The sequence below is a fragment of the Alistipes senegalensis JC50 genome, from assembly GCF_025145645.1.
Lineage (GTDB): Bacteria > Bacteroidota > Bacteroidia > Bacteroidales > Rikenellaceae > Alistipes > Alistipes senegalensis.
Genome location: NZ_CP102252.1, coordinates 1,960,233 through 2,017,903 on the forward strand (window position 1 = coordinate 1,960,233; position 57,671 = coordinate 2,017,903).

The following is a 57,671-nucleotide window of genomic DNA, read 5'->3' on the forward strand; positions in this document are numbered from 1 at the left end:
CCGCATGAACAGCAGTACGGGCTCGATGTGCTCGAGTCGGGCGTTGAGGCCGAGATACTTGCACAGCGCAGTCTGATTACGCATACCACGGGCCGCATAACCTCGATGGAGCGCCTGAACAAGGAGTGGTACGAGGTGACTTTCGACGGCGATCTGTCGCAACTTGCCGTGGGCGACTTGATTACCCGAACGTGTTATCCTGAGGTGCTGATCCGGAACTGCCGTATGGGGAATAATCGGGCGCGCGGACTTTTGCTCGGCTCACGTAAGAAAACCGTTGTCGAGGATTGTTATTTCCACACGCCCGGTGCAGCTATTCTTTTCGAAGGCGACGGGTACTACTGGTACGAGCAAGCCGGCGTGCGCGATGTCGAAATTCGCCATTGCGTGTTCGACGATTGCCTCTACGGAGCCGCTACGTGGGGCGACGCCGTCATTGCAACGGGCAACGGCCCCAAACATGACCGGGAACAGAGCCGCTACCATCGCAATATCCGGGTCGAAGGCAATACGTTCCGGGGATTCGATCCCCGCATCGTCAACCTCTATTGCGTTGACGGATTCGTATTCACTCGGGATAATGCAATCGAATATACCGATGATTATTCCGATTTGTCCGGGAAAAAACGTAACTTTATCATTCGGAACTGCGATAATATAGTCATTGAAAAAGAACAAATCGATAAATAAATTATGAAACGATTTTTTGGAGGAGCATTGGCTTTGCTGCTGGCCGTGCAGGCGGAAGCCGAAGTGAAACTTCCGGCCGTGTTGGGGAGCAATATGGTGTTGCAGCGCAATACGGAAGTGAATTTCTGGGGCGAGGCTTCGCCCCGCAGCCGCGTGCGCGTAACCACTTCGTGGAATGGCCGCACGTATGACGCCAAGGCCGATGCCGAGGGCAGATGGACGATGAAAATCGCTACGGACGAAGCCGGAGGCCCCTATACCGTAACTGTCAGCGACGGCCGGGAAATCGTGCTCGACAACGTGATGCTGGGCGAGGTGTGGGTCTGCTCGGGACAGTCCAATATGGAAATGCCCGTGAGCGGATTCATGTTCCAGCCGGTCGAGGGAGCGGTCGATGCCATTGCCGATGCCGGAATGTACCCCGGCATCCGGATGTTCACCGTGCCGCGTGTTTCGTCGCAAACGCCCCTTCAGGACTGCGAGGCGGCGTGGCAGACGGCGACCTCCGAATCGGTCGGCCAGTTCAGCGCCGTAGGGTATTTTTTCGGGCGGATGCTCTATAAGGCGTTGGGCGTCCCCGTTGGGCTTATCACTCCGAACTGGGGCGGTTCGACCATCGAGGCGTGGATGACCGTTGATGCCATCGACTCGACGCCGGGTATCGACCATGCCGCAGCCAAGTCGGGAACCTATGACAACAGCATCCCTCAGCGGCTCTATAACGGGATGTTGCTGCCCGTATGCCGTTTTACAGCCAAAGGGTTCATCTGGTATCAGGGCGAATCGAACCGCAGAAACTGGTACGACTACAAGGCCCTTCAGGTGTCGCTCGTCAAACTCTGGCGTGAAACCTGGGGTGACGGGAAGATGCCGTTTTACTACACACAGCTGGCGCCTTACCGGTATGAAGGCGATGACCTGCGTTCGCTGCCGTTGGTCATCGAGGCGCAATACCGTGCGCTGGCCGAAATCCCGTATGCTGGAATTGCCGCTACGACCGACCTGGGAAACCCGACCTGCATTCATCCGGCGCGCAAACGCGAAGTGGGAGAGCGTCTGGCATTTCTTGCCCTCGCGAACGATTACGGGGTAAAGGGACTGCCTGCCCCTGCACCGGTATATAAGTCGATGGAACGCGACGGGAATAAACTGGTGCTGACTTTCGACAACCTGCCGCTCAAGGCCCGGAACGGCGTTGACAGTTTCGTGGCTTTCGGGCCTGACGGGTATCGGCGGCCTGCCGGCTTCGAAATTGCGGGCGAAGACCGGGTCTTCCATCCTGCCGTTGCGAATTTCAAATATTGGGACAACCGTATCGAAGTGAGTTCCGACCGGGTTCCCGAACCCGTTGCCGTGCGCTACGCATTCCGGAATTACTGTCCGGAAGCCAATGTCGTGACCACTATGGGCCAGCCGCTGGCGCCGTTCCGGACGGACGACTGGCCGTTGGACGACATCGGAGAGATCAGATAAATATACCGCAAATATGTATCCTGAATTTCCCCCCCCCTCCTCTCCGGCAGCGAACTTGCTGTTCGCTGAAGAAATAACTGCCTGTATATCACCGATGGAAGGCGAAAAGCAAAAGTTTTTCGCAAGGGGAAGGCATGCTCGCGTGGAAAGCTATGTCCGGGGGTTGTGCGCACACGATGGGAATACAGCATATAGAACTGTGCAGAAACTGGTACTATGACGTTGCAGGTGAAATATGCGGTATGCTTGTGTGTGATGTGTATGGCAGTGTTCCGTGTCGGAAATGGCATGGAACATAAATTCAAGTACTACACCGATAACAACGGGCTCTCTTCGAATACCATCCAGTGCCTTTACCAGGATGAAAAAGGCTATATTTGGGTCGGCACGGCCGACGGACTGGATCGTTTCAACTCTTACGATTTCACCAACTACCGTTCGGACCATCGCCGGACGTATACCCTCGAAAACAATTGCGTTTACAGTCTCTGCGCCGAAGGTTTCCCGAACGGCGACCGTATCTGGGTCGGCACCAGCGACGGCGTTTATATTTTCGATTCGAAAGACGAATCGTTCGTCAATCTGCCCATTCTGTCCGACGGAGAAGTGCGCCACAACCTGCTGGTCTACTCGCTGGCGGCCGACGTGGCCGGCAACATGTGGATTGGGACGCTCGGCGACGGACTGTATCGCTACAACATCAAGTCCGGCACTTTCGAGCATTACACCGCCGCACGATATCCCGAGGCTTTTTCGTCGGATGTCATCGTTAAGGTGTTGCTCGACCATGACAGCAATATTTGGGTGGCCTCGGACGGCGGGTCGCTATTGAGCCGCTATAATCCTGAGAACAACCGTTTCTCGACGTTCCGGGTCGAAGATACGCTAACGCGCGAGCCCATTTCGCGCATCAGTACGATGTGCCAGGATTCGTTCGGCGACATCTGGATTGCCGGCTATGCCTGCGAGCTCTATAAGTTCGAACTTTCGCGACTGACGTTTTCCTGCAACAAGCCCGACGACGGCGAATCGTACGGTCGCGTACGTAGCATGATCGAATACTCTCCGGGGGTGATGATGCTCGGAACGGATCACGGACTGGTAAACTTCAATGCGAAGTACCGCAGTTTCGAGCAGGTCGATAACGGCATCACCAATCGCAATGGACGGCTTAACGACAAATTTATCCATTCGATTCTCAAAGACCGTGACGGCGGTATCTGGATAGGTACCTATTTCGGGGGCATCAACTACCTTTCGCCGTTGAGTTCGCTTTTCACGCTCATCGAGACGGGCGAAGGGTGCGGCCGAATCATCAGCAAGTTCTGCGAGGGGCCTGGCGGGAACATCTGGATCGGCAGCGACGACGGGGGCTTAAGCTTCTATAATCCCCGCACGGGGGATTACAGACATGTGGTGATCGATGAGCGCAATCCTGCACTCAATATCCATGCGCTGACTGTCGATGGTTACTGGCTGTGGGTCGGCACCTACGGCAATGGCCTCTACCGCGTTGATCTGCGCAACCGGCAGGTGCGGCATTTCAACCGGCACGGCACGGGGCTCGACAATCTCGATGTCTATTCGGTCTACCGCGATTCGCGGGGACAGCTGTGGATCGGTACCAAGATGGGCATTTGTCGATATGACGATGCCACGGAAACCGTTTCGTGCGCTGTCAGCCTGGGGCATAACAGCGACGTGGTGGACATTTGCGAGGATACGCAGGGACATCTGTGGTTCGCATCGTTGGGCAAAGGGTTGATTCGTTACGGTTTCGATGAGGATGAATTCACCCATTTCTCGCATGACTCCCGCTACGGGCTCTCTGATTTTGTGAGCTGCCTTGCCGTCGAGGACGGTGTGCTGTGGATCGGAACGCACGGCACCGGGCTCTGCCGCTACGATATTGCGGCGGATACGCTCACCCGGGAATTCGATGCATTGCCGTACGGCAATTGCGCTGTGTTCCAGATTATCCGGAATGGCAGCGAACTGTGGCTGACGACCAATCGGGGACTGCTGAAATACAACCGCGGGAACGGTCAAGATTCGATTTACAAGTTCACCTCCGACGACGGTCTTCAAGCGAATATCTTCAACGCCAATTCGGGCATCAAATCCTCCACCGGACATATCTATATCGGATGCAACAACGGTATCAACCGTTTCTATCCCTATGATTTCACACGACGTGAAAACTCCGCCAAGCTCAATATCGTCTTTCCTGACTTCAAGCTTTTCAACCGCAGCGTGCCCGTTGATGGCAGCCTGCTCACTCATACGATCGACTGTCAGCGGGCAATCCGCCTGCGGGGCCGGAAGATCTCGTTCAGTCTCGATTTCATCGCGCTCAATTTTTCTTCGCCTCTACGGACGGTTTACCGTTATCGGCTCGAAAATTTCGACGACAAATGGATTACCACAGGGCAGGACGAGAGTGCCGGCATGCAACATGTATCCTATACGAACCTGCCACCGAACAAATACCGCTTTGTCGTAAGTGCCTCGATCGGCGGCGAACAGTTCGGAGAGGAAGCCGTGGTTGAGATTACGGTGCTGCCTCCCTGGTGGATGACGCGCGTGATGATGGCCGTTTACGGTATGCTGTTCGTCGCCTCGGCTGTTGGGGGCGGTTTGCTTTTGCGGCGGCGTGTCGGACGGGCGCACCGCGAGCAGATTGCCTCGATTACCCGCAAGAACAAACTCGACTTGCTGGAGGCCAAGGTCAGCCTCTTTACCGAGGTGGCCAACGAGATACTCACCCCCGTTGCCTTGATTGCCGCCCCCGTCGAGGAAATTGCCAAGCGTGCCGATGTCTACGGGGAACTACGCGAGGATGTCGATATCGTCCGCAAGAACTGCGAACGACTGCGTGTGCTGGTGAACCAGATATTGAGTCTCAAAAATTCCGAGGCCGGTGAAAATGCCCTTCCCCTCGTAGAAACGGTCGATGCACGCGAACTGCTTGCCGCGTCGGTGGACGCGGTGCGCGATACTGCCGCGCGCAGGGACGTTAAGATAAACCTCTCGCTGCCCGGGGAGCCTGTGACGGTGCGGGTTTACTGCGACTGTTTTTCGAAAATCGCGGGCCATGTCCTCAACAATGCCTGTCAGTTCGCTGAGAGCCGAATCGACGTTACGCTCGATGCTCCCGGCGGGGAGCTTTCCGACGACGTGTTCCGGGTGCGTATCCGCGACGACGGTGCCGGAATCAGCCGCGAGGAGCAATCCCGGATTTTCGATCTGTTCTATACCTCGGATGCAGACTCTGTCGGTGGCCGCGGCCTGGGATTGGGGCTCGCCGTAGCGAAGCACCTCGCTGCACGCATGGGAGCCCGCCTCGGAGTGGAGAGTGTTGTGGGCGAGTGGACCGAATTCTCGCTGACCGTTCCGCTGAATTCCGTTGCGGAGTCGGATACGGCGGACGGGGAGGTGTCTGCCGCACCCCGGCCTGACGCCGTTGTGCCGTCCGGTATGCAGAAACGCCTGCCTAACATCCTGCTGGTCGAGGACAACGCTGATTTCGCAGACTTTTTCGTGCGTCACCTTGCGGAATGCTATACGATTCACTGCGTGGCTGACGGGCAGCAGGCGCTCGACATGCTCCGCCGCCGGAATATGTCGGCGGTGGTAAGCGATGTGGCGCTGAAGGGAATGGACGGCATCGCGCTGTGCACGGCCGTGCGCAATGACCGGATGTTGGATCACCTGCCTGTCATCCTGGTGTCGGTCGATGCTTCGTCCGCGACGAAGGTCCGGGCATTGCAGGCAGGTGCCGACGCCTGCCTCGAAAAACCGTTCTCGGTCGATTTCCTCGACTCGCAGATACGTACGCTTGTGGAGATGCGCCGCCGACTGCGGCTGAAATTTTCGAAAATGCCCTATTCCCTCTTCGACGAGGAGGAGCAGATGTCTGGAGGCGACCGTTTTATGGTGCAGGTCAACCAGTATGTCATGGATAATATTTCCAATTCGAGCCTGTCGGTCGAGGACATCGCTGCGGCCGTCGGCGTGAGCCGTACGCTTTTCTTTTCGCGCATTAAGTCTCTGACGGGCACCACGCCCAACGAATTTTTGCGTTCTACGCGGTTGAAAGCGGCCGCCGAGCTCCTTTCGAAACCCAATAATCTGCGCGTGACGGAAATCTGCTATATGGTGGGATTTACTTCGACCTCCTATTTCGCCAAGTGCTTCCATGCCCAGTTCGGAATGCTGCCCAACGAGTTTCTCGATAGATTCCGCCGCGAATGATCCGGCCGGGGCTGCGGGGACGATTTGAAGCAATGCCGTGCGGGGTTTCGCTCCGCAGGGTTTCATGTCGTCGGCCTCGGCTGCCGCAGCATGCCCTCGCGGCCGATTGTCGCCCGTTCTTCTGTTTATAACTCTGTTGCACATTTGGGGAAGTTGCTATGGAAATTGTCCGATTTGAAAAATCGGGACATTTTCATTAGATTTGCAATTGATACATAGAGTTGTTTCCCGATCATTGTCTGCCGTATTTTGAATATCCGTGTTGCAGATGCCTGAAACGATCTCGCCTGACATCAAAAAGTGTGAACGAACCGATGCGCCGAAAACTCGCTTTTCCGATTGCCGTATTCGCTGCGACCGTTGTGATGATGGCCGTGCAGAAGCCCGTGTTCATGGCCTATTACGCCGTGGAGGCGGCCGGAGCGGGCATCCGCGGATGGATCGACGTGCTGTGGCATGGACTGACGCTCGACATGACCGTCGCGGGCTATGTCACCGCGCTGCCGATCCTCGTGACATTGCTTTCACTGTGGCTCCGCCTGCCCGAAAAGGTGTGGCGGGGTGTGCTGACGACCTGGTTCGTGCTGGTCGCCGTGACGACGGCCGTGATCTTCGCCGTCGATGTCGCGTTGTACGAGCATTGGGGGTTTCGCATTGATTCGACGGTCCTGATCTACCTCGCCGATCCCGAGGAGGCGATGGCGAGCGTCGATTTCTGGCTCGGGGTGCGGCAGACGTTGCTGGCGGCGGCTTATGCCGCGGGGATGATCTGGGTTTACCGCCGCATCCTCGGCGTTTTCGACGGCCGGACGGTCGGTTGGCGGGTCGCTTCGCTGGGCAGCCTCGCCGTCGTGATGCTCGCCGGATTCGATTTTCTGGCCATCCGCGGCGGCACGGGGGCTTCGGTGGCCAATGTCTCGAAGGTCTATTTCAGTCCGACGCAGTTTCTGAACCACGCTGCCACGAACCCCGTCTTTTCGTTCCTCGCCAGTCTGGGCGACCGGGTCGATTACGCCGACGAATACCCTTTCTTCGACGAAGCGGTGCGTGCTGCGAAGTTCGACGCTCTGCGGGGCAACGGTCCGGCGGCAGGACCCACGGAACCGGTGCTGAACACCGCGCGCCCTAACGTCGTGATCGTCATTTTGGAGAGTTTCGCCCGCACGGTCATGGACGCCGAGGTCGGCGGGGAGCCCGTGATGCCCTATATGCAGCGGCTGAAGGGCGAGGGCATCTGGTTCGAGAATTTCTTCGCCAACTCGTTCCGCACCGACCGCGGCGAGGTGGCGATCCTGAGCGGATTCCCGGCTCAGACACGCATGTCGATCATGAAACTCCCGGCCAAGAGCCGCAACCTGCCTTCGATAGCCCGTTCGCTGGCGGGCGAAGGCTATGCCACGAGCTTCGCCTACGGCGGCGACCTCAATTTCACGAATCAGTCCTCTTACATGTACGCTACCGGATGGCAGGAGTTGATCTGGCAGAAGGATCTGCGCTTCGACGCCCCTGCGGCCGACTGGGGTTATGACGACGCGCTGATGTGCGACTGGTTCGCCGACCGGGTGATCGCGCTGAGCGACGCCGGGAAACCTTTCCTCGCGGGGTTGCTGACGCTGAGCAGCCATACGCCTTTCGACGTTCCCTATTCGAAATTCGACGACAAGGTGCTGAATGCTATGGCCTTTTCCGACGAGTGCGTCGGAAAGATGATCGACCGCCTGAAAGCCTCTTCCGCGTGGAAAGACCTGCTCGTGGTGCTGGTCGCCGACCACGGCTACCCCTATCCGCGGACGCTGACCTACAACGAGCCGCTGCGCCACCGGATTCCGATGATCTGGACGGGCGGTGCCGTCGCCCGCCCGCGCGTCGTGGAGGATTACGCCGCGCAGATCGACATCGCGGCGACGCTGCTGGCCCAGCTGGGCGTCGCGCACGACGATTTCGATTACAGTAAGGACATCTTCGCACCGACCCCCCCCCGCAAGTTCGCCTACTACACCTTCAACGACGGTTTCGGCGTCGTGGACGCTTCGGGCGAGGCGGTGTGGGACGCTACGGCCGGCCGGGCGGTGACGGCTACGAACCCCGAGCTGCTCGATGTCGGCCGCACGATGTTGCAGACGACCTATACGGATATCGGCCGCCGCTGAAAATACCGCATTTTAGGTATTGCGGTACGGACCTTGCCCGAATATCTTTGTGCACAGAAAATAATACCTATATTTATGTATAAAAATGGTGGATATACGGGCGATGACAGGATGTGCGATCTGGTGTGCGACCGTTACGCCGTGTTGCAGGTGATGAGCCGCTTCGGCATCGCGCTGGGGTTCGGCGACAAGACGATCGCCGAGGTGTGCGCCGAGAACAAGGTCGATACGGCGACGTTCCTCGCCGTGGTCAATATGCTGATGAATTTCGGCAACGGCGCCGAACTGGCCGGCGAGGTTTCGGTGCGTTCGCTGACCGACTACCTGCACAATTCGCACAGCTATTTCCTCGATTTCCGCCTTCCGGCCATCCGCCGCAAGCTGATCGAAGCGGTCGATTGCGCCCAGAGCGACGTATCGTTCGCCATCATGCGCTTTTTCGACGAATATGCCGCCGAGGTCCAGCGCCACATGTCCTACGAGGAGCAGACCGTCTTTCCCTATGTCGAGTCGCTGCTCGCGGGCGAGAAGAGCACGGCCTATTCGATGGATATTTTCCGCCGCCAGCATGACCAGGTTGACATCAAGCTGCGCGAGTTGAAGAACATCATCATCAAATACTACCCTTCGGGCAGTACGAACGAGCTGAACGGCGTGTTGTTCGACATCTTCAACTGCGAGCACGAACTGGCTTCGCACAACGCCGTCGAGGACGAGATTTTCATTCCGGCCGTCGAACGGCTGGCGGCGACGGGGCCCCGCGTCGTGAAGCCCGAGCCGCTGAGCGCCCGCGAGAAGGAGATCATCGTCTGCGTGGTGAAGGGCATGACCAACAAGCAGATCGCCGACGCCCTCTGCATTTCGGCCCACACCGTCATCACCCACCGCCGGAACATCGCCGCCAAGTTGCAGATACACTCCGCGGCGGGGCTTACGATCTATGCCATCGTCAATAAACTGGTCGAACTCTCCGAGATCAAGGACACCATAACCGACTCGCTGTCATGACACACGAACACCATCACCACGATCATACGGTCACCTCGCTCAACAAGGCTTTCATCTGGGGCATCGGCCTCAATGTGGGCTTCGTCGTCGTCGAATTCGCCGTCGGCCTCTGCTACGGTTCGATGGGACTGTTGTCCGACGCCGGACACAACCTTTCCGACGTGGCCAGCCTGCTGCTGGCCATGCTGGCGTTCCGGCTGGCCCAGGCCCGGGCCACGCCCAAATACACCTACGGTTACAAGAAGAGCACGGTGCTGATCTCGCTGCTCAATTCCGTGATTCTGCTGATCGCCGTCGGCGTCATCGTCGCCGAGAGTATCGGCCGCATGCTGCATCCCGAGCCGGTCGTGGGCGGCGCCATCGCCTGGACCGCAGGCGTCGGCGTGGCGATCAACGGCTTCACGGCGTGGCTCTTTATGAAAGACAAGGACCGCGACCTGAACGTCAAGGGCGCCTACCTTCACATGGCCGCCGACGCGCTGGTGTCGGTCGGGGTGCTGGTTTCGGGCCTCGTGATTTCGTGGACCGGCTGGACCGTCGTCGATCCGATCGTGGGTCTCGCCGTCGCCGGGGTGATCGTGGCTTCGGTCTGGTCGCTGACCCGCGACAGCCTGCGTCTTTCGCTCGACGGAGTTCCCGGCGGTATCGACATCGCCGAGATCGAACGGAAGATGGAGGCCGTTCCGGGTGTCAGGGCGGTTCACCACATCCACGTCTGGGCCATCAGTACGACTGAGAACGCTCTTACGGCCCATGTCGTGCTCGACAGCCTTTCCCGGATGGAGGAGGTGAAACACGCCTTGAAGGAGCTGTTGGGCCGTTCGGAAATCCCTCATGCGACGCTCGAATTCGAGTCCGTCACGGAACGATGTTGCGATTTGCACGACTGAATTGTATAGTTGGACGAAATTGTTTGATCGAAAGACTGAATTCCGGCCTTAAACATTGGGGTCGGAGTTGGTTTTTTCAGAAAAGCGTGCAATCTTTGTCCCCGGAAGAATGAATTCGAAGAAGAGTAGAAGTGACGCAACTTTCATGAAGGGGGATGGCCGGCTGTAAAGCCGGTCGTCCGCTTAAGAAGCGGATTTCAGAGGCGGCGGTAGGGCGGGTGTTTTAGAACCGCTTCTGCGCTTCGACCGTTTTCCCGTTTTTTATTGCCCGCCTGCTTAGACGCGGAACTCAGGGCACCGGGTCGTAGCCGCTTCCGCCCCACGGATGGCATCTGGACAGGCGGCGCACGGTGAGCCACAGTCCCTTCAGGGGGCCGTATTTGCGCAGCGCTTCGAGGGCATATTGCGAGCAGGTGGGGGTGAAGCGGCACGACGGGGGCGTGAGGGGCGAGATGCAGAGTTGGTAGAACCGCACCAGCACGATCAGCGGAAAGGCGCACACCCGCTTAAAGATGCTCCACGACCGATTCCAGAATCCTGCGGACGGCATTTGCGACGGTTTTATACGGCAGCACCTCTTTCGACGAGTAAATCAGCGCCAGGTCGAGGTTGACCGGTGCGCCGTTGTGTACGATCTGTTTCTGCAAGCGGTAAGCCTCTTTCGTGCGGCGGCGCAGGAGGTTGCGTTTGTTGGCCCGTTTGTGGAATTTCTTGGGGACGGAGAACAGCACTTCGACCGACTGTTCGGTGTCGGGCTCTGCGAACCACACGTAGCGGAACGGGAAGATGAAACCGCTCTCGCCGCTCTCGAACATGCGGCGCACGGCTCCGAGCGAACGGAGCCTTTCGGTGCGGGGCAGTGAGTTTGCGGACATGGCGTCGGGGAGCTTTCAGCCCCTTATTTGCGGGTTTCTGCGGCGGGACGGCGCGTGCGGCTCTTCTTGGCCAGCTTGTTTTGCTGGTTGCGGATGAACTCCTCCTTGCGGGCGTCGGTCACCAGTTCGACGGGGGCCGGTTCTTCGCCTTTCTGCACTTTTTGCAGGAAGATGTCGATGGCCTTGACCATCGAGGGGGCTTCCGGCGTCGGGGCGTTGGCCAGCACGGTGATTCCGGCACCGATGGCGGCCCGCAGCGTGCTTTCGCCGAATACCGCGATGGCCGGCAAGTTGTCGGTGCCGAATTTCTCGACGAGGGTCTTGATGTCCGACGGCGAATAGAGCGCCAGCAGGCCGTAGTCGTCCAGCTTCACGTCGTCCAGGTCTCCGGCGACGGTGCGGGCCAGGATGACCGGGCTGACCGACAGCTTGAGTTTGGCGAGCGTTTCGGGAAGCTCCGGACGGTGGGGTTCGCTCAGCGCCAGCAGGAGTTTTTCCTCCTTGTGCTTGATGATCAGTTCGACGAGCGAGGTGAACGACCCGTCGGCGAACGATATTTTGCGTTTGCGGTAGACGATGTATTTTTGCAGATAGAGCGCCACGGCCTCCGTCTGGCAGATGTATTTCATGGTTTCGGGCACGGTGATGCGCGCCTCTTCGCAGATGTGGAAGAAACTGTCTACCGTCGTGCGCGATGTGAAGATGACGGCGGTGTGCGAGAGTATTTCGACCCGTTGGGCGCGGAACTCCTTCAGGGAGACGCCGACGACGCGGATGAAGGGCTTGTAGGCTATCTCCACGTGGTATTTCTGGGACAATTCGTAGAACGGGGATTTTTCGATAACTGCGGGCCTCGGCTGCGAAACCAGTACACTCTTTACTTTCAACGTTGCGAATAATTTAGGTTTGTTGTTGCAGGGTCATCTCACCGTGAGCAGCCACAAAAGGCTGATTGGTAAGATTTCCACCATGCAAAGGTACAAAAACCAATGCAAAATCGAAATTTTTTTGGCAATAAACAGATTTAGTGTCTCCCGGAGGTATAGACCGGCCGTAACGGCCAATTCGATGATAATGATGCAGAACCAGACGTTTCCGGTGCCCCGGGGGCAGAGTGCGAATAGCAGCAGCGCGGGCGAGGTGACGATCACGCCCAGGGAGAAATAGGTGCGTTTCAGCAGTACGAGTTGCGAGATGAAGGGCTGCGAGAGCGTGACGGCTCCCGTCAGACGGACCACGGTCATCTGGTAGAGGACCACGCCGTAGCAGGCCGCCGTCGCCAGCAGGCTCAGGGCCAGCACGGCGCCGTGCGACAGGGTTTCCAGCTGGCTCGGCATCAGCGAATCGCCGTATTTGACCGCCATGACCCCCATGAAGAGCATGCCGATGGTCGTTGCGATGTTCAGGAACCGCGAAAAGCCGCTGCCGCCCGGTTCTTCCGAGAGCCGTTGTCCGGTGGCCGTGTCGCGCGAGATGCGGTCGAGCAGCGTGCGCACGTCGCCCAGATTGCGGTAGAGCAGCATGGCGTAGATCGCGGCGAGCAGCAGGACGAAACTTTGGAAAGCGGCGTTTTCGGTGAGTGAGGCCGGAGGTGCGGTTTGCATCTGCGGCGGTTGGACCGTGACCGAAGCCTCTCCGAAAAGGGCCGCCGCCGTGGTGTCGCGCCAGACGGAGGGCGTCTCCGTTTCCGCCGTGCGGAAATCCGCAAAGAACAGCGTGTCGGCCGGCGCCAGTCCGATCGAGTCCGCAGCCAGTCCGATCGAATCTGCTGCCAGCCTGATCGAGTCCGCCGCCGGCGCGGGAATGCTGTCCGCGATTCCTGCGAATGCCGTGCTGTCCGGTGCACTTGCCGTCGGGGCTGCCGCAGGTACGGTTGTCACGCTATGTGCCAGCGAGTCGATCATCAGGCGTAGATGCGTTTGAGGGTGATGCGGATGGTGGTTCCCTTGCCGATCTCGGAGTCGATGACCGCGATCCGGCCTTGGTGATACTCTTCGACGATGCGGCGCGAGAGCGACAGCCCGAGGCCCCAGCCGCGGGTCTTGGTCGTGAATCCCGGTTCGAAGATGCGTTTCCAGTTGCTCTTGGGGATTCCTTTGCCGGTGTCTTTGACGTCGATGATGACGTGCTGGTCGTCCGAGGAGATCCTTACGTCGATGGCCCCGTGTCCTTGCAGGGCGTCGAGCGAGTTCTTCATCAGGTTTTCCACGACCCATTCGAACAGCGCGGCGTTGATGTTGGCCTGTACCGGGGCGATGGCCAGCCCGTTGTAGTCGAGGGTGACGTTGCGGGGAATGCGTTTGCGGAAATACATGACCGATTCACCCACCACTTCGTTGATGTTGGCGGGGGTGAGGGGCGTTTCGGACCCGATCTTCGAGAAGCGGTCAACGATCTTCATCAGGTGCGTGAGGTCCTTGTTCATCTCCTCCACGGCCGTCTGGTCGATGTTCTGCGAACGCAGGTATTCGATCCACCCGAGCAGCGACGAGGTGGGCGTGCCCAGCTGGTGGGCGGTCTCCTTGGCCAGTCCGATCCACACGCGGTTCTGCTCGTCGTGCTTCGACGAGCGGAAGGCGATGAACCCCAGCGCGATGAAGGCCGTGATGACGAGCAGCTGCACGTAGGGGAAATAGTAGAGCGATTTGAGCAGCGCCGACTGGCCGTAGAAAATGATGTGGTAGTGTTGCGACGACCAGAGGAAGTTCACCGGGATCGGAGTGTTCTCCTGGGTGAACTTGTCGATCTGCTTCCTCAGTCGGTCGGGATGGTCGATGATCTTGTCCGGAACGAGGTGCGAGTTGATGACTTCGAGGTTCTCGTTGGTGATGATGAACGGAATGTTGTTGCCGTTGGACATGATGTCCGTCACGAGCGGGTCCTGAATGGTGCCGCCCAGCACATCGCGGCTCACGCGCTCGATGGCGTGGGGCCACAGGGCCACGTCGTGCTGCTCCTTCCATTTGAGCCGCTGGGCCATGTTGTTGGTGTAGAGCAGCGACACGGCGCCGAGCGTCACCCCGACGACGATCACCACCAAACGGTTGCGGAACGAGAAGTATTTCGTGCTGAGCTTCATGGCGCGGGGTTATTTGCGCTGGGTGTCCTGCTCGCGGGTGATGCGGGCGTACTCTTCGGGATTTTCCAGCACCCCGATCGCCTGCTTCACCTCCTTGTCCCCGGGCAGCGAGTGTTCGATCACACCCGCCTGATAGCCGTAGCGCATCACGATGTCGTTGTTGATCGCCTCGACGACCTGCTTGCGGTAGGTTTCGAGATTGGTCTGCGTGTCGTCCTTCAGCTCGGCCTCCACCTGTTCGAACTTGTTCTTGAGTTCGGCGAAACGGTCGTCTTCGGCGGCTTTTTTCAGCACTTTGAGCGCCCGGCGGGTGTCCGATTCATAGGGCACCTTTTTCCCTTTCATAAACTCCGCGAAGTCGGCGTAGTCCCGGTCCGTGATCGAGAAGGTGCGCACGTCGATCTCCCGGCCCGGGTTGCGGCGCATGTATTCGTCGCCGAAATCCTCGATGAATCCCAGCGTGTAGAGCGTCATGGCGAAGCGCGAGATGTACTCCGGATCGGTGCGGATGTCGGGCATCACGCCGCCGCCGTCATAGACCTTGCGGCCCGCCTTGGTCGAGAACTCCGAGATGAGCGAGTCGGGGATCACGCGCACCGAACCCTCCTGCGAGTGGGAGTAGTCGATGGCCTGGATGCAGCGGCCCGAGGGGATGTAGTATTTTGCCGTCGTGAGTTTCAGCATGGTGTTGTAGCCCAGCGGGCGGGTCGCCTGCACGAGCCCCTTGCCGAAACTGCGCTGGCCGATCAGCACCGCGCGGTCGAGGTCTTGCAGGGCTCCGGCTACGATTTCGGCCGCCGAGGCCGAATTGCCGTTGACGAGCACGGCCAGCGGCAGGTCGGGGAGTATGGGTTCCGAGTCGGTGCGGAACGTCTGTTTCGAATCCTCCGAACGCCCTTTGGTGCTCAGCACCTCCGTGCCCTTGGGGACGAACATTCCCAGAATCTTGACCGCCTCCTGCATGATGCCGCCGCCGTTCGAGCGGTAGTCGAGAATGAGCCCTTTCAGGTCGCCTTCCCGGCGCAGCCGTTCGACGGCCGCACGCATCTCCTCGTAGCACCCTTCTGTGAAATCGCTGTGGCGGATGTAGCCGATCCCGTCGGCGGCCCATCCGACGTAGGGCACGCCCGGGATGGCGATGCGTTCGCGGCGGATCGTCGCCGTCTGCTGCGTGCCGTCGAGGTGTTCGACGGTCACCCGGACCTTGCTCCCCGGTTCGCCTTTGAGGCGCGTGGAAACTTGTTCGGTGGTGAATCCCTTGGCGTCCTTGCCGTCGATCGAGAGGATCTTGTCGCCGATTTTCAGCCCGGCCTTGTCCGCCGGCGAACCCTCATAAGGCTGGGCGATGCGCACGTAGTCCTCCTTCTGGCGGATGAGCGACCCGATGCCGCCGTACTTGCCCGTGGTGAGCAGTTCGAAATCCTGCATCCCCTCTTCGGGAATGTACTCCGTGTAGGGGTCCAGGTCGTTGACCATGCCTGCGGCGGCCCCCTCCATCAGCTTGTCGGGGTCTACCGGATCGACGTAGTTGAGCGACAGCTCGCGCATCATGTTGACGGTGATCTCCATGTTGCGTCCCAGCCCGAAGTCGTTGCGGGCGGCGAAGGTCAGGGCTCCTGCGGCGGCGACAGCCGCGGCCGCGATGAGCGGGTAACGGTATTTTCTAATCATTGCGCGTCATGTGTATGTACGAATCGAGGCGGTATTGCACCCGGGCGACGCCGCGGCGGATGCCGTCGAGCACGATCCATTGTCCGTACTGTGAAACTCTTATTTCGTCTTCGCCCAGCAGCATGAGTTTTTGCAGGAGGGTGTCGGCACGGAAGACCATCACCCCGTCCTCCTCGCTGCGGAGCGAGAATCCCGACGAGCGGAATGCGTTGACGATCTGTTCGCGGTTCTCCTCCACGTCGCCCTCGACCTTGCGTTCGACGAACCCGAATCGGGGATAGAGGGCCGCCAGCACCACGATCGCCGTGAAGAGCATCAGGTAGCGGTCGGTGTGGAACATGGCGTAGAGCGTGTCGTCGAGCGACAGCGCCGAGGTGCCGGTCATCAGCATCAGCCCCATCAGGACTATACAGAGAACGCACAGGGCGCAGAAATATTTTAGCGAGCGGACGAAGTATTTCATAGCGGAAATTTTTAATTTTTCATTTTTCATTGAAGTTGCCGATAGCATCGGCAACCTCCTGCATCAGCCATTTGGGGGTCGATGTGGCGCCGCAGATGCCCACCGAGCTTGCGCCGTCGAACCATCGGGGTTCGATTTCGCTCGCCTCCTCGACGACGTACGTCCGCGGATTGGCCCGCCGGCACACCTCCGAGAGCACCTTGCCGTTCGACGACTTGCGGCCGCAGACGAAGACCACGGCGTCGAAGCGTCCCGAGAACTCTGCGAGGTGCTGTTCGCGGTTCGATACCTGCCGGCAGATCGTGTCGTCGATGCAGACCTTGTCCGGATCGGCGGCCCGGCGGCGCATCTCGGCCCCGAGCTCCTCGAACAGCGCGATGCTCTGCGTGGTCTGCGAAAGGAAATAGACGGGGCGCACGAAGTCGATCAGCGACAGGTCCTCCGCCCTTTCGATCACGATCGTCGGTTCCGCCACCTGTCCCGTGAGCCCCACCACTTCGGCGTGGCCCCGCTTGCCGAGGATCACGACCTGACCGCCCGCCGGACGCATCCGTTCGTGGGCCTCCTTCACGCGTCGCTGGAGACGGGCGACCACCGGGCAGGTGGCGTCGATCACCTCGATACCCAGTTCCCGGGCCGCGGCGTATGTCGTGGGGGGCTCTCCGTGGGCGCGGATGAAGAGCCGGCAGCCCGCCAGCTGCGGCATGTCGGCGTGGGTGACGGTCCTCAGCCCCAGCCGTTCGAGACGCTGGACTTCGATGCGGTTGTGAACGATGTCGCCGAGCGAATAGACCGTGGCGCCCCCTCCGAGGGCTTGTTCGGCCTTCGTGATTGCGCGGACAACGCCGAAGCAGAAGCCCGATTTATCGTCGATCTCAACACGCATAGCTGCGTAATTAAGAATTAAAAATTGATTGTGCGCCGACCCGGATAAACAGCAGTCTGTGCGGGAACTGATTTTTAATTCTTAATTTTTCATTTTTAATTGGAATTCATTCATAAACCACGCCATCTGTTCATCGACGGTCATGTGGCTGTTGTCCAGCACAATGGCATCGTCGGCCTGGCGCAGCGGCGAGACGGCCCGGCTCATGTCGGCCTTGTCGCGTTCGCGGATGTTGCGTTCGACCTCCTCCATCGTCACCGTCATTCCCTTGCCCGTCAGCTCCTTGTAGCGGCGGTCGGCGCGCACAGCGGGGTCCGCCGTCATGAACAGTTTCAGTTCGGCGTCGGGGAAGACCACCGTGCCGATGTCGCGGCCGTCCATCACCACGCCGCGGCGGCGTCCCATCTCCTGTTGCATGGCCACCAGCTTGCGGCGCACCTCGGGGATGGCGCTCACGCGGCTCACGCAGTTCGAGACCTCGATGGTGCGGATCTTGCCCTCGGCCAGGTCGCCGTTGACGTAGATGTCGCTGGCGCCGCGTTCGGGATTGAAGCGGAAAGTGATCGTGATCTGGTCGAGCAGCTTCACGACGGCCTCTTCGTCAACGATGCCCGAGCGGATTGCCCCGTGTTCGAGGGCGTAGAGCGTCACGGCGCGGTACATGGCGCCGGTGTCGATGAAGATGTAGCCCAGGCGGGCCGCGATGGCTTTGGCGAAGGTGCTCTTGCCGCACGACGAGAATCCGTCTACGGCGATGACGATCTTATGTTTAGTGTCCGACATTGGGGAAAATATCAAAGAAAGTAGACAGTATGGTGTAAATTCCTAATATGCCGATGATAAGGCCCGCGACGTGGTTGATCGTGAGCATGTGCCGCGGGCGGAACCGGCGGCGGAACAGGTTGATGACGAATGCCAGCAGGGTCCACCACGCCGCGGCGCCGCCGAAGAACCCGGCGATGACGAACAGCGAGCGCATGAATCCCCCGAAGGTGTGGTCGGCCATTTCGCCGCCCGAGATTTTGAAGACGGCGAAGAAGGCCAGGATATAGGGGATCACCATGATGAAGTTGGCGATCGTGAGTCCGAAGATCGAGACGAAATCCTGCCACAGCGAGGTTTTGCCGGCTCGGTTGCGGCGTATCTGCGGCACGGGGTTCTGGGCGAAGATGAAGACCCCGACGATCACGACGAAAATGCCGCCGATGACCCTCAGCAGCGTGTCGTACTGCTCGATCCGGGCTTGGAGCATCGAGTAGAAGAACAGCGCGGCCATGGCCATGAACGTATCGGCGCAGGCGACGCCGATTCCCGAGACGATTCCCGAACGGCGGCTTTTCGACAGGGTCCGCTGGATGCAGAGCACCGCCACGGGACCTACCGTGATGGAAGCGGCCACACCTACGCAGATGCCGCGGAACAGGGTTTCGACGATTTCCAGTGCCATTTTTCCGGTTCGTAGTTTTTTTAGACGACAAAGATACGAATAAGCCGAGAGAAAAAAGCAAGCTCGCTTGCATTTTTTCCGAGGCGGAGTATCTTCGGTGCAGCCAAAGTTACGAATAAGCGAGGGCAAAAGCAAGTTTGCTTGCATTTTGCCGAGCGGGAGTGTCTTCGGCGAAGCCAAAGTACGAATAAGCGAGGGCTTTTCCGGGCGGGAGTATCCGAAAGGGATTCGGAAAGCCTGTCGGCGGGGGCTCCGGCGAGCCCGGAAGTCGGATATGTTGATAAAATATCGAAAACTTTGGCTCCGTGCTTGCATATTCTCCCCTGAAAGTGAATATTTTTGCACAAACACCCCGCAGCTTATGGCAGAGATGAAACAATTCGGCATCGACCTCGAACTGGACGACGCTGTGGCCCAGGGTCATTATTCCAACCTGGCGATCATATCGCACTCTACTTCGGAATTCATCATCGACTTTGCGACGGTCCTTCCCGGCGTGCAGAAAGCGCGCGTCAAAAGCCGCATCATCCTTACTCCGGAGCACGCCAAACGCCTGCTGCGTTCGTTGCAGGAGAATATCGTGCGCTACGAGAGCAACGTGGGCAAGATCGAGATCCCGACCCCTTCGCCCACGCCCGAGGCGGGGCCCAAGATGGGGCAGGCATAGAAAGAAAAAGTCCGGAGCGCGGCCGCTCCGGACTTTTTCTTTTCGTTCCGCGCTCCGTTACAGCGCTTCGCCGACGACGTAGGTGCTGCCGCCGATGAAGATCATGTCGCCCTCCGACGCCAGTTCCCGGGCGCGGGCTACCGCGGCCGTCACCTCCTCCACCGCTTCGCCGTGCAGACCGTAGATCGCGGCTTTCGCCGTCAGCTCCGCGGCCGGGAGCGAACGCTCCGAATGCGCCTGGGTGAAGATATAGTGGGCTTCGTGCGGCAGCAGGGGCAGAATGTGCGCCAGGTCCTTGTCGCGCACGAATCCGATCACGCAGTAGAGTTCCTTGTGGGGCGTCGCCCGGATCTGTTCGGCCACGTAGGCGATGCCGTGGGCATTGTGCCCCGTGTCGCAGACCGTGAGGGGAGCCTCTGCAAGCGTCTGCCAGCGGCCCATCAGCGCCGTGTTGGCCGCCGCGCAGCACATTCCTTCGAGATAGGCGCGGCGGGAGATCGTCAGCGGCGTTTCTTCGTGCAGGAAGTCGATCGCCGCCGAAGCCGTCACGATATTGCGGCATTGGTAGCTGCCTTGCAGATCGAGCAGCACGTCGAAATCCCGGTTGTCGCGCGTGCGGCGCAGGTGGAAGAACTGGCGGTTGCCTTCGGGACGGCTCTCTTCGCAGACGAATTCCCGTTCGGCGTAGATCACACGCGATTTGTTGGCCGCGGCGGCCTGTTCGATCACCTCGTTGTAGCGGACATCCGCTTCGCCGACGATCACCGGAATGCTCTTTTTGATGATCCCCGCCTTCTCTGCGGCGATCTTCTGGAGCGTGTCGCCCAGCAGGGCCGTGTGTTCCAGCCCGATGTTGGTGATGACGCTCAGGATCGGCACGATGATGTTCGTGGCGTCGAGCCGTCCCCCGAGCCCCGTCTCGATCACGGCCACCTCGACATCGCTCTGCGCGAAGTAGTCGAAGGCCATGGCGGCGGTCATTTCGAAGAACGACAGCTCCGATTCGACCATCTTGTCGTGGTGCTTGTCCACGAAGTTCACCACCTTCTGCTTGGGGATCATTTCGCCGTCAACGCGGATGCGTTCGCGGAAGTCCTGCAAGTGGGGCGAGGTGAAGAGCCCCGTGCGGTATCCCGCCTGCTGGAGCACCGAGGCGATGATGTGGGCTACGGAGCCTTTGCCGTTGGTGCCGGCCACGTGGATCGTGAAGAAGTTCCGCTGGGGGTTGCCCAGGTGGCGGCAGAATGCGGCGATACGCTCCAATCCCGGTTTGTAGGCCATTGCGCCGCTGGTTTCGAACGCGGGCAGCGACTGAAAGAGGAATTCGAGGGTTTGGGTGTAGTTCATGACATCGGGGGTTTATTGGACGAGATGGTTTTTGCGTTTGACCCGGTAGGCGACGTAGTAGAGCAGACACAGCAGCAGCACATATTCCGAGATGCGGGCCGGATAGTCGCCGTAGCGGGTGTAGAAAGTCAGTTCCGAGTTGAGGGGCACCCGGGCGGAGATCACGCCGCGCTCCTCCCAGCCGAGGGTCTCGCCCACGTCGCCGCGGGCGGAGATGAATCCCGAGCGGCCCGTGTTGGCCGAGCGGGCGATGGCGCGGCGGTGTTCGATGGCCCTCAGGCGCGAGATGGTGAACAGGTGCTTGTAGCCCGGCGTGTCGCGCCACCAGCCGTCGTTCGAGATGATGGCCATGAACTGCGCGCCGCGGCGCACGAAATCGCCGTAGAAGTCGCCGTAAAGCCCTTCGTAGCAGATCGCGGGGCCGGTTTTGATTCCATCGTGTTCGAAGGCCGTGCCGTGCTGTCCCTTGCCGATCTGCCCGAGCGTGCCGCCGAGGTCGATGACCAGGAATTTCAGCACGTCGAAAACCCACGTCGGGGTGTTCTCGACGCCGATCACCAGCCGGCCCTTGTGATGAAGCTGCGTGCGGCCCGCGGAGTCGAGCCCCACGGCCGTGTTGAATACGTCGTAATAGCCGTTTCCGAAGCGTTCCGCACGGGCCGTTTCGGTCTGCGCTCCCGCCGGATAGTGGCGCGTGGTGTTGGCTCCGGCAATGAGCAGGGCCCCGGGATGGCGGCTGCGGAGCGTGTCGGCCAGCACCTGCCAGAATTCGCCCGGCGTGTCGGCAGCCCCCAGCCAAAAATCGCTCAGCGCGGGTTCGCGGTAGTAACCCGGCACGGCGGTCTCGGGCAGCAGGATGAACTGTGCTCCGGCGGGTACGTCGTCCAGCAGGTCGAGGATATTCTCCTCCTGCCGTTCCGTGTCGCCGTGGAATTTGTCGTAGCAGTCCACATTGGGCTGGACGATGCTCACCTCGGCCGCCCCTTCGTCGGGCTGTTCCCAGCTTCCCCAGATGGCCAGCGATACGGCTATCGGCACCGCGACGACGCACGCCGCGGCTGTCCACCGTCGCACGGTGCGCGCCCGAAGGGCTTCGAAGATCAGGATATTCGAGAGCAGCACCCACAGCGTGCCGCCGAAGACGCCCGTGTATTCATACCACTGCACGGCCCACACCTCGTGCGAGAATCCGTTGCCGAGGATGAGCCACGGCCACGAGAAATCCCCGACGGTGTACCAGTATTCGGTGGCGATCCACGCCGTGACGAGGGTGGTGTAGGCAAGGGCTTTGGGGGCTTTTTTCGAGACCGTGTGGAAGAGCATGAAGGCGATCATGTTCATCGTCGTCGAGGCCAGCGTGGCGGCCGGGGGGCCTACGGGCGTCGCGTACCAGATCCACCAGATCGTCAGGGCGTTCCACAGCGCGAAGGTCAGCGCCGCCCAGCCGAAGACCTTCCACCACGAGCGGCGCGAGGCGTCGTACGAGGCGCTCACCCACAGCAGCGGGACGAATCCCGCGAGGAGCGTCAGCCCCGTCATGCTGAGCCATCCCGGGGAGAGCAGGAGGGCCGAAAGGATTACCGCCGCAAGTCTACGCAACATGGAAGGAGATTTTATGACCGCAAAAGTACTCAAACGAGCGCATTTTTCAAAATATTTCCTACTTTTGTCTTGAAACCAATCAATCTGCTGTACAAATGAAGAAATTCCTCGTTTTATCGGGAGCTCTCGCGGGTATCCTCTTGTTTTCGGGTTGCGGTTCGAAAGGCTGGAAGACCATCGACGGGGCGATCGTGTTCGACACGCCGGCGCGCGAACCGGGCCAGGAATCGGTGCTGGGGCTCAGGACGGCTCCGATGGAGACGGTCCGGGTGGGCTTCGTCGGGCTGGGCATGCGCGGTCCGGGCGCTGTGGAGCGCTTCACTCATCTCGACGGCGTTGAGATCAAGGCCCTCTGCGACCTTTACCCCGAGCGGGTCGATAGCGCGCAGGCGATCCTCGCGCGTCGCGGATTTCCCGAAGCCGCGGCTTACAGCGGCGAAGAGGGCTGGAAACAGCTCTGCGAGCGCGGCGACATCGACCTCGTCTACATCGTCACCCCGTGGCAGAAGCACGTGCCGATGGCGGTCTACGCCATGAAGCAGGGCAAGCACGTCGCCGTGGAGGTTCCCGCCGCCACGTCGCTCGACGAGTGCTGGCAACTGGTGAACACCGCCGAAAAGACCCGGCGCCATTGCATGATGCTCGAAAACTGCGTCTACGACTTCTTCGAGCTCACGACGCTCAACATGGCCAAACAGGGGCTGTTCGGCGACATCCTCCATGTCGAGGGATCGTATATCCACAATCTGGATGCCTTCTGGGACTACTACGAGAGCAACTGGCGCCTCGACTTCAACCAAAAGCACCGCGGCGACGTTTACGCCACGCACGGCCTCGGCCCCGCCTGCCAGCTGCTGGACATCCACCGCGGCGACAAGATGAACTACCTCGTGGCCGTGGACACCCGGTCGGTCAACGGCCTGAAACAGGCCGGGGAGAAGATGGGCGCCACGGAGTTCGCCAACGCCGACCACACCTCGACGCTGATCAAGACCGAGAGGGGCCGCACGATCCTGCTGGAACACAACGTCTACACGCCGCGTCCTTACAGCCGCATGTACCAGCTGACCGGTACGAAGGGCTTCGCCAACAAATACCCGGTTCAGGGCTACGCCTTCGATCCCGAACAGCTCACGGAGTCGGGCGTGCCCGACCACGAGGACCTGAGCAGCCACCGCTTCGTGCCCCGGGAGGTGCGGGAGGCGCTGATGGAGCGTTACAAGCACCCGATTGCTATGGAGATCGAGGCGAAGGCCCGGGAGGTCGGCGGCCACGGCGGCATGGATTTCATCATGGATTACCGCCTGATCTACTGCCTGCACCACGGCCTGCCGCTCGATCAGGACGTTTATGATGCCGCCGAATGGTCGTGCATCGGGGCGTTGACGGCCATGTCGCTCGAACACAACAGCGCTCCGGTGGCTGTGCCCGACTTCACGCGTGGGGACTGGGACAAGATCGACGGTTATCACCACGCGATGTTGGTTCAATAGAATGCAATTCGGCCCTCCCATGCGGGAGGGCCGAATTTTTGATACTTGTCGGACCGGGCGTCAGTTCGACGTCGGGAATTTGTAGGCCACGGCCACCGGCTTTTCGCAGATGCCGATCCACTCCTTCTCCTTTTTCATCGTCCGCAGATCGTAGAGGTACAGACTGCCCGGCTTGCGATCCGTCGCCGTGGGGTTATAGGTGGCGATCAGCAGTTTGTCGTCGTCGATCACCGTGGACGAAGTGGACGGTACCGCATTGGTGCAGATGTCCATGATCTGTTCGCCGTCGGGCAGCGTGATGTCGGGCTGGTCCCCTTCGGCCGGCATCCGCGGCGAAGTTCCGGTCATCGACCAGTGGTAGATTTTGTTGTCGTAGTCGTAATAGGCGTTTCCGTTGAGCTTCGTCGTCACGATCCGCGAATGGGCGTTCATCAGCATCGGGGCCGACTCGGTGTATGTCAGGAGTTCGGTCGGTTCGCCGAACGAATCATTTGTTTTGAGTATCTTGATCTGTTTGGAAGAACCTTCGATTGACTGTGCAATGTAGTATAAATAGCAGCGGTCATACTGTCCTTCTCCGACTCGTGCAGCAGCTATATTGACGAACTTATATCCGCTCGGCGCGGCATATCCTTTCGTGCTGCGGCCGTTGGGGAATAGATTCGCACCCTCTTCGGAGAATGTGAGTACGCTGCGTACTCCTTTGCTTTTTGAGGCGAAGTACCCCTGCTGGCTGTATTTTGCCGGATAGGGCGGGTTCCGGGAGATGAGCATATCGACTGAGAATTCGTAACGATAGGCTTTGAAATCCTCGCCGATCAGATGGACGTATTGCTCGGTGCTTCCATAGGTCTGCTCTCCCAGAATCGTTCCGGTCTGAACACCGTATTCCTCCATGCTCTTCATGCGGTGGGTGACGGCGAGCGATGCGGCGTCGAGACGATAGATCGAGCTTTCGTCGTCATTCGACGAGATCAGAACGCCCGACCAGAATCCGGGTGTGGAGAAGACGTAAACGTCGTTCAGGTTCCGGAATTCGTACTCCGGATTGATCAGATTCAGCAGATCGTCCCACACCTCCTGTGCATTCTCGGTCTCCTCCTGGGGCGTCCGTATCTTGACGAACGCCAGCGAACCGCGATTCTCCGCGTCGTTGCAGAGGATCAGATAGCCTTCGTCGAATCCCGACTGCACGCGCAGGTCGTAGTAGTAGAAGCCGATGCTCTCGCCGTTGTCGATCCGCAGGCGCAGCACATAACTGCCGGACTTTTCGAAGGCGTAGTCGAGCGTGGGCGAACTGGAAATGAAGGTCGTATCGATCATTCCGGGGAAGTCGCCGTCGGGACGGCCGTAGGACCACTCGTAAGCGATCTCGTGATCGTTGCCGCTCTCGACACGCAGGCTGTTCAGCGTCAACTTCTCGGTTGCCTTGGCATAAATGGTCTGTTCCAGACCGCTGACCGTAATCGGCGCCAGTTCGCGGTACTCCTCTTTTTCAAGTCCGTAGCAGGAGATCAGTACGATGCCGCAGCCGACGGCCACGAAATATTTCAGTAACTTTTTCATGGTGCGTTTGTTCGGTTAATAGATATTTACCGGATCTCTCCATCCGGTGCCCGTACCTGAGTTATAGGTGCCGTAGGTTTCCAAATCGGGGTAATTGGTCTTGTAGTATTCGTATAGTGGGCTGAGCACATATCGGTTCCAGGCCATTTTATAGGGGTTGTTGCTGTTATGGAAAAAGCCTGTACGGATTTCGGTCACTATTCCGTTTTTGTTTACATAAGTTTTGTTGTCGATATTTTCGCCGAACTGCTCGACCATCTCGGCGTAAAGCGACGGATTGAGTTCTTCGATACCGTGGTAGAGTTCCAGCAGCTTCCGGTATTTCTCCTCGCGGAATTCGCCCAGATACATATACCACTGAATAGTGGCGGTATGGTACCACCAGTTGGGGCAGGCGGCGATACCGTCGGAGATCAAGATGCGGTGAACATTGCGCGGAACGCCTTGGAATTCGTCGCTTTCGGCGATTTGAAGCACCAGCGAAGCCGTTTTGTCCTTGAGTTTTTCGGTGCGCTTCACCGTGACCTCGATCCGGCCCTCCACGGACCCTGCCGGGACGATGAGTTCGTCGATCGTGTAGTCTTCGCCTTCGACGGCGTCGTAGAGTTCGCGTGCGACACCGCCCGTCGTGTAGTTGGTCGTCGTGTCGTGGATGGCCTGCACTTCGAAGGTCCGGTCATGGTCGGCGACCGTGCCCAGCAGTTTCACCGATATGGTTTGCCGGAGCTCCTTCACCGATTCGTCCAGCAGGGCGAACGGCGCTTCGGTCGAGAGATAGCGGTCCAGACTCTGGGCTCCGTCGCTGAAATAGAGTTTGTCCTTCTGCGAGGTGTCGTACATCAGCCACGTATCGGAGCAGGAGAGAAATCCGCCCGTCGCGCTCAGGACGATGAGGATGTTGAATATGAGTTTGCGTTTCATATGCCTCGTTTTTTTATTGTCTGTAATTGTCTTCCACGCTTGCCGGAATGGGCATCGTGTAGGTCGCGTCGTCATTGCCGGCGAAAGTTCCCATGCCTGAAATGGTGAGGTCGCGGGCAAGGCGCTTCATGTTGTGGAAATCGTCTCCGTCGGCGAAGAATTCCTTGCGGCGGTCGTTGAAGATATTCTCCTCGGTGATTTTGCCCGCTTCCCGGTCGGCGAACGCGGTCTGGTCGCGCGACGTGACCACGTAGTCGAGATACTCGGTGGCCTTGTCGGGATCTTTCGTGAGATTGGCCTCCGCGACGATGTAGTACATCTCCGGAATGCGGATCAGGCTCACGCCCGGGATCGAATTGCCGTTGTAGGTCGCCGTCGAACCGGAGTCGTTGCTGGAAGCGTACATCACATTGTAGTGCTTCGTGCACCAGTTGTTGTTCCGGTCGAACCACGCCACGTAGCGCCGGTCGGCATTGCCCTCCTGATCCGCTTCGAAGATCGAGGTGTATTGCTCCGCGAGTTTCATGGAGCCCATGCTCGTGGAGCTGCGGATCAGGTCGAAATAATAGTAGTACGTGAAGGTCGTCGAATAGAGACCGACGACGGTTTCCTGCATGTCGAGCGTACCCGTTTCGAGACTGTTCCAGGCCCCGGCGGTCGTTTTCAGCGGGAATTTGCCGCTGTCGATGACCTCCTGTGCGTAGCCTTCGGCCTTTTCCAGATCGTTCATCGTCCAGTATGCGCGGGCCAGCAGCGCCTTGACGGCGTAGAGGTTGAAATGGGTGATGCGGTTGCTCGTGAAGTCGCCCATGGCGTTGTCGCGCACCACCGGAAGCAGGGTCGCATCCTCTTCGAGGTACTTCTCGGCTTCGGTCAGGTCGGCGATGATGAATTCGAACACCTTGTCGAGCGAACTGTACGGAGTGACCTGAATGCCGTAGCTCTTCACATAAGGAATCGCCTTGGTTTTGGCCGCGGCGTCGCCCGAGGCGAACGATACGGCGAAGATGCGCGCCATTTCGAAGTGGAGGAAGGCCCGCAGGGCGAGAAGTTCGCCCTTGTAGAGCCGCGTATGGCGGAATTCGCTGTCGTCTTTCGGCAGGATGTGGGACAGGGCCTTGTTGACATGGCCGATGACCTTGTATCCCGTGGTCCAGATCTTTTCGGCGACGGCGATGGCATTGTCGTGTGTCCACTGCCGCTGGACGATGTAGGCCATGTTGTCGCTCTGGTTGATGGTGAAATTGCCGGTCATCAGCTCGGGGTATTTGTAGGCGAGCATTTGTCCGTAGAGTCCGTTGCGCTCGCCGCCGATCTCGGCATAGATTCCGTAGATGGCGTCTTCGCAGCCTTCGGCCGTGGAGAAAAGTTCCTTGTCGGTTACCTCCGATTTGGGGTTGACATCGAGGTAAGCCCCGCAGCCGCTCAGCAGCAGCGTCAGCAGCAGCAGGGTCTGACTGTATTGTTTGATTGATTTCATAGTCTTCGGCATGTTAGAAAGTGGGACGGAACATCAGGTTGATCGTACGGCTGTACGGATAGCTCGTACCACGTTCGTACTTCACGCTGGAAAAACGCACGAGGTCCGTGACGCCGACGCCGACGGCCAGGCGTTTGAATCCGAGCCGTTTGAGGAACTTGGCCTGGAACTCGTAGGAGATCGTCGCGCTCGACAGCCACAGTTCGTTGAGGCGTTCCACGAAACGTTCCGAGTTGTACGTTTGCGTGGTTTGGCGGATGGCCAGGTAGCGCGACAGGTCGCCGGGGTTCTTCCAGCGGTCGGTGAAGGCGCGTTCATCGACATTGTAGCGCGGGTCGATGTTCTCGACCTTCTCCCAGAGGGTCTTGTTGTAGGTGTCTCCGCCGAACGTGTAGCTGAATACGAAATTCAGCGACCAGCCCTTGTAGCGCAGCGTGTTGAGCCACGTGCCTTGCAGTTTGGGCTGCGTGTTGCCCACGACCACTTCGTCTTCGGTGTCGTATTTGAAGGTGTATTCGCCGTTCTTCTTGATGAAGATCTCCTGTCCCGTGGCGGGGTCGATGCCGGCCGAACGCACGGCGTAGATGTCGTACTGCGAGCCGCCCTCCCGGAACCGCAGCATCAGCGGGCTGTCCAGATCGACCTGATAGGAGGTGTTCTTCAGCGTATTGCTGATGCGCTTGATGCGGTCCTTGACGTGCGAGCCGTTGATCACCGAGGTCCACGCCCAGTTGCGGTTGCGGATGATCTGTGCGGCGACCGAGAAGTCGTAACCCGTGTTCTGGTTCTCGCCGAAGTTCACCGTGATGTTCTCGGCGCCGGTCGAGGCCGGGAGCGGAATGCTCATCAGCTGGTCCTTGGTCGTGTTGCGGAAATAGTCGAAACTCAGGACCAGACGCTCCTTGAAGAGCGTGAGGTCGATGCCGATGTTGTTCTTCAGCACGCGCTGCCATTTCAGTTCGGGGTTGCCCATGCGGATCGGGACGGTTCCCACACCCGTGTAGTACATGTTCTTGTTGTCATAGCGGTACGTGGTGATGGCCTGATAGGGGCTGCCGGTGGTCTGGCCGTTGTAACCCCACGACCAGGTGAGGCGCATTACGTCGATCCACTCCACATCGTCGAGGAATTTTTCCTTGTGGAGGTTCCAGCCCAGACCGAACGACCACATCGGCGCGAAGCGGTTCTCCGAGCCGTAGGCCGACGAGCCGGAGGTCCGGTAGGAGATGTCGGCGAAATAGCGGTTGCGGAAGTAGATGTTGCCGCTGGCGAAGAATCCCACTTTGGCCAGCAGCGTCTCGCTGCCGGAGGGCAGGTTGCTCGGATCGTACCCCAGCGCGTATTTGATGTCCGAAAGTTCGTCTTTCAGGAAGCCCATGGCCGTGACGTACGACGAGGTGAGGTTCGTGTGCTGGATGTCCGTTCCGGCGTTGATCACGAATCCCGATCCCTGGCTGTCGAGCGAACGGCCGTAGTTGAGCACGATCTTGCCGTCGTAGTTGAATCCCTTGCTGGTGCCCAGGCGGTAGGTTCCCCGCTCCGAGGGCTCCGACTTGCTGAGGAACTGTGCGTCGTCGGGCGAGATGTAACGGTCGGACTGACTGCTTTCTATATCGACGTTGAACTGGCCGCTGACGTAGAAGTCGGGCGTAATCTCCCATTTGGCATCGACCGTGTTGCGCAGATTCTGGGTCCGGGCGGTCGAGAAGCTCGACAGCGTGGCGTTGTAGAGCGGGTTGGCCTGGAATCCCTGGCTGGTCGTCGAGGGGTCTTCGGGGTTGAAATAGAACGCCTTCACCAGATCGCCGTATTCGTCGTAGGGCGATTCGTAGGGATTCAGTTTCGTGTAGGCGCTGAAATTGCCGTAGGGCGACTCTTTGGAGTCGGTCAGCGAATAGTTGGCCGTGTAGCGCAGCGTGAGTTTGTCCCGCGAGTGGTAGCCCACCGAGAAGTTGAGCGTGTAGTTGCGGCGGTTGTCGCCCTTCATGACGCCGTATTTGTCGCTGAAACGCAGCGACGCGCGGTAGTCGATCTTTTGGGCGCGGCCGCTCAGCGAAAGCGAATGGGTGTGGCTGAACGGCACGCGCAGCGGGGCGCGTATCCAGTCGGTGTTGATGCCGCGGCGGACGTTCTGCAATTTGTAGGCGTAGGCTTTGTCCATCGACCCGTCAGCCGTTTCGTAGAAGCCTGCCAGCCGTTCCAGCTCCAGTTTCTGAGCGGCATTGGTCAGGTTTATCGAACTCAGGTCGGGGATGCTCAGTTCGGGAACGAAGTTGTAGCTCAGACGGGGTTTGCTGTCCGTCACCTGCTGGCGTTCGATGACGATCACGCCGTTGGCGGCGCGGTCGCCGTAGACGATGGCGGCCTGAGCGTCTTTCAGAACGTCGATGCGCTCGATCTCGTACATGTCGAGGTCATAAAGCTCCTCCATCGAGATTTCGGCGCCGTCGAGGATGATGAGCGGGTTGTTGTAGGCTTTCTCCTCGGCCGAGGTGGCGATGGAGTTCGAACCGCGGATCAGGATTTCGGGAATGGCGTTGGGGTTCGAGCCGAGGGCGTTGTTCTGTACGACCACCATGCCCGGGGTCACGGCGCTCAGGGCCGTCATGAGATTGGTGTTCGAGATCGAAACGAGCTCTTCGCCCTTGACCGTGGTCACCGAACCGGTGAACGTGCTCTTGTTGCGCGAGAACATGCCGTTGACCACCACGTCCTCGATCTGCGTGCCGCCCTCCTTGAGCTTCACTTTGAGCCCTTTCATCGAGCCCGTGACCACTACCTGGCGTGTCTCCATGCCCAGGAATCCCACTTCCAGCAGGGCGGGGCTCGTCTTGGTCGTGAAGGAGAAGGTGAATTCACCCTTTTCGTCGGTCGAGACTCCCTGTCCCGATCCGTTTGCCAGCAGCACCGTGGCACCGGGCAGCACCGTATTGTTCGAGTCGTAGACCGTGCCCGCTACGGTGAAGCGGCGCGTCTTGACCGTCGTGTCGTAGACCAGCACGACGTTGTTTTCGATCTGGTATTTGAAACTCGATCCGGCGATGCAGCGGTCGAGCACGTCCGAGATCGCCGCTTTTTTGAACTCTCCGCTTACGGGCGGGAGCCGGCGGATGTCTTCGGGATCGTAAGCGATCTTGATCCCGGTCTTTTTGGTAATTTCATCCAGTATCGTCCCGACGGGTTGTTCCGTCGCCGCGATACTCACTGTGGCGTTCAGGTTGATCGGATTTCCCCCCCCCTGCGCCATTGTCACGGTAGTCGCAGTACAGACCGCTGCTGCGAGCAATACCAACCGGAGCGCCCGTGCCCGGCTGAGAAAGTGTAGAATTTTTTGCATAGACTTGGGTGTTTAAGCAGGCCGGTCCGGATGAACCGGCCTGCCCGGGTTCTTAGTTTTTCTGTGACGGGAACATGCTGCGTTCGAGCACGTAGATCATGCCCTGATAGTGGGCCCGGGTTTCGCCCGAGGCGCTCTTTTCGCGCGACCGCAGCAGTTTCAGGATGCGGTCGTTGACGCTGACGAACAGGGCGCGCGACTCGTCGATCGACCGCAGCTGGACGTTGTACTGCCAGCCATAGCCGTGCGACAGCGCGTCGGCGTTCCAGAGTTTCGACGCCACGAAGCCTTTGCCGTGTTCCTCCTCGGCTTCGCGCAGCGGGGTGAGGTAGCGTTCCACCAGCCCCGTGTCGTCCAGTCCCAGCAGGGCGATTTCGTCCACCGAGGGTGCATAGGCTTCGGCGATGCCGCCCAGCTTCAGACGCTTGGCCTCGCTGGCTGCCACGTCGGCGGACGCATCGACGAACATCCGCTGGATGAGCCGTTCCGACGGCGAGAGCGAACGCCCCTTGATCGTGTTCTCGAAGACGATGTTGTAGAGATCGTTCATATACTCCTGCGGGGTGTAGGGGTTGTCCGAGATGTGCGACGAGAGCATGACGTTCTTATAATAGGTGAAGAACGCACGGCAGAAGTTGAAGCGCAGGATGGACGAGAGGTCCACGTGCAGCGGCAGTTTCTCGGTCAGCGCGGGTTGTTCGAGCCACGACGAGTCCTTCATCTGCGCGAGCACCCATTTCAGCGCGGCGCGCTGGCGCTCTTTCGGCACGGCGACGGCCTGGGGGCCTCCGGGGGTGTTGCTGTTCACCTGTTTGAGGTAGATGCCGCCCACGTTGAGCATCGCGGCATTGACGTAGCGGGCGAACTGTCCGGCGATCGCTTCGTAGAGCCGGATGCGCTTCGTCAGGTCGGGGTCCTCCTCGTCGGGAATCCACTCCTCCATGTGCGAGAGGATGTATTTCAGGTTGGCGATGCCGTAGTCGCCGGCCTTCATGGCGTCGTCGCCGAGATCCTCCTCCAGGGCGGTCGGGTCGTAGCGTGCGATGAGCTGCTGACGGCCGTAGCGGTAGATCGGATCGCCGACCTTTTCGTCGATCCATCCGCGGATGGTTTTCTCTTCGTCGAACATGTCTTTCTTGTCGGGCAGCGGCGTGTAGGCGTACTTGATGACGTATTCGTCGTAGGGGCCGAGGTCCGGCGGAGTCACCTTCACGCCCCGGTCGCCGGGCTGCGCCACGTAGTTGAAACGCGCGTAGTCCATGATCGAGGGCGTGGTGCCGTGCTTCTGCGTGAACGAGGCGCTGCGCAGCGAATCCACGGGGAATGCGCTCGAGGCCGCCATGTTGTGCATCAGGCCCAGCGTGTGTCCGATCTCATGGGCGAGGATGTATTCCAGCGTTTCCTGGAAAACGTCGTCGGGGAGCTCCTTGCCGCGCACGCGCTCGTCTACCTGCGAGGTCTGCACGAAGCGCCACGTGTTGGCCAGCCGCACCACGTCGTTGTACATCAGCACCGAGGCATTGATGATCTCGCCCGAGCGCGGATCGACCCACGAGGGTCCCATGGCGTTGGCCACGGCTGCCGGGACATAGCGGATGCAGGAGTATTTCAGGTTGTCGGGGTCGAATTCGGGATCGTCTTTCGGGAAGTCCTCGATGTGCATGACGTTCTTGAATCCGATCTTCTCGAACGCCTTGTTCCAGCGCAGGACGCCGCGGCGGATCGGGTCGCGCCACAGCGCGGGGAATGCGTCGTCGAGGTAGAAGACGATGGGTTTGACCGGTTCCACGAGTTCGCCGCGTTTCCATGCCTCCACGTCCTTGGGCTGGAGGTCCCAGCGGTTGATGACCGAGAAGTCCTCGATGGTCTCTTTCTTGCCGTCGATGCGCGACAGGCCGGTCAGGAAGATGCCGATCCGGTCATCGGCCAGACGCGGCCGCATCGCCTCCTCGGGCAGCAGCAGGATCGTGCGCGTCACCTTCATGGTCATCGGCTCGTCCTTCTTGAGCGATACCAGACCCAGCAGGCTGGCCGATACCGAGTAGGAGAGGTACGATTTGATCGTGACGTTGTCCTCGAACGCCTTGATCTGGTCGATGGCCGAGCCTTCGCTCTTGAACTTTCCGGTGATGCTGATCAGGCCGTTGTTGCTGTTGCTCATGGGAGCCAGCTGGGCGTTGTCCCCGGCGAAGAACTTGGTCATATCGACGACCAGCGCCGAACTGTCGCGGTTGTAGCAGACGAAACTGAACGACGTGATGATGGCGGGCAGCGAACTGCGGCTGATGGCCTTGGCCATGTGGGGGTCGTTCTTGTCGTAGAGCGGGGGCACGGGGGCTTCGGAGAGGTAGAGCGTGGTGTCGATCCGCGTGAACTTGACGTGGATGGGGTCCTTCGGTTTGTAGCCGATGGTTCCCAGATTGGTGTCGCTGGCTTCGGAGATGGTCGAAGCGATGAGCATCTCGCGGCCGATCGTTTCGAGGGGAACTTCGGCGTAGAGTTTGCCTTTGAGCTTGTGCAGTGTCAGAAAGGGTCCCTTGGCCGTTACGCACGACTTGTCGTTGACAAACATCTTGGTGTATTTGTCGGTTTTCGGTTTGGCGACCTCCTCTGTCTTCGTCTTTTTCTTTTTGGATTTTGATTTGGAGGCCGCCGCTCCTGACGCAGGGAGCGCGAGCAGTCCTGCCGTGAGCAGCAGGATACAGAATTTGGAAAGTGAACGCATATAAATAAATTTGGGCATTTATTGGTTTTCTATAAGCAAATCGTGTCTTTGTGTTTCGATTTATCGGGAAAAAGTCGTTTCGCGTTGCAATTCGTTTACGGCGATCAGAGGGCTGACGGACAAATATATTGAAAACGATTCGATTTTGCAATACGCGAACGGACCGAAACGATTATTTTACGGACGGACGGTGCGATGAAACGGATGTCGGGACAGAGGTTTGCTCCGGCTTGATCCGCCGCAACGGAATCCATCGGCGTCAGAACGGTTGTGGCCGTATTTTTGCACCGGCCGGATGCCGCTTTTGCGGTCGGCAAGGCGGTTGCAGGAAAAGTGACTATCTTTGCCGACGGAACAAACGAATCGAGTCGAAATAATTTATGGGCCGGAAAACCGTATCTGATCTGTTAACGGGTCTCGCAGTCGTCTTTACTGCGTTGTTGCTGGTCGCAGCCGTTCTGAGCTGGCGCGCGTCGTTCGTCTCGCCCGAAGCCGGGAATTTCTGGGCTTCGATCGGGTTGCTGATGCCCGTCATCCTGCTGCTGAACCTCGCGGCGCTCGTCTGGTGGCTGTTGCTCCGCCGGTGGGGCGTGGCGCTGATGCCCGTCGCGGCGCTGGCGCTCAACCTGGGCTACGTGTCGGCCATGATCCAGCTGCCCGATTTCGACGACGAAGGGCCCCATGACATCCGCGTGGCGACGCTCAATGCCTACGGGTTCCGCCGTCTCGGGCCCACCTCCGTCACCGCCCGCGCCATCGCGTCGATGATGAACCGCGAGCATATCGACGTGGCGTGCTTTCAGGAGTTCATCGACGACCGGGCCTTTCCGCCCGACAGCATCGCCCGGCTTTTCGCTCCGCAGATGCCCTATTTCGTTTACCGGGCCGGTCAGGCCGTTCTGAGCCGTTTCCCGATCGTGGACCATCGCTACGTCCGCTTTCCCGACTCGGGCAACGACTATTTGCAGGCCGACGTGAAGGTCGGCGACGACACGGTGCGCATCTTTTCGGTGCACTTGCAGACATCGGGCATTTCGGGCCTCCGGCAGCGTTTCCGCAAGGATCACGGCCGCGACGTTCCGGTCGAGCGCGTGATCGGCGAATTGGAGCGCAACAGCCGTATCCGGGCGCAGCAGGTCCGCGAGATCCGTGCGGTGATCGACTCCACGCACTACCCGGTCATCGTGGCCGGGGATTTCAACGACACCCCTTCGTCCTATACCTACCGCCGGCTGAAGGGCGACATGACCGACGGATTCCGGGCTGTCGGCAACGGATTCGGCGGCACGTTCCGTTATCTGGGCGGCGTGCTGCGGATCGACTATATCTTCTATGACGACCGGTTTGCGGGCGTGGGTTACTACATGCCGCAGGACGATGTGAGCGACCACAAGGCCGTCGTCGCCGAACTGCGGTTCCGGCGGATATGACGATTCCGTTCAGTGAGCCATGCAAAAACGGTCTGTTTCGGCATGCTTCTGTCGCCGGGCTGATTATTTTCGATTTTTTTTGGTATTTTTGTACGGATCTTCCCGTTTCATGCGCTTGTTTCCGAGTGCTTTCTTCGGGCGGAAGGCTCCGGATACGGAGCGCGTCTCCGCCTGCGGGGTAAAATTGAATTTATGAACCGAAACAACGTGATCAAGCCGGGCTGGGGGCTGTTGTGCCTCTGCATGCTGTTGGCGCCCCTGTTCGTACGTTCGCAGGAGACGCCGGAACGCGAATGTATACTGATCGTCTCGTCGTATAATCCCGATACGCGCCGCATGGCGAGGTTCATCACCGAATTCGAGCAGCAGATACTGGCTTTGGGCATCCCGTGCGACATCTGTATCGAGACGCTCGAATGCAAGGGAATTGCCGATGCCGCACTGTGGATGTCGCTGATCGACAACATGATCACCCGCTACGAGAGCCGTTCGCTGCGGGCCGTCGTGCTGTTGGGGCAGGAGGCGTGGGCCTCGTTCGTGTCGCTGGGCCGCATTCCCGAAGGGGTCATGTGCTTCTGCGGGTTCGTCAGTTCGAACGGCGTGATGCTTCCGCCGCCGCCCGATTCGTTGCAGACGTGGAAGCCCCGTTCGGTCGAGTATCAGGGCATGACCGACAGTCTGAAAACGGTGGGCGGCATGCTCAACCGATACAATATCCGCCGAAATGTTGAACTGATCCGCTCGCTGTATCCCCAGGTGGAGAACATCGCTCTCGTCACGGACAACACCTACGGCGGCATCTCGTTGCAGGCTCTCGTGCGCGAGGAGTGGAAGCACTATCCCGACCTCAATCTGATCCTCGTGGACAGCCGCCAGGGCGAGGAGGCGGTGCACGAGGCTTATGCGTCGCTGCCGCCCCGTTCGGCCGTGATGCTCGGCACGTGGCGCGTGGGTTGCGACGGGGAGTATCTCATGCAGCGTTCGCTGATCGAGCTGGTCCAGAGCAATCCCCGCATCCCGGTCTTCTCGATCACCCGTACGTGCATCGGCGACGTGGCCATCGGCGGTTACGTTCCCGAGTATGAGAGCGGCGCTCCGCTGATCGCCACCCAGATCAAGAAGTACTACGATACGGGCAGGATCGACGACGTGCATTTCCATACCAGCAAGAATGTCTACCTCTTCGATTCGCGCAAGCTCAAAGAGTGGAAGATCGCCGAATACGCCCTTCCGAAGGGCAGCGTCGTGGAGGATACGATAGCCGCCAAGCTCTCGAAATACTCCCATTACATCGAACTGCTCATGCTGGGCATCCTGTTGCTGGTCCTGCTGCTGCTGTTCGTGACGTGGCTGCTGCTGCGTGTGCAGCGGCTCAAACGGACGCTCGAAGAGCGCGAAGGGCAGCTGGTCGTCGCCCGGGAGAGGGCCGAGGAGTCGGACATGCTCAAATCGGCGTTCCTGGCCAACATGAGCCACGAGATCCGCACGCCGCTCAACGCCATCGTGGGCTTCTCGTCGCTCATGCAGAGCGAGGAGTTGTCGCAGGAGGAGCGCGCCGAATACTGCGACATCGTGGTGAACAACTCCGAGATGTTGCTCACGCTGTTGAACGACATTCTCGACATTTCGTCGCTCGAATGCGGCAAGATACGGTTCAACTACGCCTCGGAGGAGATCGTGCAGATCTGCCAGCACGCGCTGATGACCACGGCCCATACACGTCAGGAGGGGGTCGAGGGGCGTTTCGAATGCGCCGTCGATTCGTTCATGCTGACCACCGACGCCCATCGTCTGTCTCAGATTCTGATCAACCTGCTGACCAACGCCGGAAAATTCACCTCCGAAGGCAGCATCACGCTGGGCGTCGAGATCGACAAGGAGCACGGCGAGGTGCTTTTCTCGGTGACCGATACCGGTCCGGGCATCCCGCCCGACAAGCAGGAGATGGTCTTCAACCGTTTCGAGAAGCTCGAGGGCAACAAGAAGAAGGGTACGGGTCTGGGTTTGGCCATCTGCCGTCAGATCGCCGTGATCATCGGGGGCCGCATCTGGGTAGACCCGACCTATACGGGCGGTGCGCGTTTCATCTTCGCTCATCCCCTCGACATCGGCACCGGTCGGAAGGGCCGGAAGGGCAAATAGTTTCGGCGGATTGCCCCGCGCGTTTGGCTGCGATTTCTCTTTCGGCTCTCCGAGCGTAAAAAAGGACAGGCTTGGACCAAAGGGCTGATTGACCCTTTGCACAAGCCTGTCCCTTAGCAATCAATAGATGTCGATGTCGTAGTTATCCGTTACGGTCACCCCGAATATTGTCGTACCGGCAGGAATATCTACTTTTTCACCTTTCAGACACAAAAAGAAAAATCCTCCGAATGGTAAAAATGTAAGACCTAAACCGACGCCTAACCCAATGGCGGCTCCTTGTCGATTCTCTCCGTCTTGCTCAATACCGCCGGACAATGAAATGATTTGACCGTCAACGGCAGTAGTCGATATACACCCGATTTGTAAATAGCCAGGTTTACCGAGCCCTTTTGCCTTTCTTTTATTTACCGACAGAATGACAGGAGTTCCGCGAGTAATAACGGGCTCTCCCGCAATGGTTAAATCGCTTACCACTTCTGCCCTGATGGGAGTATTCCGATTGCTGTTTGCCGAGGTGCTCAAACGTACAATGACAGAGGTGCCCCGTCTTAAAGGTACGGCGAAAGATAGACCGGTAAACAAACATCCAATAAGAAATAAAACAATTATTTTCTTCATAATAGAAAGCCATAACCTGATTATCAGGTTATGGCTTGAGAAAATGATTATTCGGTAAACTCGACAACTTGGCCATAAGTTGTAACAACGGTTTTCCAGTAGAACGGAGCTACACCACGTTGTTTTACCTCGGTAGTAGTATTGATGATGGCTTGCGAGCCGCTCAGTTTGGCATTCTTCACCATATCGGCATAAGCATTTGCACGAATGGCTTTCCCGGAAATACCGCCAATACCGAATACGCGTCCGATCTTTGCAGAGCCTTCCACTGTACCGATTACTCGATAATTCTTCTGTGCCAGCTCGACGTTGGTTTGCGTTACGTTTCGATTAGACATCAGGTGTGCAGAGGTTGCACAACTCGTCATTAGACCCATGGCTGCAATAGCAGCTACAAATGAGAGTTTTTTCATAAAATGAAAATTTTAGGTTGTCGCTCCAGCACCACCGCGACGGTTAATTTTTTGATTTGGATAAACAGAAAGCGTGGTGCCGAAAACTTATTTAGTTGATGAGGTCGTAGGAAACCTTGTAGATAAATAAGCAACAGCCCCACGCCTATATCCACAGTCGGATATGACGCGGCAAGATGTTCGCTTATTCTCTCTACTCGATTAGAATTTCCTACGTTCCATCAACGAGAACAAGCTACACTTTCCGTGTATTCAATATGTTACCGCAAAAGTAACGATATTCATGGAAAATGCAAAACATCTTTCCGATTTCTCGGTGCTGTTGCCATTATTATGCCACAAAGTTCTCAAAAACAAAGTTTTCATGCAATAGGCGAACCTATGGAATCACAACTTTGTTTTTTATAGATTGAGGAAAAATATGAGACCGGGGTTGATTTCACTTGCATGCTGTGCAAGCAGTCGGAAGTAGCGATCCGGAGACAACAAAGAGTACAATAAAGCCTCGTAAATCACCGTTTCAGCCTTGTCTTTCCTCGCCGAACGGCATAAAAAAAGAGATTACAAAAACTGTAATCTCTTGATTGTTAGAGCCGAAACCGAGATTTGAACTCGGGACCCCTTCATTACGAGTGAAGTGCTCTACCGCTGAGCTATTTCGGCCTTCCGGGAACCCGAAGGTTCTCTTTGGGACTGCAAATATCTGAAAAAAATATTTTTCTCGCAACAATTTTACGAAAATTCTCTCTTTTCTTGCTATATTCGCGTCAAAACTGCCCCGAAACTGCATTATGACTACTTTTTTGGTGTGCCTTGCACTGCTGGTTGCCGCCTATTTTACCTACGGACGCTATCTGGAACGGCTCGTCGATATTGATCCGGCGGCCGAAACTCCCTGTAAACGACTTTATGACGGTGTGGATTACGTGCCCCTGCCGCGTTGGCGCATATTCCTGATCCAGCTGTTGAATATCGCGGGCCTCGGCCCGATCTTCGGTGCGGTGCTCGGTGCCGCCTATGGCCCCGTGGCGTTTCTGTGGATCACCTTCGGAGGCATTTTCATGGGCGCGGCGCACGATTTCATCGCTGGGGTCATCTCGCTCCGCCACGACGGCGCGAGCCTGCCCGAAACCGCAGGCCACTATCTCGGCAGCGGGATGAAGGTCGTCATGCGCCTCTTTTCCGCGGGGCTGATGATCCTCGTGGGGGCCGTGTTCCTCTCGCAGCCCGCGTCGCTCATCGCCAACCGGCTCGACGTTCCGGCGCTCGAAGGCATTGCGTTCGGGAATTTCTCGTGGCTGTTGCTCATCATCCTGGGCGTCATCCTCGTCTATTACATCGCTGCTACGCTGCTGCCCGTGGACAAGATCATCGGCCGCATCTACCCCGTTTTCGGTTTCGCGCTGCTGTTCATGGCCCTCGGTATCCTCGTGGTGTTGCTTTTCGGCGGTGAATACACCATTCCGGAGTTCACCTCTTTCGAAAACTGCATAGCCGATGCGAAGAACTTCCCGATCGTACCGATGCTCTTCACGACCATCGCCTGCGGGGCCATCTCGGGATTCCATGCCACGCAGTCGCCGCTGATGGCCCGCTGCATGCGCAGCGAAAGCGAGAGCCGTTCGGTCTTCTACGGCGCCATGATCTCCGAGTCGATCATCGCCCTTATCTGGGCCGCCATCGCTATGGCTTTCTGGGGTAATGTCGAGGGGTTGAATAACGCCATCGCCGAATACGGCGGGCAGGCCGCCGTGCTGGTCGATGTGATCGCCAACAAGACGCTGGGTCCGGTGCTCGCGGCGTTCGTCATCCTCGGCGTCGTGGCCTGCGCCATCACTTCGGGCGATACGGCTTTCCGTTCGGCGCGGCTGATCGTCGCCGATTTCATGGGGGTAGAACAGCGTTCGCTGCGCAAGCGTATCTACATCTGCATCCCGCTGTTCGCGCTGGGGCTGCTCATCATCTTCGGCCTGCCGTTCCAGACCATGTGGAGCTATTTCGCGTGGATGAACCAGACCCTCGCGGCCGTGACGCTCTGGATGATCGTCGCCTACCTGCGCCGTCGCGGGCGCACCGTTTGGCCGGGGTTGATTCCGGCGCTCCTTATGACTTATGTCTGCGCCAGCTATATCTTCGTTTCGCCGCTGATGTTCGGCATGCAGAACCGCACGGCGGCCTATCTGCTGGGCGGTGCGGTGACGCTGGCGGTCCTTGTCGCAATGATCTTCAAACTCCGGAACAACGATGCAGAAAGCCTCTCTTAACCCTACGCCCGACCAGACCTTCGAGGTGGTCGGCGAGGGACCCTATAATTTTGTCAAGATCCTCGCTCGGAGCCGCGAAATGCAAGCCGCCGGCGATGTTCAGGAAGCCTGCAACGAGCGTTTCCAGGCATTCCAGCGCCTTGCGGAGCTGATTCCCGAGGACGAGGAGGTCAACCTCGAGTGGAACCACCGCAATTCGCGTGCGGCGCTGGAGTTGATCCACGCCTCGGCCATCGACCACTTTCTGATCAACGATTTCGAACTCTCGGCGGCATTGTTGGAGATGTTGTTGGAGCTCGACCCTGAGGACCATCTGGAGGGTAGCGAACTGCTGGCTTTCGATTACCTGGCTATGGACGAACAGGAGCTTTTCGACGAGGTCGTCAACGACATTTCGGACAAGTATCCGGGACGCGGCATCCTGTTGCTGTGGTCGGCTTACCGCCGCGACGGCCGGTTGCCCGAGGGGGAGTTGCAGCACTTCCGCACGCGCTTCGCTCCGTGGTTCGCCGAGTTCACGGCCGACGAGCACCCGGCCGACGACACTTACCTGCGCGACATCGAGGGCGAGCACCCTTCGTCTGCGGCGCAGGCCCGCGAATTGTGGCTTCGGACCGAGAATCTCTGGGTCCTCTGGCCGGGATTCATCGACGCCCTGCGGGCCGCAAAATGACAAAGGCTGCCCGGCTAAGAGCCGGGTTTTCAGAGCGACGGAAGATTCGAGGCGTTTACGACCCGGTTTTGCGCTACCTCACTTTTAAGAGCAGTTTTTTGTTCATACAGCGGGACTGGGACCTATGCTTTCCCGTTATTCGTCAGTTTGTTGAAGCAGTGGCGACAGATCGCTTCGTAGGAGTCCTGCGCGCCCAGCATCACCTGCTTCTCGTCGCTGGTGAGACGGTGCGAATGGTGGGCGAGGTTGCCGCAGCGCACGCAGATGGCGTGCACCTTGGTGACGTACTCCGCCGTGGCCATCAGCGCCGGCATCGGGCCGAAGGGTTTTCCTGTGTAGTCCATGTCGAGTCCCGCGACGATCACCCGCACGCCGTTATTGGCCAGCTGGCGGCATACGTCTACGATGCTGTCGTCGAAGAACTGCGCTTCGTCGATCCCCACCACATCGACGTCGGAGGTCATCAGCAGGATGTTCTGCGGCGATTCGACCGGCGTGGAGCGGATGGCGTTCGCATCGTGCGACACGACCTCCTCCTCGGAGTAGCGCACGTCGATGCGGGGTTTGAAGATCTCGACCCGCTGGTGGGCGAGTTTGGCCCGTTTGAGGCGGCGGATCAGCTCTTCGGTCTTTCCCGAGAACATCGAGCCGCAGATAACTTCGATCCAGCCTTTGCGGCTGGCGTTTTCCAAAAACATAAGCTGTAAGAATCCTTTATTTATAATCCTCCCGTTTTAAGGGAGTCGCATTCGTCCACGCGGGTGATCCGGGCTCCGAGGGCGTTCAGGCGTGCGTCGATGTCCTTGTATCCGCGGTCGATCTGGTCGATGTTCTGGATCGTCGAGACTCCTTCGGCCGACATGGCTGCGATCAGCAGCGCCACGCCCGCACGGATGTCGGGCGAGGTCATGCGCGTGGCCCGGAGGCGCATCTGATGGTCGTGGCCGATGACCGTGGCGCGGTGGGGGTCGCACAGGATGATCTGCGCCCCCATGTCGATCAGCTTATCGACGAAGAACAGGCGGCTTTCGAACATCTTCTGGTGGATCAGCACGGCGCCCTTGGCCTGCGTGGCCACCACCAGGAAGATCGACAGCAGGTCGGGCGTCAGTCCCGGCCACGGGGCGTCGGCGATGTTCATGATCGACCCGTCGAGGAACGTCTCGATGCTGTAATGGTCCTGCTGGGGGATGTAGATGTCGTCGCCCCGCTGTTCGAACCGGATGCCCATGCGGGCGAACTGCGCGGGGATGATGCCGAGATTCTCGAACGACACGTTGCGGATCGTCAGTTCCGAGCGGTTCATCGCGGCCATGCCGATGAAACTGCCCACCTCGATCATGTCGGGCAGCAGCGTATGTTCCGTGCCGCCCAGTTCGCCGACGCCCTCGATCGTGAGCAGGTTCGAGGCGATGCCCGAGATGCGGGCGCCCATGCGGTTGAGCATCTTGCACAGCTGCTGGATGTAGGGTTCGCACGCGGCGTTGTAGATCGTCGTGAATCCCCGGGCCATCACGGCGGCCATGATGATGTTGGCCGTACCCGTCACCGAGGCTTCGTCCAGCAGCATGTAGGTTCCCCGCAACTCCCGGCCCTCGACCATGAAGAACTCGTCGGCAACGTCGAAGTTGAATTTCGCGCCGAGTTTCTGGAATCCGATGAAATGGGTGTCGAGCCTGCGGCGGCCGATCTTGTCGCCGCCCGGCTTGGGGATGTATCCCACGCCGAAGCGCGCCAGCATCGGGCCGATCAGCATGACCGAACCCCGCAGGCGGGTGCAGCGCTGGCGGTAGTCGTCCGACTGGAGGTATTCGAAGTCGATGTCTCGGGCGCAGAAGGCATAGGCATCCTCCGCGAGTTGTTCGACGACGACGCCCATGCGCCGCAGCAGTTCGATGAGCTGCATGACATCGAGAATCCGGGGAATGTTCCGCACGACGACCCGCTGGGGGGTCAGCAGCGTGGCGCAGAGTATTTGCAGGGCTTCGTTCTTGGCGCCCTGGGGCGTGATCGCTCCGTGGAGACGGTGTCCGCCTTCGACTTTGAATATGGCCATAAGTTAGAGTATCGTTACGAGTCCAAAGGTAGTAAAAAGCCGGGAGGATGCAAAACAAAATTGCGGGCGGTCCGGCAAAACGTTCCGACTTCCTGAAAGTGCCGTTACGGCACCGAAGTTCGTGAGATTTCGGGCTTTTTGTCCGGCTTTTCGAAATATTTTCGTGAAAAACTTTTGCGGATAACTTTTTTGTTGTACTTTTGCAATCCGTAAAAATGTCTGAAACAATAAAAACTATATAGCTATGGCAATGAAGAGAACATACCAGCCTTCGCGTCGCAAGCGTATCAACAAGCACGGTTTCCGCGCTCGTATGGCTACGGCCAATGGTCGCAAGGTGCTGGCTGCGCGCCGCGCAAAGGGTCGCAAGAAGCTGACCGTATCGGACGAATCGACGTTCAAGTACGCTTAGTTTCTCTGCGGAGAAGAATTGAGGCCGGCTCTATTAAGGGCCGGCCTTCTTTCATTTCCGGTTTTACAGGGCACCTTTCGTACTTCGTTCGCGGGACGAAACAGTCACAATACTTCTGTATGCTCCTGTTTCGTCCCGCTTCCCGAAGCACAAAATTTGTCCCTCTGAAATCAAAAATTGGATTTTGTTCATGCTTACCATCCGACAAGCTTCCGAAACCGATTGCCCGCTGATCCGCCGCATGGCGGAAGAGGCATTTCCGGCCACCTACCGCGAGATTCTGACCCCCGCGCAGCTGGACTATATGATGGAGTGGATGTACTCCGACGCGAGCCTGCGGGAGCAGTTCCGTGCGGGCCACGTCTGGTTCATCGCCTCGTCCGACGGCGAGCCGTGCGGCTATCTTTCGGTCGAACGGCAGGGCGAGACGCTTTTCCATTTGCAGAAAATCTACGTCCTGCCCCGTTTTCAGGGCATCGGCGCCGGGGCGTTCCTCTTCCGGCACGCCGTGGAGTATATCCGGAGCGTGCAACCCGCGCCTTGTCTGATGGAACTCAACGTCAACCGCCGCAACCCCGCCCTGCATTTTTACGAACGCATGGGCATGCGCCGGCTGCGCGAAGGGGACTTCCCCATCGGCGGCGGTTACTACATGAACGATTATATCATGGGGTTGGAGATACGATGAAGGGTTGGCCGCGGCCGACCCTCTCTATTTCCCGTCCGTCTTGAACAGGTCCACTTCGCCCCGTTCGACCTTGCCGTACATGTCGGCCAGCTCGGCGATCACCGGGGAGATGTATTCGAGCGTGTCCGTGACGGCCTGTTTGCCGCCCTCGCCCTTAATGCGGTAGAGCATGGCGGCGTAGAGGGCCCGGAAGCAGAGTTCCGTGTCGCTCATCCCCGGATTCCCCAGTACGGCGCGCAGGCGCGGCAGCTCGGGTTCGAGATGCGCATAGGTGGCGCGGTAGTGCTCGCCCACGGGGAGTTTCATCAGCTGGAGGTGCAGATCGTGCATGTCCTGAATCAGGTGCAGCGTGTGTTCCAGATGACCTTTCTCCTCCTTGCCCTCCTGCCGGAGCAGGTTCGCAAGGTCCATGTACCAGAGCAGGAATACGTGCTTCTGCTCCTCGCCGATGTCCTTGCGGGGGGCGATGAGCGTCGAAAAGATCGCTTCGGGACTGAATTGCAGCGCCCGGAGCAGGTCTTCCAGCTGCCACAGATAGAGAATGTATTCGGCGATGTTCTCCCGCCGTTTCGATTTGGCGATGTCCATTACTTGATCCAGGTTTTGGGCCCCGTGAGGTGTTTGAGGAAATATTGCTGCGATTTCAAAAGGTTGCGCGATTGCAGCACCATGTTCTTTGTCTCGGTCAGGATCGTCAGGTAGAGCATCGAGGCTTTGGTGTTCGAACGGGCCTCGTTGATGCGCGTGAGTTCGGATTTGATCGCGTCGGCGATCGACTCGAACAGCTGGTCGCGCATCGTCAGCACCGTTTCGATCTCCGAGAAATCGCCGTCGCGCAGCATCAGGTTGATGTGGCGGTAGATCGACTCCACGTCGTCGTTGATCGCCATCAGGTCCTTGGCCTGCTCTTTCGACAGCCCTTCGTGGTTGTTGTCGATGTGTTCGAACGCCGGGCGGGTGATGTGCATCAGCGCCTTGGTCATTTCGTTGAGGTAATCCACCACCTGCACGTAGTAGTGGGCCGTGTTAACATCGCCGCCCTGGAGCTTCTTGAGCGTCGGGAGCAGCGAATATTTGCGTTCGCGCGACTGGTAGAAGAGGTCGTTCGACTCCTTGACCATGTCGCGCAGGACCTTGCGGTTTTCCTTGAAGACGGCGATCAGCGTGCGGTCGTAGATCTTCGTGGCGCACTCCATCGTGCGGCATACCTCGTCGCGCAGGTTGGCGATGATGTCCTCTTTGGTCTCGGCCTGCTCCTTGACGATGTTGCTCTCCTTGTTCTTTTTGAGGAAGTTGCTGTGGACGAGCATCCAGCCGCAGAGCAGCGTGATGACGATGAAGACCGGCGTTCCGCCGTAGATCAGCGCCAGCCCCACGACGAAGGCGATGAGGAATCCGCCCAGCGCCGTGACGAACCATCCGGCCACGACGGTCATGACGCCCGAAATGCGGTACACGGCGCTTTCGCGGCCCCAGGCACGGTCGGCGAGCGACGAACCCATCGCCACCATGAAGCAGACGTAGGTGGTCGAAAGCGGGAGTTTGAGCGACGTGGCCATGGCGATCAGCAGGGCCGAGGTCGTGAGGTTGACCGTGGCGCGGATCATGTCGTAGGGTGCGCCGCTGTGTTCGACATCCTCGTATTCGAAACGGCGCGAAATCGCCTCCCGGAGGTGCTTGGGGACCATGCGCTCGACGCCGGCGCTGACGTTGAGAGCCGCGCGGACGATCGTCCGCGAGAAGACCGACGAGCCGTATTGCTGCTGGCCTCCATCGTCCTGCGCCGAGAGTGAAAGTTCGGTTTCGGAGACGTGCATGGCCTTTTTCGAGGTCCACAGCGTGAGGATCATCAGGACGCCTGCGGCCAGCAGGATCAGGAAGTTGGCCGGAACGTTCTCGTTCAGGGCTCCCATGAGCATCTGCGTGTCTCCCGTCTCTCGGGCGATGGAGTAGGCGTCGAATCCGGCGACGGGCACGCCGATGAAGTTCACCAGGTCGTTGCCCGCGAAGGCCAGCGCCAGGGCGAACGTTCCCGACAGGATCGTGATGCGCAGGATGTTGATCTTGAACCGCTGGATGAAGAACAGCAGCAGGGAGCAGACGACCCAGCAGATGAACAGGGCCGTCGGCAGGTGGCTGTCGATCAGTTGGACGAAGGTGTTGTGGGCGAGAATGGATTTCAGCCCCTTGAAGACGGCGAAATAGACGATCGCCGTGAGCGAGGCGCCGCACCAGAGCGAGCCGTAGCGGCGGAACACCGCCGTGTAGCGGAACGAAAAGATCATGCGCGAGATGTACATGACCAGCGTACCGCAGGTGAAGGCGATGACGACCGACAGCAGGATGGCCGAAACGATACCCATGGCGCGCGAGGTGTTGATGTATTGTCCGAGCGAGGAGACGCCCTGCGCGGGGTCGTTGGAGATTTTGTAGATCGACACGGCGATTGCGGCTCCCAGCAGGCAGAAGATCAGCGACACGGTGGTCGAGGTCGGGAGTCCCCACGAGTTGTAGAGGTCGAGCAGGATGACGTTTGCGAACATGACGCCCAGATAGAGCATCATCACTTCGTGGAAGGTGAACAGTCCGGGGTTGAACATGCCGCTGCGGGCGACCTCCATCATGCCGCTCGACGTGACGACGCCGATGATGATGCCGACCGAAGCCACGGTGAGAATGACCTTCATCGAGGCGGCTTTGGAGCCGATGGCGGAGTTGAGGAAATTGACTGCGTCGTTCGTGACGCCGACGAAAAGACCGGAAATAGCCAGAATGCCCAGAATGCCGACAATGACGGTGTAAATTTCGCTCATGTTGGGGTTTTAGTGCAAATTGTGAACAAATTTACGCCATTTTTTCCGATGAAACGGATTCGTAACTCATTGTTAACATTAACTTAATATACCCCGGGCAATAAGCCGGCCGCACCTCGTAATTCGAAATGCAGCGAACCCTTGCGGGCCCGCTGCATGGGAGATTGCGCCGAACCGGCTGAAAAGCGGAATGACCTGTCGCCACCGCCTGAACCCTGCCTTTTACGGCAGTCGAAGCGGAGAGGGGGCTCCGATCTGCAACATGTTCCGGTCGCCCCTAAAACCGGCGTCTTACGCCGGATCTTCGTCGGTGTCGGTGTAGGCTTTGAGCAGCTTCTCCTGCACGTCGGCCGGAACCTGCTCGTAGCTGGCGAACTTCATCGTGTAGGTCGCCGATCCCGATGTCAGCGACGACAGCGTCGTCGAGTAGCGGTAGAGTTCGGCCAGCGGAACCAGCGCGTTCAGACGGTCGAAGCCCTTGTCGGACTCCATGCCGGCGATCATCGCGCGGCGGTTCTGCAAATCCGACATCACGGCGCCCATGTACTCGCTCGGCACCAGCACCTCGACGTTGTAGATCGGCTCCATGATCTTGGGTCCCGCATTGCGGAACGCCTCCTTGAAGGCGTTGCGGGCCGCCAGCTTGAACGATATTTCGTTCGAATCCACCGGGTGCATCTTGCCGTCGTAGATCACCACGCGGATGTCGCGGGCGTACGATCCCGTCAGCGGGCCTTCGTCCATCTTCTCCATGATGCCCTTCAGGATGGCGGGCATGAAGCGCGCGTCGATGGCGCCGCCCACGATCGCCGAGTAGAATTGCAGCTTGCCGCCCCATTGCAGATCGTATTCCTCTTTGGTCTTGGTGTTGACGACCATTTCGCCCTTGCCGGGAATCTTGTAGTTCTTCGGTTCGCCGATCCCTTCGTAGTAGGGTTCGATGATCATGTGCACCTCGCCGAACTGGCCTGCGCCGCCCGACTGCTTCTTGTGGCGGTAGTCTGCCTGGGCCACCTTGGTGATGGTCTCGCGGTAGGGAATCTTCGGCGCGATGTATTCGTAGGAGAGTTTGTTCTCCTTCTCGATGCGCGAACGGAGGATGTTCAGATGGTGTTCGCCCTGTCCTTGGATGATGGTCTGTTTCAGCTCCTTGGAGTATTCCACCAGAATCGTCGGGTCTTCGAACCGGGCGTCGTTCAGCAGCTTGCCCAGCTTCTCCTCGTCGGCTTGGTCCTTGCACTTGATGGCGGCGCGGTAGCGCGGTTCGGGGAAGACGATCGGTTCGATCGTCACCGGAGCCGCCGGAGCCGACAGCGTGTCGTTCGTGCGCGTGCCTTTCAGCTTCACCGTGCAGCCGATGTCGCCGGCCGAGAGTTCCGTGACCTTCACGCGGTTTTTGCCCGCCACGGCGAACAGCTGCGAGAGTTTCTCCTTGTTGCCCGTGCGGGTGTTCATCAGCTCGGTGCCCTCGGTGATCTTGCCGCGGATCACGCGGAAATAGGAGATTTCGCCGATATGCTGTTCGACCTGACTCTTGAAGACGAACGCCACGGCGGGAGCCGCCTCGTCGGCCGCGATCTCCGCGCCGTCGGTCGCCAGGAACGCCGGGGCCTTCAGCGGGCCGGGGGCTACGTTGATGATGAACTCCATCAGACGTTTCGTGCCGATGTCGCGCTTGCCGCTGGTGCAGAAGATGGGCATGACTTCGCGGTTGGCGAGGCCGATTTTCAGACCCGAGCGGATGTCGTCCTGCGTGAGCGTGCCCTTGTCGAAGTAGAGTTCCATCAGCGCTTCGTCGTGTTCGGCGGCCATTTCCACCAGCTCCTTGTTCAGCTCCTGAGCCTTTTCCAGCTCCTCGGCGGGGATTTCCAGCTCTTCGCGGTGGCCGTCGTTGTCCTTGAAGCGGAACATCTTCATCAGCAGCACGTCGATGAAGGCGTTGAATCCGGGGCCCTGGTTGACGGGATACTGCACGATGACGGGTTTCACGCGCGATGCGGCCCGGATAGACTCCACGGCGGCTTCGAAATTGGCCTTGTCGGCATCGAGCTGGTTGATTACGCCGATGACGGGTTTTTTCAGCAGACGCGCATAGCGGGCCTGTATTTCGCTGCCGACCTCCCAGCCGTTCTGGGCGTTGAACAGAAAGACGCCCACGTCGCCGACCTTGAACGCCGAGAAGAGGCTTCCGCAGAAGTCGTCCGACCCCGGGCAGTCGATGATGTTCAGCTTGCGGTCCATGAATTCGGTGAAGAGGATCGTCGAATAGATCGAGCGTTTGTATTCGTGCTCGATGTCCGTGTTGTCCGAGAGCGTGTTGTTCGTCTCGATGCTGCCTCTGCGGTCGATGACCTTGCCCTCGAAGGCCATCGCTTCGGCAAGGGTGGTTTTTCCCGTGCCGGGCGCGCCGATGAGTACGATGTTTTTGATCTCTTTGGCTGAATAGTTTTTCATATTCCCGTATGGTTTTAAGGTATGCGTAATAAGGTTCTCGTTTCCCGTGCCGTTCGCGCTCCCGTGGCGGCGACTATAAATATACGAAATATTCGGGAAAAACAACCCCCGAAATGAAAAAATCGCCCCCGGGAGGCGATTTTTCGGTCTGTCGGGAATATGTCCGCCGTCAGGGCAGCCACTCCGCCAGCACGGGCCGTACGACACGCTCCATAACGTCGTATCCTTCGGGCGTGGGGTGCACGCCGTCCTTGGTGTATTCGCTGCGCATCGAGCCGTCGCCGGCGTCCATCGCGCTGTAATAGTCCACCCACGTCAATCCCCGCTCCGCGGCGTACTGTTGCAGCCGGGCGTTCAGGGCGGCGATCTTTTCGGGCACCGATTCGATCTCGGGGCGCCACGGATATTTCGCGGCCGGCAGCACCGAGCAGAGGATCGGGCGGATGCCCGCGGCGAGTGCCAGCTCGGCCATCGAGACGATGTTTTCGACAATGTGTCCGCATTCGATCGGGCCGTTGTTTCCGGCGATGTCGTTCGTTCCGGCGAGGATCACCACGGCTTTCGGACGGAGGTCGATCACGTCGGCGCGGAAGCGGCAGAGCATCTGGGACGTGACCTGGCCGCCGATTCCGCGGCAGGCGAAATTGTTGTCGGTGAAAAACTCCGGGTGGGCGTTGTCCCATCCGTCGGTGATCGAATTGCCCATGAACACCACGGCGGGGGCCGTCGTCAGGGCGGCGTTGGCCGCGGCGTAGCGGCCGTAATTGGCCCAGTCGCGCTGCTGGCCCGCGGCGAGCAGGGGCAGGGCGAGGGCCAGCAGGATCGCTGTCTTTCTCATCGGATTTTACTTTTGCGCTTGGGTGATGTTACGGGCGTTGCGTTCGTCGTCTTTCTTGCTGCGTTTTCCGCCGAAGCGGCCCAGGAGCCATCCGGCGCAGAAGACGATGAGGTAAATGGCGATCTTCACGAACAGGTTTTCGAGCCCGTTGACGATGTTTTTCGAGAAGATGGCGATCAGGAGCACGGCGATCAGCGCCAGCGCTCCGTAGATGATCCATTTTGCTTTGGTTGTCATGGCGGTTTTCTGTTTAGTCGGTCTGTTATCGTCCTACAATGCTTTCCACCTCTTCGGCCGTGACGGGTATCTTGCGGTCGCCGAGGATGCGGCTGCCGGTCTCCGTCACGAGAATGTCGTCCTCGATGCGGATGCCTCCGAAGTCGCGGTAGGCGTCGAGTGCGTCGTAATCGACGATGCCTTTGTACAGCCCTTCGGCGCGGCATTTGTCGATCAGCGCCGGGATGAAATAGAGTCCCGGTTCGTCGGTCATCACCGTTCCCGGCTCGATGCGCCACGCCGCGCGGTAGATGCACGTGCCCGACGCGGCGGCGCGTTCGGCGATCGACGCGAAGTCGAACGACCGTTCGCCCATCGCCTCGCAGTCGTGCACGTCCATGCCCAGTCCGTGCCCGAGTCCGTGGGGCATGAGCATCGTCATCGCCCCGGCGGCCACGGCATCGGCGGCCGAGCCCTTCAGCAGCCCCAGTCCCACGAGCCCTTCGGCCAGGGTCATGTAGGCGGCGTGGTGTATCTCGGTGTACATCATGTGGGGTTTGACGATGTTGGCCACGTGGTCGTGCGCCGCCAGCACGATGTCGTATATCTCGCGCTGCTGCTGCGTGAAGCGGCCGCTCACGGGATAGGTGCGGGTGTGGTCCGAGCAGTATCCCTCGACGCTCTCGCCTCCGGCGTCGCACAGCAGCAGACGGCCCTCCTCCAGCACGCCGTCGGCGTTGAGGTTGTGCAGCGTTTCGCCGTGCTGCGACACGATCGAGGGGAACGACACGCCCTGCCCCATCGACTTGGCGATGCCCTCGATGGCCCCCGCGATCTGGCGTTCGACGACTCCCGGACGGCACATCTTCATCGCCGTCGTGTGCATTTCATAGCCGATTTCGAAGGCGCGTTCCATCTCCTCGACCTCTTCGGCGCTCTTCTTTTCGCGCATCTCCGCCACGGCGAACATCAGATCCACCGACTTGTAGTCGTGCAGCAGCGCGGGCCGGATGCCCAGCAGCTCCGACAGCTGGAGTTTGGTCTCCCCGCGGTAGGGCGGGAGGTAGTGGACCCTGCGTCCCAGGGCGACGGCCTTGCGAAGGCGTTTTTCCAGCTCGGCCATCGGGAAGGTCGCCGTGATGCCGACCCCGGCGCCCATCTCGCGCAGCGTGGGCTGCGGACCGGTCCAGATGATGTCCTCGACGGTGAAGTCGTCGCCGTAGAGCGCCTCCTCGCCCGTGTCGGCGTCGATCACCCCGACCACCGACGGGACGTTCAGCCCGAAGTAGTAGCGGAACGACGAGTCCTGCCGGAAATAGTAGGCGTTGTTGGGGTAGTTGTTGGGCGACAGGGGGTTGCCCGGGAAGAGGATGATGCCGCTTCCGATTTTGGTGCGCAGCTCGTGACGGCGCGCGGTATAGGTCTTTGCTGAAAACATAGGCGTTAGAATAAAAAAGGGCGTTACGATACTAAAGGTGCAAAAAGACGATCGGGGCCAAAAACGGATTGCATTCGGTTTTCGGATAACCGACCGACTCCTGACAGGGGCGTTACGCCCCCAAATATAGGGAAAATTTCGGAATCCGTCAATCCGCGGGGGCAAATTCCATGCGGGCGCCCTCTTCATCGACGCTGACCGTCACCCGGCGTCCCAGATAGACCGCCAGATTGGGATCTTCATGCCCCGCGGGGAATCCGAAGACGACGGGAATCCCCAGCGGCCGCGTGTAGGACGAAATGATCGCGCAGGCGTCCGCCACGCCGAATTTCTCCATGCCCAGCATCTCCGAGAAGTGGCCGACGACCACCGCCCGGAGGTTTTCGAGCTTGCCGCTGCGTGCGAGGCTCTGCATGATCCGGTCGATGCGGTAGACGAACTCCCCGACCTCCTCGATCAGCAGCACCGTCGGTTCCTCCGCCGTCAGCTCCTCGGGGGTGCCGTCCGCCGAGCGGATCACCGTCAGGTTGCCCCCGGCCAGGCGTCCCGAGGCCATTCCGGGCTGGTTGAGGGGATGGGGTTCGACCTCAATGCACTCCGTCTCGCCGAACAGCGCCTGCCGCAGCGATTCGGCCGAGGGGTCCTCCTCCCCGTCGAAGCGGAACCCCGAGGGCATCGGGCCGTGGATGCTCTCGATGCGGAGCTTCCGCAGGGCGAGGTGGAGCATGGTGATGTCGCTGAATCCGACCACCCATTTCGGCTCTTCGCGCAGCCGCGCGAGGTCTGCGAGCGGCAGCAGGCGCACCGAGCCGTAACCCCCGCGGCAGGCGATCACGGCTTTGACCGACGGATCGTCGATCATCGCCTGCAAATCGGCGGCGCGTTCTTCGTCGGTCCCGGCGAAGTAGGGCTGTTCTCGGTCGGCGCAGTGGACGCCGAATTTTACGTGCAGACCCCACGACGCGAAGCGTTCGCGGATCTTCGCTGTGTCGGTATTCAGCGGCAGTTTGCCCGCCGGAGAGACGATGCCCACGGTGTCGCCGCGGTGCAGGTAGGGCGGGCGGATGAACTCCGCGGTGTCGGATTCCTGGGCTCCGGCAAGGAGCGGAGCGAGCAGGAGCAGTATCGGGATAAGGTGTTTCATGGTCGTTTTCTTCGGGTGAGCCCTTCGGGCAGGGGCAGCGAGATGCGGGCGAGGCTGACGACGGCGCCTGTCACGGCGAAGCCGCCCGCCAGCAGCAGCGCCGTGTGGGTGCTGTGGCCGGGGACGATGTGGAACAGCAGGGCCATCAGCGCCGCGCCCGTGGTCTGTCCGATGAGGCGCGCCGTGGCGAGCATGCCGCTGGCCGAACCGCTCCGCTCGGGCGGCGCCGAGGCGATCAGGATGCTGTTGTTGGGCGACTGGAAGAGCCCGAATCCCGCGCCGCAGAGCACCAGCCGCCAGATGATGTCGAAATCGGTCGGATGTTCCGGGAGGAACGCCAGCAGGAACAGCCCCGCGGCCATCGCCGCGAGGCCCGTGCCGCCGAGTATGCCGGCGTGGACACGCTCGACGAGCATCCCCGCCGCCGGGGCCACGACCATGATCACGGCGGGCCAGGCCGTCAGCAGCAGTCCCGTCGCCACGTCGTCGTAGCCGCAGACCTCCTGGAGGTAGAAGGGCAGCGCCACCATAGCGAGCATCTGTCCCAGAAACGAGCAGATCGACGTGGCGACCGACACCGAGAAGATCGGGATGCGCAGCAGGTCGAACGGCAGGATCGGGTAGGGTTCGCGCAGCTGGCTGCGGATGAAGAAGAACCCCACGACGATGAGTGCCGCGACGCCCAGCGACAGCAGCCGCGGGTCGAGCCCGTGGGAGAATCCCTCGACCGAGGCCATCAGCAGTCCGAACGTCAGGGCGTTCATCACGGCGTCGCGCCAGTCGAAGCGGTGTTCGCGCACCCGCACGGGATTCTCGGGCAGGAACCGCCGGCTGAGCGACAGGGCGATAAGCCCCATCGGGATGTTGACGGCGAAGAGCCACGGCCAGTCGGCCACCGAGAGGATGCCTGCGGCGAGCGTGGGCCCGGCCACCGACGACACGGCGACGACCGTGGCGTTGATGCCCATGCCGCGTCCCAGCCGGGCCTTGGGGTAGATGAAGCGGATCAGCGTGGTGTTGACCGAGGTGATGGCCGCGGCGCCGAAGCCCTGCATGACGCGGGCCAGCACGAGGCTCTGGAGCGACCCCGAGAGGGAGCATCCCACCGACGCCACGGTGAAGAGCATCAGTCCGCCGATGTAGACCTTGCGGTAACCCACCACGTCGCCCAGCGCCGAGAACGACAGCAGCGAGACCATGATGGCGAGCTGGTAGGCGTTGACGATCCAGATCGAGTCGGCCGACGAGATGCCCAGTTTCTGCCCGATGGTGGGCAGGGCGACGTTGGCGATGGTTCCGTCGATGACCGAGAGCGAGACGCCGAAGGCGACGGCCAGAATGGCTCCGAGCCGCCGGGGCATCGGCAGTCCGTCTGCGGGATGGCGGGAGATATGTGGTGCAGCAGAACTTTTCGACATAATTAAAAAGGCCGTTACGGCCCCCAAAGGTACGAAAAAGCCGGACGGAAGCAAAGCCGAATTGCATGCGGTCCGGCGAATTCCCGCCGGGTTTCAGACCTTGTCCGCCGGAACGAATTTGTAGAGCTGGTCGCCGCGGCGGATCACGCCGGGGGTGCGGATGGCGCAGAGTTCGCCCTGCGCGACGGAATCGGCGGGCGAGCCGTCGGGGCCGTGCAGCTCTTCGAGCGTCTGCTCGGCGACGCCGGTGGTGGCCCCGAGGAAGAAGATCGGTTCCCCGACGCTCAGGGGCGCCGCCTCGACCAGCACTTCGGCCACCGAGAGCTTTTTGTAGAAGTTCACCACCTTGCCCACGTAGACTTTGCGCTGCGTGGCCGACGATCCGTAGGCCGGGCTGTGCTCCACGACGGGCCGTCCGGCGTAGTAGCCCTCCCAGAACCCACGGTTGAAGACCGTCCGGAGCCGCTCTTTCAGCTCTGCGGCCAGCGCCGGGGTGTAGCTTCCGGCTTCGAGGGCCCGGAGCGCCTCGTCGTAACACCCGACCACGCGCCTGACGTACTCCGCACCGCGGGCGCGTCCCTCGATTTTCAGGACCCGGACCCCCGCCGCGATCATCTTGTCGAGGAAATCGACCGTGCAGAGATCCTTGGGCGAGAGGACGTAGCGTCCGTCGATGTCGAGCTGCGCGCCGGTCTCCTTGTCCGTGACGGTGTATTTGCGGCGGCACAGCTGGCGGCACGCGCCGCGGTTGGCCGAGCAGTTCGTTTCGTAGAGCGAGAGGTAGCACTTGCCCGAAACGGACATGCACAGGGCGCCGTGGGCGAACATCTCGATCTGAACCAGCTCGCCCCGCGGACCGCGGATCTCCTCCCCGGCGATCTTCCGGTGTATTTCGGCCACCTGCTCCAGCGTCAGTTCGCGCGCCAGGACCACCGTGTCGGCCCATTGGGCGAAGAACCGCACCGCCTCGGAGTTCGAGACGTTGCACTGGGTGGAGATGTGCACCTCCTGCCCGATCCGCCGGGCGTAGAGGATCGCCGCCAGGTCCGAGGCGATCACGGCATCGACGCCGGCGGCCTTGGCCCGGTCGATCACGGCGTGCACCTCGGCGATCTCGTCCTCGTAGACGACGGTGTTGACCGTCAGGTAGCTTTTCACGCCGGCTCTGCGGGCCGTGGCGACGATTTTCGAAAGGTCGTCGAGCGTGAAGTTGGCCGCCGAGGCCGAGCGCATGTTGAGTTTCCCGACCCCGAAGTAGACGGCGTCGGCTCCGGCCTGAATGGCGGCCGCGAGCGATTCGTAGCTCCCGACGGGAGCCATTATTTCGATATCCGAACGTTTCATCGTTTTCAATAGTAACAGAGCCACCAGCCCGGGCGCTCTTCCCGAAGGGCCTTCGCACGGACCGATTCGTCCCGGTCGAACTGGTCGCGGTAGCTTTGCCAGCCGTTGCCGAGGTATTCGTCGGCCGGGATGAACTCCCCGGCTCCGGTGTCCAGTCCGCCGCTTTCGGGAATCCGCCAGTCGCCCCAGTTGCACACCTTCGCCGCACCGGTTTTGTAGCTGCGCCAGGTTCCCTGCCACTGGTTGTTGCGGTATCCGTCGGCGACCAGCATCAGCGTGTCGTAATAGATGTTGCCGGCCCGATCGACCGCGATGTCGAGGGTGTGGGTGCCTTCGAACACCCCCGCGCCCGGCTGTTCGGGGTCTTCGCGCAGGGTGTAATGCCCTTTCAGGCGCCATCCTCCGTAAATCCCGCCCCATTCGTCGAATTCGCCCGGTGAGAGGTAGGTGACGAGGGAGTCTATGTGCAGCTCCCCTTCGAAATCGCAGACGTTGCCTTTGGCGAGCGTCGCGCCGCTCAGAACGTATGTCAGCGGATCGGTTCCCGATCGGCGGATGGCGGCGATATGTATCCGGAACCGCCGGAAATCCTTGCCGATATATCCGAGCGGTTCGGGCCGATCGACCCACGGGAGCGAGGTCGTATCCAAGCGGTCGATCTCCGGCAGCGGTCCGGTCCAGAGCATCGAAAGATCCTTTTGCCGGATCAGGTCGAGGGTGATCTCCGGCCGTGCCTGCCCTGCGGCGGAGAGCGCCGAAAACAGCAGGAGTATGGCGAGGAGGTTTTTCATCGCTCAGTTTTTGCGTCCCATCAGGCTCGCGGCGTAGTCGCGCATCCGCTTGGTCCGTGCGGGTTCCACCGAGAGGGTGTCGAGGATCGACAGCGCCCGTTCGAAGCGCAGCGAAATCTGCTGCTCCGTGAGCCGCGGCACCTCCAGCCGGTCGTAAACGGCCTTCACGGCGGCGATCTTCTCGGCGTTGCCGAGCTTCGGATCGCGGCAGGCCGTGCGCAGTATTTCGCGCGTGGCTTCGTCCGCGCGGCTCATGGCCGTGACCATCAGGTAGGTTTTCTTCCCTTCGAGGATGTCGCCCCCGATGGCCTTGCCCAGCCGCTCGTCGCCGTAGCTGTCCAGCAGGTCGTCCTGCAACTGGAAGGCGAGCCCCAGTTCGACGGCGAAGCGGCGCAGTTTGCGGCAGTCCTCCTCGGAGGCACCGCCCAGCATGGCGCCGATCGCCACGGCTCCGGCCAGCAGCACCGAGGTCTTCAACTCGATCATGTGCAT

Annotated in this window: 46 protein-coding genes and 1 tRNA gene (2 of these 47 cut by a window edge); 14 read left to right on the plus strand and 33 right to left on the minus strand. The window is 59.7% G+C overall.

What is annotated here, in order from left to right; all coding sequences use genetic code 11:
- The 6 genes from NQ519_RS07640 to NQ519_RS07665 all read left to right on the plus strand — a co-directional run.
- Nucleotides 1-690, plus strand: the 3' portion of a protein-coding gene (locus NQ519_RS07640) for an alpha-1,3-galactosidase-related protein (protein ID WP_019151754.1). Its footprint begins 900 nt before the window's first position; 690 of the gene's 1,590 nt are visible here — the last part of the coding sequence; its start codon lies off the left edge, out of view; the stop codon is at nt 688-690.
- Nucleotides 691-693: 3 nt separating this feature from the next.
- The gene (locus NQ519_RS07645) at nt 694-2,163 is read left to right on the plus strand and encodes a sialate O-acetylesterase (protein ID WP_026076730.1); all 1,470 of its coding nucleotides are present in this window, start codon (nt 694-696) and stop codon (nt 2,161-2,163) included.
- Between the two features lie 288 nt (nt 2,164-2,451).
- Nucleotides 2,452-6,417, plus strand: a complete 3,966-nt coding sequence (locus NQ519_RS07650; RefSeq protein WP_227901150.1) for a hybrid sensor histidine kinase/response regulator transcription factor — start codon at nt 2,452-2,454, stop codon at nt 6,415-6,417.
- Nucleotides 6,418-6,731: 314 nt separating this feature from the next.
- A complete protein-coding gene (locus NQ519_RS07655; RefSeq protein WP_026076729.1) occupies nt 6,732-8,567 on the plus strand; it encodes an LTA synthase family protein in 1,836 nt (611 codons plus the stop codon).
- Nucleotides 8,568-8,642: 75 nt separating this feature from the next.
- On the plus strand, nt 8,643-9,575 hold the full coding sequence (locus NQ519_RS07660; protein WP_026076728.1) for a helix-turn-helix transcriptional regulator: 933 nt from the start codon (nt 8,643-8,645) through the stop codon (nt 9,573-9,575).
- Nucleotides 9,572-10,465, plus strand: coding sequence for a cation diffusion facilitator family transporter (locus tag NQ519_RS07665; RefSeq protein ID WP_019151749.1), 894 nt, complete (start codon nt 9,572-9,574; stop codon nt 10,463-10,465). Before NQ519_RS07660 ends, NQ519_RS07665 begins: the two co-directional genes overlap by 4 nt.
- A 289-nt stretch (nt 10,466-10,754) precedes the next feature.
- On the opposite strand, the gene yidD is transcribed toward NQ519_RS07665, so the two are convergent.
- From yidD to NQ519_RS07715, 10 genes are all read right to left on the minus strand, one after another.
- Nucleotides 10,755-11,015: a membrane protein insertion efficiency factor YidD gene (gene yidD, locus NQ519_RS07670; RefSeq protein ID WP_044118777.1), complete on the minus strand. Its 261-nt coding sequence runs from the start codon at nt 11,013-11,015 to the stop codon at nt 10,755-10,757.
- Nucleotides 10,972-11,280 carry a ribonuclease P protein component gene (locus tag NQ519_RS07675; protein WP_019151747.1) on the minus strand — a complete coding sequence of 103 codons (309 nt, stop codon included), beginning with the start codon at nt 11,278-11,280 and terminating at the stop codon, nt 10,972-10,974. Before NQ519_RS07675 ends, yidD begins: the two co-directional genes overlap by 44 nt.
- 83 nt (nt 11,281-11,363) lie before the next feature.
- Nucleotides 11,364-12,158: a uroporphyrinogen-III synthase gene (locus NQ519_RS07680; RefSeq protein WP_019151746.1), complete on the minus strand. Its 795-nt coding sequence runs from the start codon at nt 12,156-12,158 to the stop codon at nt 11,364-11,366.
- 102 nt (nt 12,159-12,260) lie between these two features.
- Entirely contained in the window at nt 12,261-13,244 is a 984-nt protein-coding gene (locus NQ519_RS07685; RefSeq protein WP_019151745.1) for a DUF4271 domain-containing protein, read from the minus strand.
- Entirely contained in the window at nt 13,244-14,419 is a 1,176-nt protein-coding gene (locus tag NQ519_RS07690) for a sensor histidine kinase (protein ID WP_227901149.1), read from the minus strand. The genes NQ519_RS07685 and NQ519_RS07690 overlap by 1 nt, the downstream gene beginning before the upstream one ends.
- Before the next feature lie 9 nt (nt 14,420-14,428).
- Nucleotides 14,429-16,090 carry a S41 family peptidase gene (locus NQ519_RS07695; RefSeq protein WP_019151743.1) on the minus strand — a complete coding sequence of 554 codons (1,662 nt, stop codon included), beginning with the start codon at nt 16,088-16,090 and terminating at the stop codon, nt 14,429-14,431.
- Complete coding sequence (locus NQ519_RS07700; RefSeq protein ID WP_019151742.1) at nt 16,083-16,553, minus strand: hypothetical protein; 471 nt, start codon at nt 16,551-16,553, stop codon at nt 16,083-16,085. The genes NQ519_RS07695 and NQ519_RS07700 overlap by 8 nt, the downstream gene beginning before the upstream one ends.
- Before the next feature lie 19 nt (nt 16,554-16,572).
- Nucleotides 16,573-17,439, minus strand: a complete 867-nt coding sequence (locus NQ519_RS07705) for a 4-hydroxy-3-methylbut-2-enyl diphosphate reductase (RefSeq protein ID WP_019151741.1) — start codon at nt 17,437-17,439, stop codon at nt 16,573-16,575.
- Nucleotides 17,440-17,520: 81 nt separating this feature from the next.
- Complete coding sequence (gene cmk / locus NQ519_RS07710; protein ID WP_019151740.1) at nt 17,521-18,222, minus strand: (d)CMP kinase; 702 nt, start codon at nt 18,220-18,222, stop codon at nt 17,521-17,523.
- Nucleotides 18,209-18,886 carry a LysE family translocator gene (locus NQ519_RS07715; protein ID WP_019151739.1) on the minus strand — a complete coding sequence of 226 codons (678 nt, stop codon included), beginning with the start codon at nt 18,884-18,886 and terminating at the stop codon, nt 18,209-18,211. The genes cmk and NQ519_RS07715 overlap by 14 nt, the downstream gene beginning before the upstream one ends.
- Before the next feature lie 361 nt (nt 18,887-19,247).
- On the opposite strand from NQ519_RS07715, the gene NQ519_RS07720 reads away from it, so the two are divergent.
- Complete coding sequence (locus tag NQ519_RS07720; RefSeq protein ID WP_019151738.1) at nt 19,248-19,553, plus strand: DUF3467 domain-containing protein; 306 nt, start codon at nt 19,248-19,250, stop codon at nt 19,551-19,553.
- Between the two features lie 57 nt (nt 19,554-19,610).
- On the opposite strand, the gene NQ519_RS07725 is transcribed toward NQ519_RS07720, so the two are convergent.
- Both NQ519_RS07725 and lnt read right to left on the minus strand, forming a co-directional pair.
- The gene (locus tag NQ519_RS07725; RefSeq protein ID WP_019151737.1) at nt 19,611-20,900 is read right to left on the minus strand and encodes a bifunctional folylpolyglutamate synthase/dihydrofolate synthase; all 1,290 of its coding nucleotides are present in this window, start codon (nt 20,898-20,900) and stop codon (nt 19,611-19,613) included.
- A gap of 12 nt (nt 20,901-20,912) precedes the next feature.
- The gene (gene lnt, locus NQ519_RS07730; RefSeq protein ID WP_019151736.1) at nt 20,913-22,502 is read right to left on the minus strand and encodes an apolipoprotein N-acyltransferase; all 1,590 of its coding nucleotides are present in this window, start codon (nt 22,500-22,502) and stop codon (nt 20,913-20,915) included.
- A gap of 95 nt (nt 22,503-22,597) precedes the next feature.
- On the opposite strand from lnt, the gene NQ519_RS07735 reads away from it, so the two are divergent.
- Nucleotides 22,598-23,995 (plus strand): Gfo/Idh/MocA family protein, encoded by a 1,398-nt coding sequence (locus NQ519_RS07735; protein WP_019151735.1) that lies wholly within the window; start codon nt 22,598-22,600, stop codon nt 23,993-23,995.
- Between the two features lie 60 nt (nt 23,996-24,055).
- Here NQ519_RS07735 and NQ519_RS07740 read toward each other — a convergent pair whose 3' ends face one another.
- The 5 genes from NQ519_RS07740 to NQ519_RS07760 are packed head-to-tail and all read right to left on the minus strand — an operon-like array spanning nt 24,056 to nt 34,024.
- A complete protein-coding gene (locus NQ519_RS07740) occupies nt 24,056-25,561 on the minus strand; it encodes a hypothetical protein (RefSeq protein WP_019151734.1) in 1,506 nt (501 codons plus the stop codon).
- Between the two features lie 15 nt (nt 25,562-25,576).
- Nucleotides 25,577-26,482 carry a DUF4843 domain-containing protein gene (locus tag NQ519_RS07745; RefSeq protein WP_019151733.1) on the minus strand — a complete coding sequence of 302 codons (906 nt, stop codon included), beginning with the start codon at nt 26,480-26,482 and terminating at the stop codon, nt 25,577-25,579.
- Between the two features lie 13 nt (nt 26,483-26,495).
- Complete coding sequence (locus NQ519_RS07750) at nt 26,496-27,962, minus strand: RagB/SusD family nutrient uptake outer membrane protein (RefSeq protein WP_019151732.1); 1,467 nt, start codon at nt 27,960-27,962, stop codon at nt 26,496-26,498.
- A 13-nt stretch (nt 27,963-27,975) separates the two neighbouring features.
- Nucleotides 27,976-31,299, minus strand: a complete 3,324-nt coding sequence (locus tag NQ519_RS07755; protein ID WP_227901148.1) for a SusC/RagA family TonB-linked outer membrane protein — start codon at nt 31,297-31,299, stop codon at nt 27,976-27,978.
- A gap of 52 nt (nt 31,300-31,351) precedes the next feature.
- A complete protein-coding gene (locus NQ519_RS07760) occupies nt 31,352-34,024 on the minus strand; it encodes a zinc-dependent metalloprotease (protein ID WP_044118825.1) in 2,673 nt (890 codons plus the stop codon).
- A gap of 380 nt (nt 34,025-34,404) precedes the next feature.
- On the opposite strand from NQ519_RS07760, the gene NQ519_RS07765 reads away from it, so the two are divergent.
- Both NQ519_RS07765 and NQ519_RS07770 read left to right on the plus strand, forming a co-directional pair.
- Nucleotides 34,405-35,454: an endonuclease/exonuclease/phosphatase family protein gene (locus tag NQ519_RS07765; protein ID WP_026076726.1), complete on the plus strand. Its 1,050-nt coding sequence runs from the start codon at nt 34,405-34,407 to the stop codon at nt 35,452-35,454.
- Nucleotides 35,455-35,646: 192 nt separating this feature from the next.
- Entirely contained in the window at nt 35,647-37,596 is a 1,950-nt protein-coding gene (locus NQ519_RS07770) for a sensor histidine kinase (RefSeq protein WP_019151728.1), read from the plus strand.
- Nucleotides 37,597-37,716: 120 nt separating this feature from the next.
- Here the strand turns inward: NQ519_RS07770 and NQ519_RS07775 are convergent, their stop codons facing one another.
- The 3 genes from NQ519_RS07775 to NQ519_RS07785 form a co-directional block, all read right to left on the minus strand.
- Nucleotides 37,717-38,217, minus strand: coding sequence for a hypothetical protein (locus NQ519_RS07775; protein ID WP_147513233.1), 501 nt, complete (start codon nt 38,215-38,217; stop codon nt 37,717-37,719).
- Nucleotides 38,218-38,264: 47 nt separating this feature from the next.
- Nucleotides 38,265-38,630, minus strand: a complete 366-nt coding sequence (locus NQ519_RS07780) for a DUF6567 family protein (RefSeq protein WP_019151726.1) — start codon at nt 38,628-38,630, stop codon at nt 38,265-38,267.
- A 591-nt stretch (nt 38,631-39,221) separates the two neighbouring features.
- Nucleotides 39,222-39,293 (minus strand) — tRNA-Thr (locus tag NQ519_RS07785).
- Nucleotides 39,294-39,421: 128 nt separating this feature from the next.
- Between NQ519_RS07785 and NQ519_RS07790 the strand changes: the two genes are divergently transcribed.
- Both NQ519_RS07790 and NQ519_RS07795 read left to right on the plus strand, forming a co-directional pair.
- A complete protein-coding gene (locus NQ519_RS07790) occupies nt 39,422-40,894 on the plus strand; it encodes a carbon starvation CstA family protein (RefSeq protein WP_026076724.1) in 1,473 nt (490 codons plus the stop codon).
- Nucleotides 40,875-41,567, plus strand: coding sequence for a hypothetical protein (locus tag NQ519_RS07795; RefSeq protein WP_019151724.1), 693 nt, complete (start codon nt 40,875-40,877; stop codon nt 41,565-41,567). Before NQ519_RS07790 ends, NQ519_RS07795 begins: the two co-directional genes overlap by 20 nt.
- A 122-nt stretch (nt 41,568-41,689) precedes the next feature.
- Here the strand turns inward: NQ519_RS07795 and NQ519_RS07800 are convergent, their stop codons facing one another.
- Nucleotides 41,690-42,265 carry a thymidine kinase gene (locus tag NQ519_RS07800; protein ID WP_019151723.1) on the minus strand — a complete coding sequence of 192 codons (576 nt, stop codon included), beginning with the start codon at nt 42,263-42,265 and terminating at the stop codon, nt 41,690-41,692.
- Nucleotides 42,266-42,285: 20 nt separating this feature from the next.
- Nucleotides 42,286-43,623, minus strand: a complete 1,338-nt coding sequence (gene murA, locus NQ519_RS07805; RefSeq protein WP_019151722.1) for a UDP-N-acetylglucosamine 1-carboxyvinyltransferase — start codon at nt 43,621-43,623, stop codon at nt 42,286-42,288.
- A gap of 250 nt (nt 43,624-43,873) precedes the next feature.
- Between murA and rpmH the strand changes: the two genes are divergently transcribed.
- On the plus strand, nt 43,874-44,035 hold the full coding sequence (gene rpmH, locus NQ519_RS07810; protein ID WP_010261331.1) for a 50S ribosomal protein L34: 162 nt from the start codon (nt 43,874-43,876) through the stop codon (nt 44,033-44,035).
- Between the two features lie 190 nt (nt 44,036-44,225).
- The gene (locus NQ519_RS07815) at nt 44,226-44,723 is read left to right on the plus strand and encodes a GNAT family N-acetyltransferase (RefSeq protein WP_026076723.1); all 498 of its coding nucleotides are present in this window, start codon (nt 44,226-44,228) and stop codon (nt 44,721-44,723) included.
- A 24-nt stretch (nt 44,724-44,747) separates the two neighbouring features.
- Here the strand turns inward: NQ519_RS07815 and NQ519_RS07820 are convergent, their stop codons facing one another.
- The 11 genes from NQ519_RS07820 to NQ519_RS07870 all read right to left on the minus strand — a co-directional run.
- A complete protein-coding gene (locus NQ519_RS07820; RefSeq protein WP_019151720.1) occupies nt 44,748-45,311 on the minus strand; it encodes a DUF4924 family protein in 564 nt (187 codons plus the stop codon).
- Nucleotides 45,311-47,536, minus strand: coding sequence for an inorganic phosphate transporter (locus tag NQ519_RS07825; RefSeq protein WP_019151719.1), 2,226 nt, complete (start codon nt 47,534-47,536; stop codon nt 45,311-45,313). Before NQ519_RS07825 ends, NQ519_RS07820 begins: the two co-directional genes overlap by 1 nt.
- Before the next feature lie 291 nt (nt 47,537-47,827).
- On the minus strand, nt 47,828-49,990 hold the full coding sequence (locus NQ519_RS07830; RefSeq protein WP_019151718.1) for an elongation factor G: 2,163 nt from the start codon (nt 49,988-49,990) through the stop codon (nt 47,828-47,830).
- Between the two features lie 169 nt (nt 49,991-50,159).
- Nucleotides 50,160-50,828, minus strand: a complete 669-nt coding sequence (locus tag NQ519_RS07835; RefSeq protein ID WP_019151717.1) for an SGNH/GDSL hydrolase family protein — start codon at nt 50,826-50,828, stop codon at nt 50,160-50,162.
- Nucleotides 50,829-50,834: 6 nt separating this feature from the next.
- Complete coding sequence (locus NQ519_RS07840) at nt 50,835-51,065, minus strand: hypothetical protein (RefSeq protein WP_019151716.1); 231 nt, start codon at nt 51,063-51,065, stop codon at nt 50,835-50,837.
- Nucleotides 51,066-51,090: 25 nt separating this feature from the next.
- Nucleotides 51,091-52,482, minus strand: a complete 1,392-nt coding sequence (locus tag NQ519_RS07845) for an aminopeptidase P family protein (protein ID WP_019151715.1) — start codon at nt 52,480-52,482, stop codon at nt 51,091-51,093.
- Nucleotides 52,483-52,630: 148 nt separating this feature from the next.
- Nucleotides 52,631-53,626, minus strand: coding sequence for a S66 peptidase family protein (locus tag NQ519_RS07850; RefSeq protein ID WP_019151714.1), 996 nt, complete (start codon nt 53,624-53,626; stop codon nt 52,631-52,633).
- Entirely contained in the window at nt 53,623-54,987 is a 1,365-nt protein-coding gene (locus NQ519_RS07855; protein WP_019151713.1) for an MFS transporter, read from the minus strand. The genes NQ519_RS07850 and NQ519_RS07855 overlap by 4 nt, the downstream gene beginning before the upstream one ends.
- A 150-nt stretch (nt 54,988-55,137) precedes the next feature.
- Nucleotides 55,138-56,388, minus strand: a complete 1,251-nt coding sequence (locus tag NQ519_RS07860) for a peptidase U32 family protein (RefSeq protein ID WP_026076722.1) — start codon at nt 56,386-56,388, stop codon at nt 55,138-55,140.
- Nucleotides 56,389-56,393: 5 nt separating this feature from the next.
- On the minus strand, nt 56,394-57,179 hold the full coding sequence (locus tag NQ519_RS07865) for a hypothetical protein (RefSeq protein WP_019151711.1): 786 nt from the start codon (nt 57,177-57,179) through the stop codon (nt 56,394-56,396).
- 3 nt (nt 57,180-57,182) lie between these two features.
- Nucleotides 57,183-57,671, minus strand: partial view of a polyprenyl synthetase family protein gene (locus NQ519_RS07870; RefSeq protein ID WP_019151710.1) — the 3' portion only. The gene runs 483 nt beyond the window's last position; the window shows 489 of its 972 coding nt (coding positions 484-972); the start codon falls outside the window, past its right edge; the stop codon is at nt 57,183-57,185.

What these genes read in the sequence shown, in the direction of transcription:
- NQ519_RS07645 (WP_026076730.1), top strand. Translation starts at nt 694, where the DNA reads ATGAAACGATTTTTTGGAGGAGCATTGGCTTTGCTGCTGGCCGTGCAG.
- NQ519_RS07650 (WP_227901150.1), top strand. Translation starts at nt 2,452, where the DNA reads ATGGAACATAAATTCAAGTACTACACCGATAACAACGGGCTCTCTTCG.
- NQ519_RS07655 (WP_026076729.1), top strand. Translation starts at nt 6,732, where the DNA reads ATGCGCCGAAAACTCGCTTTTCCGATTGCCGTATTCGCTGCGACCGTT.
- NQ519_RS07660 (WP_026076728.1), top strand. Translation starts at nt 8,643, where the DNA reads ATGTATAAAAATGGTGGATATACGGGCGATGACAGGATGTGCGATCTG.
- NQ519_RS07665 (WP_019151749.1), top strand. Translation starts at nt 9,572, where the DNA reads ATGACACACGAACACCATCACCACGATCATACGGTCACCTCGCTCAAC.
- yidD (WP_044118777.1), bottom strand. Translation starts at nt 11,015, where the DNA reads ATGCCGTCCGCAGGATTCTGGAATCGGTCGTGGAGCATCTTTAAGCGG.
- NQ519_RS07675 (WP_019151747.1), bottom strand. Translation starts at nt 11,280, where the DNA reads ATGTTCGAGAGCGGCGAGAGCGGTTTCATCTTCCCGTTCCGCTACGTG.
- NQ519_RS07685 (WP_019151745.1), bottom strand. Translation starts at nt 13,244, where the DNA reads ATGATCGACTCGCTGGCACATAGCGTGACAACCGTACCTGCGGCAGCC.
- NQ519_RS07690 (WP_227901149.1), bottom strand. Translation starts at nt 14,419, where the DNA reads ATGAAGCTCAGCACGAAATACTTCTCGTTCCGCAACCGTTTGGTGGTG.
- NQ519_RS07695 (WP_019151743.1), bottom strand. Translation starts at nt 16,090, where the DNA reads ATGATTAGAAAATACCGTTACCCGCTCATCGCGGCCGCGGCTGTCGCC.
- NQ519_RS07700 (WP_019151742.1), bottom strand. Translation starts at nt 16,553, where the DNA reads ATGAAATACTTCGTCCGCTCGCTAAAATATTTCTGCGCCCTGTGCGTT.
- NQ519_RS07705 (WP_019151741.1), bottom strand. Translation starts at nt 17,439, where the DNA reads ATGCGTGTTGAGATCGACGATAAATCGGGCTTCTGCTTCGGCGTTGTC.
- cmk (WP_019151740.1), bottom strand. Translation starts at nt 18,222, where the DNA reads ATGTCGGACACTAAACATAAGATCGTCATCGCCGTAGACGGATTCTCG.
- NQ519_RS07715 (WP_019151739.1), bottom strand. Translation starts at nt 18,886, where the DNA reads ATGGCACTGGAAATCGTCGAAACCCTGTTCCGCGGCATCTGCGTAGGT.
- NQ519_RS07720 (WP_019151738.1), top strand. Translation starts at nt 19,248, where the DNA reads ATGGCAGAGATGAAACAATTCGGCATCGACCTCGAACTGGACGACGCT.
- NQ519_RS07725 (WP_019151737.1), bottom strand. Translation starts at nt 20,900, where the DNA reads ATGAACTACACCCAAACCCTCGAATTCCTCTTTCAGTCGCTGCCCGCG.
- lnt (WP_019151736.1), bottom strand. Translation starts at nt 22,502, where the DNA reads ATGTTGCGTAGACTTGCGGCGGTAATCCTTTCGGCCCTCCTGCTCTCC.
- NQ519_RS07735 (WP_019151735.1), top strand. Translation starts at nt 22,598, where the DNA reads ATGAAGAAATTCCTCGTTTTATCGGGAGCTCTCGCGGGTATCCTCTTG.
- NQ519_RS07740 (WP_019151734.1), bottom strand. Translation starts at nt 25,561, where the DNA reads ATGAAAAAGTTACTGAAATATTTCGTGGCCGTCGGCTGCGGCATCGTA.
- NQ519_RS07745 (WP_019151733.1), bottom strand. Translation starts at nt 26,482, where the DNA reads ATGAAACGCAAACTCATATTCAACATCCTCATCGTCCTGAGCGCGACG.
- NQ519_RS07750 (WP_019151732.1), bottom strand. Translation starts at nt 27,962, where the DNA reads ATGAAATCAATCAAACAATACAGTCAGACCCTGCTGCTGCTGACGCTG.
- NQ519_RS07755 (WP_227901148.1), bottom strand. Translation starts at nt 31,299, where the DNA reads ATGCAAAAAATTCTACACTTTCTCAGCCGGGCACGGGCGCTCCGGTTG.
- NQ519_RS07760 (WP_044118825.1), bottom strand. Translation starts at nt 34,024, where the DNA reads ATGCGTTCACTTTCCAAATTCTGTATCCTGCTGCTCACGGCAGGACTG.
- NQ519_RS07765 (WP_026076726.1), top strand. Translation starts at nt 34,405, where the DNA reads ATGGGCCGGAAAACCGTATCTGATCTGTTAACGGGTCTCGCAGTCGTC.
- NQ519_RS07770 (WP_019151728.1), top strand. Translation starts at nt 35,647, where the DNA reads ATGAACCGAAACAACGTGATCAAGCCGGGCTGGGGGCTGTTGTGCCTC.
- NQ519_RS07775 (WP_147513233.1), bottom strand. Translation starts at nt 38,217, where the DNA reads ATGAAGAAAATAATTGTTTTATTTCTTATTGGATGTTTGTTTACCGGT.
- NQ519_RS07780 (WP_019151726.1), bottom strand. Translation starts at nt 38,630, where the DNA reads ATGAAAAAACTCTCATTTGTAGCTGCTATTGCAGCCATGGGTCTAATG.
- NQ519_RS07790 (WP_026076724.1), top strand. Translation starts at nt 39,422, where the DNA reads ATGACTACTTTTTTGGTGTGCCTTGCACTGCTGGTTGCCGCCTATTTT.
- NQ519_RS07795 (WP_019151724.1), top strand. Translation starts at nt 40,875, where the DNA reads ATGCAGAAAGCCTCTCTTAACCCTACGCCCGACCAGACCTTCGAGGTG.
- NQ519_RS07800 (WP_019151723.1), bottom strand. Translation starts at nt 42,265, where the DNA reads ATGTTTTTGGAAAACGCCAGCCGCAAAGGCTGGATCGAAGTTATCTGC.
- murA (WP_019151722.1), bottom strand. Translation starts at nt 43,623, where the DNA reads ATGGCCATATTCAAAGTCGAAGGCGGACACCGTCTCCACGGAGCGATC.
- rpmH (WP_010261331.1), top strand. Translation starts at nt 43,874, where the DNA reads ATGAAGAGAACATACCAGCCTTCGCGTCGCAAGCGTATCAACAAGCAC.
- NQ519_RS07815 (WP_026076723.1), top strand. Translation starts at nt 44,226, where the DNA reads ATGCTTACCATCCGACAAGCTTCCGAAACCGATTGCCCGCTGATCCGC.
- NQ519_RS07820 (WP_019151720.1), bottom strand. Translation starts at nt 45,311, where the DNA reads ATGGACATCGCCAAATCGAAACGGCGGGAGAACATCGCCGAATACATT.
- NQ519_RS07825 (WP_019151719.1), bottom strand. Translation starts at nt 47,536, where the DNA reads ATGAGCGAAATTTACACCGTCATTGTCGGCATTCTGGGCATTCTGGCT.
- NQ519_RS07830 (WP_019151718.1), bottom strand. Translation starts at nt 49,990, where the DNA reads ATGAAAAACTATTCAGCCAAAGAGATCAAAAACATCGTACTCATCGGC.
- NQ519_RS07835 (WP_019151717.1), bottom strand. Translation starts at nt 50,828, where the DNA reads ATGAGAAAGACAGCGATCCTGCTGGCCCTCGCCCTGCCCCTGCTCGCC.
- NQ519_RS07840 (WP_019151716.1), bottom strand. Translation starts at nt 51,065, where the DNA reads ATGACAACCAAAGCAAAATGGATCATCTACGGAGCGCTGGCGCTGATC.
- NQ519_RS07845 (WP_019151715.1), bottom strand. Translation starts at nt 52,482, where the DNA reads ATGTTTTCAGCAAAGACCTATACCGCGCGCCGTCACGAGCTGCGCACC.
- NQ519_RS07850 (WP_019151714.1), bottom strand. Translation starts at nt 53,626, where the DNA reads ATGAAACACCTTATCCCGATACTGCTCCTGCTCGCTCCGCTCCTTGCC.
- NQ519_RS07855 (WP_019151713.1), bottom strand. Translation starts at nt 54,987, where the DNA reads ATGCCCCGGCGGCTCGGAGCCATTCTGGCCGTCGCCTTCGGCGTCTCG.
- NQ519_RS07860 (WP_026076722.1), bottom strand. Translation starts at nt 56,388, where the DNA reads ATGAAACGTTCGGATATCGAAATAATGGCTCCCGTCGGGAGCTACGAA.
- NQ519_RS07865 (WP_019151711.1), bottom strand. Translation starts at nt 57,179, where the DNA reads ATGAAAAACCTCCTCGCCATACTCCTGCTGTTTTCGGCGCTCTCCGCC.